General features: G+C 70.9%; 41 protein-coding genes and 1 pseudogene (1 of these 42 only partly in view). 23 read left to right on the forward strand and 19 right to left on the reverse strand.

Annotated elements, in window-relative coordinates:
• The first annotated feature begins 68 nt into the window (after positions 1-68).
• The 4 genes from FrCorBMG51_RS06590 (at position 69) to FrCorBMG51_RS06605 (ending at position 3339) form a co-directional block, all read left to right on the forward strand.
• On the forward strand, positions 69-1460 hold the full coding sequence (locus FrCorBMG51_RS06590; protein WP_338052700.1) for an ATP-binding cassette domain-containing protein: 1392 nt from the start codon (positions 69-71) through the stop codon (positions 1458-1460).
• 118 nt (positions 1461-1578) lie between these two features.
• Positions 1579-1875, forward strand: a complete 297-nt coding sequence (locus FrCorBMG51_RS06595) for a type II toxin-antitoxin system Phd/YefM family antitoxin (RefSeq protein WP_052914424.1) — start codon at positions 1579-1581, stop codon at positions 1873-1875.
• Positions 1875-2291 carry a type II toxin-antitoxin system VapC family toxin gene (locus FrCorBMG51_RS06600; RefSeq protein ID WP_047222220.1) on the forward strand — a complete coding sequence of 139 codons (417 nt, stop codon included), beginning with the start codon at positions 1875-1877 and terminating at the stop codon, positions 2289-2291. Before FrCorBMG51_RS06595 ends, FrCorBMG51_RS06600 begins: the two co-directional genes overlap by 1 nt.
• Positions 2292-2415: 124 nt before the next feature.
• Positions 2416-3339 (forward strand): SDR family NAD(P)-dependent oxidoreductase, encoded by a 924-nt coding sequence (locus FrCorBMG51_RS06605; protein WP_086055289.1) that lies wholly within the window; start codon positions 2416-2418, stop codon positions 3337-3339.
• On the opposite strand, the gene FrCorBMG51_RS06610 is transcribed toward FrCorBMG51_RS06605, so the two are convergent.
• The gene (locus FrCorBMG51_RS06610; protein WP_086055290.1) at positions 3251-5392 is read right to left on the reverse strand and encodes a protein kinase domain-containing protein; all 2142 of its coding nucleotides are present in this window, start codon (positions 5390-5392) and stop codon (positions 3251-3253) included. The two genes, FrCorBMG51_RS06605 and FrCorBMG51_RS06610, sit on opposite strands and share 89 nt — an antisense overlap.
• Before the next feature lie 470 nt (positions 5393-5862).
• On the opposite strand from FrCorBMG51_RS06610, the gene lat reads away from it, so the two are divergent.
• Positions 5863-7212 carry an L-lysine 6-transaminase gene (gene lat / locus FrCorBMG51_RS06615; protein ID WP_047222271.1) on the forward strand — a complete coding sequence of 450 codons (1350 nt, stop codon included), beginning with the start codon at positions 5863-5865 and terminating at the stop codon, positions 7210-7212.
• 123 nt (positions 7213-7335) lie between these two features.
• Positions 7336-8952 (forward strand): aldehyde dehydrogenase family protein, encoded by a 1617-nt coding sequence (locus tag FrCorBMG51_RS06620; protein WP_086055291.1) that lies wholly within the window; start codon positions 7336-7338, stop codon positions 8950-8952.
• A 78-nt stretch (positions 8953-9030) separates the two neighbouring features.
• Here FrCorBMG51_RS06620 and FrCorBMG51_RS06625 read toward each other — a convergent pair whose 3' ends face one another.
• The 8 genes from FrCorBMG51_RS06625 to FrCorBMG51_RS27975 all read right to left on the reverse strand — a co-directional run bounded on the left by FrCorBMG51_RS06625 (position 9031) and on the right by FrCorBMG51_RS27975 (position 20902).
• Positions 9031-9585, reverse strand: a complete 555-nt coding sequence (locus tag FrCorBMG51_RS06625) for a Uma2 family endonuclease (RefSeq protein ID WP_047222221.1) — start codon at positions 9583-9585, stop codon at positions 9031-9033.
• Positions 9586-9893: 308 nt separating this feature from the next.
• Positions 9894-10229, reverse strand: a complete 336-nt coding sequence (locus FrCorBMG51_RS30730) for a hypothetical protein (protein ID WP_157180417.1) — start codon at positions 10227-10229, stop codon at positions 9894-9896.
• 138 nt (positions 10230-10367) lie between these two features.
• On the reverse strand, positions 10368-11708 hold the full coding sequence (locus FrCorBMG51_RS06630; RefSeq protein ID WP_076842669.1) for a DEAD/DEAH box helicase: 1341 nt from the start codon (positions 11706-11708) through the stop codon (positions 10368-10370).
• A gap of 692 nt (positions 11709-12400) precedes the next feature.
• The gene (locus tag FrCorBMG51_RS06635; RefSeq protein WP_047222222.1) at positions 12401-13609 is read right to left on the reverse strand and encodes a DUF445 domain-containing protein; all 1209 of its coding nucleotides are present in this window, start codon (positions 13607-13609) and stop codon (positions 12401-12403) included.
• 246 nt (positions 13610-13855) lie between these two features.
• Positions 13856-15502, reverse strand: coding sequence for a glycosyltransferase family 87 protein (locus FrCorBMG51_RS29400; protein ID WP_235433374.1), 1647 nt, complete (start codon positions 15500-15502; stop codon positions 13856-13858).
• 353 nt (positions 15503-15855) lie between these two features.
• Positions 15856-17913 carry a SpoIIE family protein phosphatase gene (locus FrCorBMG51_RS06645; protein ID WP_052914427.1) on the reverse strand — a complete coding sequence of 686 codons (2058 nt, stop codon included), beginning with the start codon at positions 17911-17913 and terminating at the stop codon, positions 15856-15858.
• A gap of 299 nt (positions 17914-18212) precedes the next feature.
• Positions 18213-20483 carry an MMPL family transporter gene (locus tag FrCorBMG51_RS06650; RefSeq protein WP_235433375.1) on the reverse strand — a complete coding sequence of 757 codons (2271 nt, stop codon included), beginning with the start codon at positions 20481-20483 and terminating at the stop codon, positions 18213-18215.
• A gap of 98 nt (positions 20484-20581) precedes the next feature.
• Positions 20582-20902: a hypothetical protein gene (locus FrCorBMG51_RS27975; RefSeq protein ID WP_139342187.1), complete on the reverse strand. Its 321-nt coding sequence runs from the start codon at positions 20900-20902 to the stop codon at positions 20582-20584.
• Positions 20903-21394: 492 nt separating this feature from the next.
• Here FrCorBMG51_RS27975 and FrCorBMG51_RS06655 point away from each other — a divergent pair, with 492 nt between their 5' ends.
• Positions 21395-21955, forward strand: a complete 561-nt coding sequence (locus tag FrCorBMG51_RS06655) for a hypothetical protein (RefSeq protein ID WP_047222223.1) — start codon at positions 21395-21397, stop codon at positions 21953-21955.
• Positions 21956-22460: 505 nt separating this feature from the next.
• Positions 22461-22718: a hypothetical protein gene (locus FrCorBMG51_RS06660; protein WP_047222224.1), complete on the forward strand. Its 258-nt coding sequence runs from the start codon at positions 22461-22463 to the stop codon at positions 22716-22718.
• A gap of 38 nt (positions 22719-22756) precedes the next feature.
• Here the strand turns inward: FrCorBMG51_RS06660 and FrCorBMG51_RS06665 are convergent, their stop codons facing one another.
• Both FrCorBMG51_RS06665 and FrCorBMG51_RS06670 read right to left on the reverse strand, forming a co-directional pair.
• Complete coding sequence (locus FrCorBMG51_RS06665) at positions 22757-23287, reverse strand: MarR family winged helix-turn-helix transcriptional regulator (protein ID WP_157180418.1); 531 nt, start codon at positions 23285-23287, stop codon at positions 22757-22759.
• A gap of 355 nt (positions 23288-23642) precedes the next feature.
• Positions 23643-24089 (reverse strand): hypothetical protein, encoded by a 447-nt coding sequence (locus FrCorBMG51_RS06670; RefSeq protein ID WP_157180419.1) that lies wholly within the window; start codon positions 24087-24089, stop codon positions 23643-23645.
• A gap of 500 nt (positions 24090-24589) precedes the next feature.
• On the opposite strand from FrCorBMG51_RS06670, the gene FrCorBMG51_RS06675 reads away from it, so the two are divergent.
• Complete coding sequence (locus FrCorBMG51_RS06675; protein WP_047222226.1) at positions 24590-24859, forward strand: hypothetical protein; 270 nt, start codon at positions 24590-24592, stop codon at positions 24857-24859.
• A 57-nt stretch (positions 24860-24916) separates the two neighbouring features.
• Here the strand turns inward: FrCorBMG51_RS06675 and FrCorBMG51_RS06680 are convergent, their stop codons facing one another.
• From FrCorBMG51_RS06680 to FrCorBMG51_RS06700, 5 genes are all read right to left on the reverse strand, one after another.
• Positions 24917-25798 carry an acyl-ACP desaturase gene (locus FrCorBMG51_RS06680; protein ID WP_047222227.1) on the reverse strand — a complete coding sequence of 294 codons (882 nt, stop codon included), beginning with the start codon at positions 25796-25798 and terminating at the stop codon, positions 24917-24919.
• 171 nt (positions 25799-25969) lie between these two features.
• Complete coding sequence (locus tag FrCorBMG51_RS06685; protein WP_047222228.1) at positions 25970-26830, reverse strand: SAM-dependent methyltransferase; 861 nt, start codon at positions 26828-26830, stop codon at positions 25970-25972.
• Complete coding sequence (locus FrCorBMG51_RS06690) at positions 26827-27087, reverse strand: acyl carrier protein (RefSeq protein ID WP_047222229.1); 261 nt, start codon at positions 27085-27087, stop codon at positions 26827-26829. Before FrCorBMG51_RS06690 ends, FrCorBMG51_RS06685 begins: the two co-directional genes overlap by 4 nt.
• 124 nt (positions 27088-27211) lie before the next feature.
• Positions 27212-28000: a ferritin-like domain-containing protein gene (locus tag FrCorBMG51_RS06695; protein ID WP_047222230.1), complete on the reverse strand. Its 789-nt coding sequence runs from the start codon at positions 27998-28000 to the stop codon at positions 27212-27214.
• 182 nt (positions 28001-28182) lie between these two features.
• A complete protein-coding gene (locus tag FrCorBMG51_RS06700; protein WP_047222231.1) occupies positions 28183-29907 on the reverse strand; it encodes an AMP-binding protein in 1725 nt (574 codons plus the stop codon).
• Between the two features lie 1021 nt (positions 29908-30928).
• Here FrCorBMG51_RS06700 and FrCorBMG51_RS06705 point away from each other — a divergent pair.
• Together FrCorBMG51_RS06705 and FrCorBMG51_RS06710 are read left to right on the forward strand one after the other, a co-directional pair.
• Positions 30929-31780, forward strand: coding sequence for an MBL fold metallo-hydrolase (locus FrCorBMG51_RS06705; RefSeq protein ID WP_047222232.1), 852 nt, complete (start codon positions 30929-30931; stop codon positions 31778-31780).
• Positions 31781-31867: 87 nt separating this feature from the next.
• Entirely contained in the window at positions 31868-32533 is a 666-nt protein-coding gene (locus tag FrCorBMG51_RS06710; RefSeq protein ID WP_047222276.1) for an HAD family hydrolase, read from the forward strand.
• A gap of 42 nt (positions 32534-32575) precedes the next feature.
• On the opposite strand, the gene FrCorBMG51_RS06715 is transcribed toward FrCorBMG51_RS06710, so the two are convergent.
• Positions 32576-33058 carry a PaaI family thioesterase gene (locus FrCorBMG51_RS06715; RefSeq protein WP_043606559.1) on the reverse strand — a complete coding sequence of 161 codons (483 nt, stop codon included), beginning with the start codon at positions 33056-33058 and terminating at the stop codon, positions 32576-32578.
• 589 nt (positions 33059-33647) lie between these two features.
• Between FrCorBMG51_RS06715 and FrCorBMG51_RS34520 the strand changes: the two genes are divergently transcribed.
• Positions 33648-33836, forward strand: a complete 189-nt coding sequence (locus FrCorBMG51_RS34520) for a hypothetical protein (RefSeq protein ID WP_047222233.1) — start codon at positions 33648-33650, stop codon at positions 33834-33836.
• A 17-nt stretch (positions 33837-33853) separates the two neighbouring features.
• Here FrCorBMG51_RS34520 and FrCorBMG51_RS06725 read toward each other — a convergent pair whose 3' ends face one another.
• Complete coding sequence (locus FrCorBMG51_RS06725; RefSeq protein ID WP_047222234.1) at positions 33854-35386, reverse strand: MFS transporter; 1533 nt, start codon at positions 35384-35386, stop codon at positions 33854-33856.
• A gap of 541 nt (positions 35387-35927) precedes the next feature.
• Between FrCorBMG51_RS06725 and FrCorBMG51_RS06730 the strand changes: the two genes are divergently transcribed.
• From FrCorBMG51_RS06730 to accD, 9 genes and pseudogenes are all read left to right on the forward strand, one after another.
• Positions 35928-37730 (forward strand): AMP-dependent synthetase/ligase, encoded by a 1803-nt coding sequence (locus FrCorBMG51_RS06730; protein WP_047222235.1) that lies wholly within the window; start codon positions 35928-35930, stop codon positions 37728-37730.
• A 263-nt stretch (positions 37731-37993) separates the two neighbouring features.
• Positions 37994-39232 carry an NAD(P)/FAD-dependent oxidoreductase gene (locus FrCorBMG51_RS06735; protein ID WP_047222236.1) on the forward strand — a complete coding sequence of 413 codons (1239 nt, stop codon included), beginning with the start codon at positions 37994-37996 and terminating at the stop codon, positions 39230-39232.
• Positions 39233-39430: 198 nt separating this feature from the next.
• Entirely contained in the window at positions 39431-40657 is a 1227-nt protein-coding gene (locus tag FrCorBMG51_RS06740; RefSeq protein WP_086055293.1) for an acyl-CoA dehydrogenase family protein, read from the forward strand.
• A gap of 169 nt (positions 40658-40826) precedes the next feature.
• The gene (locus FrCorBMG51_RS06745; RefSeq protein ID WP_235433376.1) at positions 40827-41351 is read left to right on the forward strand and encodes a PaaI family thioesterase; all 525 of its coding nucleotides are present in this window, start codon (positions 40827-40829) and stop codon (positions 41349-41351) included.
• Positions 41352-41873: 522 nt separating this feature from the next.
• Positions 41874-42527: an SGNH/GDSL hydrolase family protein gene (locus FrCorBMG51_RS06750; protein WP_235433377.1), complete on the forward strand. Its 654-nt coding sequence runs from the start codon at positions 41874-41876 to the stop codon at positions 42525-42527.
• A 536-nt stretch (positions 42528-43063) separates the two neighbouring features.
• Positions 43064-50067 (forward strand): annotated as a pseudogene (locus tag FrCorBMG51_RS06760) (SDR family NAD(P)-dependent oxidoreductase).
• A gap of 76 nt (positions 50068-50143) precedes the next feature.
• Positions 50144-52807: a beta-ketoacyl synthase gene (locus tag FrCorBMG51_RS06765; RefSeq protein ID WP_047222239.1), complete on the forward strand. Its 2664-nt coding sequence runs from the start codon at positions 50144-50146 to the stop codon at positions 52805-52807.
• Positions 52808-53326: 519 nt separating this feature from the next.
• Positions 53327-54523 (forward strand): PfaD family polyunsaturated fatty acid/polyketide biosynthesis protein, encoded by a 1197-nt coding sequence (locus FrCorBMG51_RS06770; RefSeq protein WP_235433379.1) that lies wholly within the window; start codon positions 53327-53329, stop codon positions 54521-54523.
• Complete coding sequence (gene accD / locus FrCorBMG51_RS06775) at positions 54520-56487, forward strand: acetyl-CoA carboxylase, carboxyltransferase subunit beta (RefSeq protein WP_047222240.1); 1968 nt, start codon at positions 54520-54522, stop codon at positions 56485-56487. The genes FrCorBMG51_RS06770 and accD overlap by 4 nt, the downstream gene beginning before the upstream one ends.
• A 91-nt stretch (positions 56488-56578) precedes the next feature.
• Here accD and FrCorBMG51_RS30740 read toward each other — a convergent pair whose 3' ends face one another.
• Positions 56579-56752 carry a hypothetical protein gene (locus FrCorBMG51_RS30740; protein ID WP_235433380.1) on the reverse strand — a complete coding sequence of 58 codons (174 nt, stop codon included), beginning with the start codon at positions 56750-56752 and terminating at the stop codon, positions 56579-56581.
• A 102-nt stretch (positions 56753-56854) separates the two neighbouring features.
• Between FrCorBMG51_RS30740 and FrCorBMG51_RS30745 the strand changes: the two genes are divergently transcribed.
• Positions 56855-57097 (forward strand): acetyl-CoA carboxylase biotin carboxyl carrier protein, encoded by a 243-nt coding sequence (locus FrCorBMG51_RS30745; RefSeq protein ID WP_052914431.1) that lies wholly within the window; start codon positions 56855-56857, stop codon positions 57095-57097.
• A protein-coding gene (locus FrCorBMG51_RS06790) for an acetyl-CoA carboxylase biotin carboxylase subunit (RefSeq protein WP_047222242.1) crosses the window boundary here: on the forward strand, positions 57094-57671 show its 5' end (the start). It continues 769 nt past the right edge of the window; only the first 578 of its 1347 coding nucleotides appear in the window; it begins with the start codon at positions 57094-57096; its stop codon lies beyond the right edge, outside the window. The genes FrCorBMG51_RS30745 and FrCorBMG51_RS06790 overlap by 4 nt, the downstream gene beginning before the upstream one ends.

The raw sequence follows: 57671 nt of genomic DNA on the forward strand, positions 1-57671 counted from the left end.
GGCTGGCGCCGCCGAACGCGTCCGCCGGCTACCTCGCGCAGGAGCCGCAACGGCGCCCGGGCGAGATCGTGCTGGACTTCCTCGCCCGGCGGACCGGCGTCGCCGCGGCGACCAGCCGGATGGAGGCGGCGACCCGGGCGCTGACCGACGACGAGCCGGGCGCGGCCGACGCCTACGCCGACGCGCTGGAACGCTGGCTGGCGCTCGGCGGCGCCGACTTCGCCGAACGGGCCGACGCGTCCGCCGCCGACCTGGGGCTCGCGATCGACCTGACAGCGCCGATGACCGGGCTCTCCGGCGGTCAGGCCGCCCGGGCCGGGCTCGCCGCCCTGCTGCTCAGCCGGTTCGACGTCTTCCTGCTCGACGAGCCGACCAACGACCTCGACATCGACGGGCTGGAACGGTTGGAGTCGTTCGTGGCCGGGCTGCCGGCCGGGACGGTCGTCGTCAGCCACGACCGCGAGTTCCTCAGCCGGACCGTCACGTCCATCCTGGAGATCGACGCGCACCAGCACCAGATCGCCTTCTACCGGGGTGGCTACGAGTCCTACCTGGAGGAACGCGCCCGCGCCCGCGGCCACGCCCGTGAGGACTACGAACAGTACGCGGCCAGGCGCGACGCGCTGGCCGCCCGCGCCCGCACGCAGCGGGCCTGGATGGACAAAGGCGTCCGCAACGCGCGCCGCAAGGCCGGCGACAACGACAAGATCCGACGGAACCTGCGCGGCGAGACATCGGAGAAACAGGCCGCGAAGGCCCGCCAGACCGAACGGATGATCGAACGTCTGGAGGTGGTCGCCGAGCCCCGCAAGGAGTGGGAGCTGCGGATGACCATCGGCGCGGCGCCACGCTCGGGCGCGGTCGTCGCGACGCTGCGTGACGCGGTCGTCCAGCGCGGCCCCTTCACCCTCGGGCCGGTGAACCTCCACGTCGACTGGGCCGACCGGATCGTGCTCACCGGCCCGAACGGGGCGGGCAAGACGACGCTGCTGGCCGCGCTGCTCGGCCGGGTCCCGCTGACGGCCGGTGCCGCGACGCTGGGCTCGGGTGTGATTGTCGGGGAGGTCGACCAGGCTCGTGGCCTGTTCGCCGGGGCGGATTCCCCGCTCGACGTCCTCGGCCGTTTCCTGCCCGAGATGTCCACCGCCGACGCCCGTACGCTGCTGGCCAAGTTCGCTCTGGGTGCCGACCATGTCGGCCGGGGCGCGGCCACGCTCTCGCCGGGGGAGCGGACCCGGGCCGCGCTCGCGCTCCTGCAGGCACGCGGTGTGAACCTGCTGATCCTCGACGAGCCGACCAACCATCTCGACCTGCCCGCGATCGAGCAGCTCGAGTCGGCGTTGCGCGGCTACCCGGGCACCCTCGTGCTCGTCACCCACGACCGGCGGATGCTCGAGACCGTCGACATCACCCGCCACCTGCATGTAGACGCCGGAAAACTCACCGAACCCGACCACTGAGCCGAGCCTCGAACCGTCGTGGGACGCCGATCGTCGTAGCGGGCACGAACGTCCCGCCCGATCTCTACCGGGCGGTGCGGCGCCAGTCCTGCGCTGTACATGTAGTAACATCCAGTTCATGACAGCGCCGGCTGGCCATGAGCCCACGCGGGTGGGCATGCGTGAGCTCTCCCAGCGGACCGCGCGTGTTCTTGCGCTGGTCCGTGCCGGTGAAACTGTCGAGGTCACCGACCGGGGGCGGACGGTGGCACGTATCGTGCCGGCATCCGATGACCGCTATGAGCAGTTGGTGGCGGCAGGGGCGATCCGCCCTGCCAGGCGTCCGTTCGACTTGGCGCACCTTCCGGAGCCCGGGCCCAACCTCACCGGACGTAGTTCCGACGAATGGCTCGCCGACCTGCGCGGCGAGGGCTGATGGCAGGTCGGGTCTATCTCGACACCTCGGCCGTGGCGAAGCTCTTCGTCGCTGAGAAGGAATCGTCGGATCTGCGGGAGTGGCTGTCGAGCCGGCTGGAGCCACCGACGCTCGTTTCGTCGGCGTTGCTGGGGGTTGAGTTGATCCGGCTGCTCGGCCTGGTGAACCCCGCCATGCGCGACACCGCGAACTCGTTTCTCGCGGCCGACGTCGACATTGTCGAGATCACACCACCAGTGCTCGGTGACGCTGCCGGCGTGCCACCGCCGCGGCTGCGCACTCTGGACGCGATCCATCTCGCCACGGCCCTGGATCTCAGGGACTCACTGGACGTCATGCTCACCTACGACAAGCTCCTCGCCGAAGCGGCGCGTGCCGCCGGGCTGGCCGTGGTATCCCCGGGCGCCGCCTGCTGACCAAGGCGCAACCCGCCAGGAACTTGTGACAAGCATGGATCTGCTGTATCCGGAGCGGTCCGGTGCGGGTCACCGCCCAGGGCGGCGTCGGCCTGGGGACACGTCCTGGCCCTGGCAGGCGACAATGGCGGTCGTGTCCGCTGACGCTTCCGATACGGCTCCTGTGCCTGGTCCCGCCGGCTCCTCCGGTTTTCCTTCCGGTTCCGCCGCGTCTCCCGCTGCCGAATCCTCCGCTGCCGCGCGTCCCGCGGTCGGCACCGCCGATGCCCGCCGGGGGCTGGCGGTGGTCACCGGGGCCAGCAGCGGGATCGGTGCCGCCAGTGCGCGGGCGCTGGTGGACGCGGGTTTCGACGTTCTGCTCGGTGCGCGCCGCGCCGACCGGCTGGCGGCGGTCGCCGCCNGGCTGGCGGCGGTCGCCGCCGACATCGGGCCGGCGGCCCGCAGCCGTCCCCTGGATGTCACCGACGCCGCGTCCGTCCAGGCGTTTGCGGCCGGTGTCACCTCCTGCGAGGTCGTGGTGTGCAACGCCGGCGGCGCGCTCGGGCTGGCTCCGGTGGTGGCGGCGACCGCAGCCGAAGCCGAGGCCGAGGAGGAGCGATGGCGGTGGATGTGGGAGGCCAACGTCGCCGGGGTCGCCCGCACCGTGCGGGCCTTCCTCCCCGCGCTGGTCGCTTCCGGCGACGGCCGCATCGTCGTGATCACCAGCGTCGCCGGCCATCAGGTCTACCCGGGCGGGGGCGGGTACACCGCGGCCAAGCACGCCGCGGCGGCGGTCGTCCAGACGCTGCGGCTGGAACTGCTCGGCCAGCCGGTGCGGATCATCGAGGTCGCCCCGGGCATGGTGGACACCGAGTTCTCCCTCGTCCGCTTCGACGGGGACGCCGAGCGGGCCGCCGCGGTCTACACCGGCACCGTCCCCCTCACCGCCGCCGACGTCGCCGATGCCGTCACCTGGGCGGTCACCCGTCCGTCGCACGTGGCCGTCGCCCGGATAGACCTCTTCCCCCGCGACCAGGCGTCCGCCCGCGACGTCCACCGCCGGCCCTGACGTCACCCTCCGAGGCTCTGGGAAGCCCGGCCGGGCAGGCCGGGGCCCCGGTCGGCACGGCCGAGGGCAGCGGCGTACCGGTCGGGCAACGCGGATCCGTCCCAGAACCGATCGGAGATCCGTGGCCACACGCCGTCGAATCACGGGAACGAGTACGTAAACGGTCGCTGGGGCAACCGCTTGCGTACTCGTTCCGTACCTGACTCCGGGTCAGCGGCGGCTGCNNNNGGCGGCTGCCGTTGGCGGCGGGGTCGCTCGGGGGGATCGTCGAGGGGTCCACGTTCAGCTTCGTCCCGTCCCAGCGGAACGTCACGTCGGCCGTTCCAGCGGACGGGCAACATATCTTGTCCGCGGGTTTGTACAGGTTGTAACGCAGCACGACGGTGGTGTCCCGGGCCGTGGCGACGCGGATACCGGCGCTCGGGTCGGTGAAGTCCGTGCCGATCATCTCGGTGCCGACGAAGAAGAAGCCGAACTGCTGGGGGACGGTCGGGGAGTCCGCCTTCTTGCCGATCAGGACGTTGAGGCTCCGCCCCCGCACGAAGCCAGTGCGGTCGGTCACGGTGAAACCGCGCTCGTTGAGCATGTTCGAGGCCTCGGCAAGGGTGAGCTGCCCGGCTGTCGAGCCCGCCGTCGGCGTGCCGGTGCGCGAGACCCGAGGGGTGGGGGTGGCGCTGCGTGTGCTGCCCGTGCCCGCGGTGGGGCTGCGGCGGGCGGTCGACGTCCGGGCCGAGCTGGTGACCTGCGGATACGACGGTGACACCACGCTGTTCTGCGCGCTGAGCTTGGGGTCCCGCTCGCGCAGGGTCAGCGCGGTGGCCACTCCACCGAGGGTGGCCAGGGCCAGCAGCGCCACCACCACGGTGGCGAGCCGGCCGCGCCGGCGGGACCGCGCGGGGCCGGGCGATACCGGCCCGTACGCCGAGCCGGCGCCCGGGCCGGGACCGTAGCCCGGGCCGTTGTGGGGTGCGCCGGGCGGTGCGTGGTAATGGCTGGCCGGTGTCTGGTCCCACCGCTGCTGGTGGGCCGGTGTGTGCCCGAACTCCGGTGGTGCCGTCTGTTGGTAGGGCGGCTGTTGGTAGGGCTGCTGAGGATAGGACTGCTGGTAGAACGGCTGCTGGTAGGGGTCTGCCGGCGGCCCGGAAGCGACCGGCGGCCCGGCGGGCGCCGAGGTGGGCGGGGGCGTCAGTGACCACCAGCGGGCCAGGGCGGTCTCGGTCGCCCGGACGGATTCGCCCGCGTCGGCGACGTCGTGCCCGACAAGCCGGGCGACGAGGTGCGCGGCGGTCGGGCGCCGCGCCGGGTCCTTGTCGAGCGCCGTGGCCAGCACCGGGGCGAGGTGGGCGGGGACACCGGTCAGGTCGGGCTCAGCGGTCATGATCTGTACGGCGACCGCCTCGGGTCGTTCGCCGGCGAACGGCTGGCGGCCGGTGGCGGCGAAGGCCATGCAGGCGCCCCAGGCGAAGATGTCGGCGCCGGGGCCGGCGCGTTCGCCCCGCAGCTGCTCGGGGGCCATCCAGACGATGGTGCCGATCAGGGTGCCGGTGCGGGTGTGGTTGGTCGAGTCGGCCGCCCGCGCGATCCCGAAGTCGATGACCTTCGGGCCCTCCCAGGTGACCAGGACGTTGGACGGTTTGAGGTCGCGGTGGATCACGCCGGCGGCGTGGATGGCGACCAGGGCGTCGGCGAGCCCGACCGCCAGCCCGTCGAGCAGGTGCCCGGTGAAGGGCCCGCGCCCGGCCACCGCGTCGGTCAGGCTGCGGCCTTCAACGTATTCGGCCGCCATCCACGGGCGCGGGCTGTCGAGGTCGGCGTCGAGGACGGCGGCCACGCTGCCGCCGCGTACCCGCCGGGCGGCCGCCACCTCGGTGCGGAAGCGGCTGCGGAACTCCGGGTCGTCGGCGAGGCCGGGCGAGGGCACCTTGACCGCCGCCGGCTGGCCGTCCGCGCCGAACCCCAGGTAAACGGTGCCCATGCCACCGGCGCCGATCCGGCCCTGAAGCCGATATGGCCCGATCTGTCGCGGATCGTCGCTGGACAGTGGCTGGAGCACGCTTCTCCCCTCGGACGCCGTCCGCCCGCGGGATCGGCGGCTGGCGCACCTGATTCTCCCTGATGCCCGTGACCCGCTGCCGGCGCCGTGCGTCCTATATCGATCATTCGACGTTATCGACGTAGGGCAAAAAATTTTCCCTAGATCTCATGAATTTGATCAAGTAGATTAATGATCTAAGGGTGTCAGCAGAAAGATTTATTCGCCCTTTGGGAGCCCCGCGCGGAAAGGGGAAACAGGATGTCGATCACCCCCACCTCCACCCCCACCCCCNCCCCACCCCCACCTCCAGCGTCACGTCCGGCGCCACCGTCACACCGGCGCCGACGGCCGCGCCCGTCCGGGGACGGGCCGCCGTCACCGGCGCGGCCCCTCCCATGCACACCCACCCAGCCACGCGCGACACGCTCGTCGACGCGTCCGCTGGCGCGGTCACGGGCGCCGCCGCCGATCCGACAGGCACCGCGGGCATGGCGGGCATGGCAAGCACGGCGATCGCGCCGCGCGACGTTCTCGAGGTGCTCGGCCGCCACGTCATCGCCGACGGCTTCGGTATCGTCCTCGACCTCGAGCGCAGCCGCGGGAGCTGGCTCGTGGACGCCCGGGACGGCCGGCGCTACCTGGATCTCTACAGCTTCTTCGCGTCCGCGCCGCTGGGGATCAACCCGCCGGAGCTGACCGGCGACCCCGCCTTCCTCGCCGAGCTCACCGCCGCGGCGGTGAACAAGCCGGCCAACTCCGACATCGCCACCGCCGCCTACGCCGGATTCGTCGAGACGTTCATCCGTGTCCTCGGCGACCCGGAACTGCCGCACCTCTTCTTCGTCGAAGGCGGGGCGCTCGCCGTCGAGAACGCGCTGAAGTGCGCCTTCGACTGGAAGAGCCGGCACAACGCCCAGGCCGGCCGGCCCGCCTCGCTGGGCCGGCGGGTGCTGCACCTGCGGCACGCCTTCCACGGCCGCAGCGGATACACCCTGTCGGTGACCAACACCGACCCGGTCAAGACCGAGCGGTTCCCCGTCTTCGACTGGCCCCGCATCGACTCGCCGGTGGTCAGGTTCCCGCTGGACGCGCGTGGCCTGGCCGACCTCGCCGAGGCCGAGGCGGCCGCGCTGGCCCAGGCCGAGGCCGCGTTCGCCCGCCATCCCCACGACATCGCCTGCTTCCTGGCCGAGCCGATCCAGAGCGAGGGCGGCGACAACCACCTGCGGGCCGAGTTCCTCGCGGCGATGGAGCGCCTCTGCCACGTCCACGACGCGTTGTTCGTCCTCGACGAGGTGCAGACCGGGGTGGGGATGACCGGTTCGGCCTGGGCCTACCAGCAACTGGGCCTGCGTCCGGACGTCGTCGCGTTCGGCAAGAAGGTGCAGCTCGGCGGGGTGATGGCCGGCCGGCGGGTGGACGAGGTGGCCGACAACGTCTTCCGGGTGCCAGGGCGGATCAACTCGACCTGGGGTGGCGGCCTGGTCGACATGGTCCGGTCCCGGCGCATGCTCGAGGTGATGGCGGCCGACGGACTGTTCGCCCGCGCTGGCGAGCTCGGTCGTGACCTGCTCGCAGCCCTGGGCGAGCTCGCCGGGAAGTATCCGTCGCTGGTGTCGAACCCGCGTGGGCGCGGGCTGCTGTGCGCGATCGACCTCCCCTCGGCACGGTGCCGGGACGACGTGGTCCGCCGGTTGCGCACCGAGGAGAGCGTGCTGGTGCTGCCCGCGGGCGCCCGCGCACTGCGTTTCCGGCCGGCGCTGACCGTCTCCGCGGCCGAGCTGGAGCTCGGCGTGGCCGCCCTGGACCGGATCCTCGCCCGCGTCCCGACTCTATGATCGGATCCCGACCGGATGACCGGATGACCGGATGACCGGATTCGGGGTTGGGTGGCCCGGGCCGCTCCGGATGATCGACTGCATGGTCCGTCAGATGATCGACTGGATGGTGAGGTCGTCGACATGAAGATCCCTCAGGCGCCGCCCCGCCCGGCCGTCCCGCCACGCCGGGTGGAGCTACTGATCGGTGACGGGGCCGGGCACACCAGCCGGCGGCCGGCGGCGGCCCNGGCCCGGGCCGTGACCCGCTCGACGAATCCGGCTCACCTCGACGAGGTGGTCGCCGAGGTGAGCCTCGCCGGCCCCGCCGACCTGCTGGACGCCTGCGCCGCCGCGCGGGCGGCGGCACCGGGCTGGGCGGACGTGCCCGCGCCGGTCCGCGGCAGCGTCATCGCGAACCTTGGGCACCTCGTCGAGGCCAACGCCGAGGCGCTGGCCCGCCTGGTGACGCGCGAGGTCGGCAAGCCGCTGGCCGAGGCCCGCGGCGAGGTGCAGGAGGTCGTCGACACCTGCCGCTTCTTCCTCGGGGAGGGCCGGCGCCTCTACGGCGAGACCGTGCCGTCGGAGATGCCCGACAAGCAGCTGTTCACCTTCCGGGAACCGGTCGGCGTCATGGTGGTGATCACCGCCGGGAACTTCCCGGTGGCGGTGCCGTCCTGGTACATCGTGCCGGCGCTGCTGTGCGGCAACACCGTCGTGTGGAAGCCGGCGGTCTACGCGGCCGCGTGCGCGCAGGCGTTCACCGAGCTGATCCTGCGCGCCGGGGTGCCCCACGGCGCGGTCGGGCTCGTGCCGGCCGAGGGCGTGGAGACATTCACCGGCCTGGAGCGCGCCCTGGACGCCGGGCTCGTCGACAAGGTCGGTTTCACCGGGTCGACCGAGGTCGGGCGGATGATCGGCGAGCTGTGCGGCCGGCACCTGCAGACCCCCTGCCTGGAGCTGGGCGGGAAGAACCCGATGGTCGTCGCGCCCGACGCCGATCTCGACGCGGCGGTCGCCGGCGCGGTGTTCTCCGGGTTCGCCACCGCCGGGCAGCGGTGCACCTCGCTGGGGACGGCGATCGTGCACGAGTCCGTGCACGGGGAGTTCCTGCGCCGGCTGGTGGCCGCGGTCGAGGACGCGCGCATCGGCGACCCGGTCACCGACGTCCTGTACGGGCCCCTGCTCGACCTGCGGTTCGCCGCCGGTTTCGAGCACACCCTCGGCCTGATCCGCGACCACCACCGGGTCGCGGGCTCCTCGGCGGTCGGGCGGGTGGACGCGGCCCGTCCGCGCCGCGGCTTCGTGGGCGACCCCGATGACGGGCTGTACTACCACCCGGTGATCCTCGACGGTGTCCGGCCCGACGACGAGGTGTTCCGGGAGGAGACGTTCGGCCCGGTCATCGGGGTGACGACCTACCGGGATCTCGACGAGGCGGTTCAGCTCGCGAACGCCCCCGGCTACGGCCTGTCCTCGTCGATCTACACGAACGACCCGCGGACGGTCTTCCGGTTCCGCCGGGGGATCGGTGCCGGCATGGTCAGCGTGAACAACTCGACGTCCGGCGCCGAGGCACACCTGCCCTTCGGGGGCAACGGCCGCTCCGGCAACGGCTCCCGCCAGTCCGGCCGCTGGGTGCTCGACCAGGTCACCCGTTGGCAGGCGGTCAACTGGGACTATTCCGGCCACCTGCAGAAGGCCCAGATGGACACCGCCGTCCTCGCTGCCGACCTCACCTTCCGCCTGCCGCCCGGTTAGGACGTCGGTCGGCCTGCCATCCGTCCGCGCCGCCTCCCGCCGACTGGCCGGCCGGCGGCGTGGCGCTGGCTCGTGCGGTCAGCGTGCCCAGCGGGGGAGCAGCGCGGTGAGGTCGAGATCGACCGGGAACGGTTCGGTGACGGTGAGCCGCTGCCCGCTGCCGGTCGCCACATAGGCGCCGCCGGGGCCGGGCTGGTAGGTCGTCACACGGGGTGGCGCCGGCTCGATCCGCCAGTAGTGCGGGATGCCGAACCGGGCGTAGAGCGCGGGTTTGGTGGTGCGGTCCTCGACATGGTTGCCGGGTGACTCGATCTCGATCGCGACGACGACCTCGGCGGGGGAGAACCAGTGCCGGGCGGGCTCGTCGCTGCGTATCACCATCAGGTCGGGGACGCGGGTGAGCTGCCGGCCGAACCGGATGTCCACGGCCATCGCCAGCGCGAACGGCTCCGGCGTGACGTCCTCGAGCGCGGCGAAGAGCCGGGCGCGCAGCGCCTGGTGCAGGTTGGACGGAGACGGCGACACACTGAGCGCTCCGCCGGTCAGTTCGTACCGATGGTTGCTGACCGGCAGCTCGTCGAGGTCGTCGGTGGTCCAGCTACCCGGAGGAATCGCGATCAGCGGCTCGCTCATCGGTGAGTCCTCCCATCCGTTTCGGTAGTTCAACTCTGTCCGCGGCGGGTTTGGTCATCTACGGCGGGTTCACGGTGTGTAAAGAGCGTGTATCGCTCGCGCCGCAGCCCCATGCATGATTATTCTCACTCAAGAGCCATGTATCATCCTGGATAATGGTTCGATATCTTTTGTAACCGACTGTCGGTGGAATACCGACATGTCTGGTGTGTCACCATGTCTGTCGCGTCACCATGGTCGGCCGGTTCCACATGTTGGTTACGGCCAGGGAGGGGAGCATTGTCAGTGGCCGAGCATGATGAAGTGGTTCAGTCGGAGTCGCTGTGGCCGAGCCAGCGGGCGTCCGAAGAGGACGCCAACGACGGTTCGGACGCCGCGGCCGAGCCGTGGCGAATCCCGCGTTCGGTCGCGAACCCCACCCGGCTGAGGCTCGGAGTACCGCGGCAGTCGGACGCGGCCAGCATCTCCAGCAGCGCCTGAGCCCGTGGCGACGCCTGCCGTCTGACGGCGCGGGAGGCGCGCGTCCGGCGGATTGTTCCGGCCCTGCCGTTCCAACCCTGTCCGGGGCTGTCCGCCTCGGATGACCGGCCTGTCATCACACCGGGCCGGGTGGTTCTACGCAGGTCGTACCAGGCGAAAGCCATACCAGACAGGCAGGTGGGTACGAAGGCAGGTAGTCGTACGACACGTCAGGCCGTATGACATGACATGGCACGGGCCGTGGCACCGACTTGTTCGGTGCCACGGCCCGTGCCGCTGTCCGGGTAGTCCGGCCGGCCTGTTTATTCGGTTGATGTCGTGGTGGACGTCGAGCCCTGCGGCCCACCGGACCGGCGTCCTGCCCGGCGGGACTGGTCGGAGCCGCGATGGGATGAACCACCGCGGCCGGCGGGCGTCCCCCACTGCTGTCTGTCCAGGTTCCTGTCCGAGCCCCGGCGTGGGCCGGCGTGCGACGAGCGCGCCTGCGCCGGCACCCGGATCCCGGAGGGCTGTCGGGTGGCGCCCGAGCGGGGCGATGTGCTGCGCGGCTGCGGGGGGATCCGGGGGGCGGGCGGCCCGGCGAGGCGCGTCACCACCTCGTCGTCGGCGTCCGCCGGTTCGGGCTGCGCGTCGCTGCCGGCGGCTCGCAGCAGCGCGCGCACCAGCCCGCGCTCCTCGGGGAGCGAGACGAGCACGTCGGCACCATGAGCCCCCGCCCGTGCGGTACGGCCACCCCGGTGCTGGTAGGTCTTGGGGTCGCTCGGCAGCCCCGCGTGCACGACGATGTCGACCCCGTCGACGTGGATACCGCGGGCGGCCACGTCTGTGGCGACGAGAACACGGTGCGCGCCTTCGGCGAACCCTGCGAGCGCGCGGCTGCGGGCGTTCTGCGCCATGCCGCCGTGCAGCGGCTGGGCCGGCACACCGGAGCGGGTGAGCTGTTCGGCGAGCCGGTCGGCGCCGCGCTGGGTGCGGGCGAACACCAGGGTCCGTCCGGAGCCGCCGGCCAGGGCGGTCACCAGCCGGGTGTGAGCGGCGGGATCGGCGGCCTCAAGCGCGTGCCGGGACAGGGTGGAGACCTGCGCGGTCTCCGAGTCGATGGCGACGAGCACCGGGTTGGGCAGGTACTGGCGGACGAGTACCTCCACCTCGCGGTCGAGGGTCGCGGAGAACAGCAGCCGCTGGCCGCCGGCGGGGGTGGCGTCCAACAGCGCCCGCACGGCCGGCAGGAAGCCGAGGTCACACATGTAGTCGGCCTCGTCCAACACGGTGATCGCGATCTCCTCCAGGGAGCAGGCGCCGCGCTCGATCAGGTCGGTGAGACGACCGGGGGTGGCGATGACGATGTGCACACCGCGCCGCAGCGAACCGATCTGCCGGGAGATCGACGTCCCGCCGTACACCGCGCGCAGGCGCAGGCCCAACGGCCTGGACAGCGGGTCGAGGGCGTCGTGGACCTGCTGGGCGAGCTCCCTGGTGGGGACGAGGATCAGGCCGCGGGGGCGCCCCGGGGCGACCGCGCGGTTCTTCGCCAGCTCGGCGAGCATCGGCAGGCCGAACCCGAGGGTCTTGCCGGAGCCGGTGCTCGCCCGGCCGAGCACGTTCTCGCCGGCGAGAACGTCGGGCAGGGTCGCGGCCTGCACCGGGAACGGTGCGCTGATCCCCTGCCGGGCGAGGGCGGAGACGAGGGGGGCGGGCAGGCCCGCGTCCGCGAAGGAGCTGGCCGCCGGCCGCGGCTGACGAGTCGGCAGCGCTGGCTGCGCGGGCGCGGCAGATCGGTTCGGTCCGTTCTGCTTGCCACCCGAACGGGGGCCGCCGCGGCCGCGATGAGCGGCGCCTCGGGCGGGCCGGGGGCGGCGGCGGGCAGGGGAGGGCTGAGTGTCACCGTGCTGAGACAGGGTTCTTCCGTCCGTCGTTGTCGAGGTCGCCGGGGGAAACCACGGCGATCGTGTGGCAGCAGTCGTGTGTCCGCTTCGGGCCGCGTCACCAGAGCATGAACGGGTGCTCTCGCTACCGGAGCGCACACCGATCTGCTGTCACACGGACCTCTGACGTGTGGCTGGAAAACCACATGTCATGGACGGCTCGTGGCCGCCAACGGTCTCAGAGTACACCGATCACGACCGCCGGTGCTAAGGGCGGCACGCCCACCAGGGGTGAGACGTCGCGCACCCCGGCGTGGCAGGGAGACGACACCGTGCGTCATGGTCACTGTGGGCCGGCAGCGGCAGGTGCGGGCCGATCGCCACAGTCAGTGACAGAGAGTTAATGGCAGCGGGTTGGCGACGGGGCCGCCGGAGGGGTTGTCAGGACCAGCGGGGCCTCGGAGGGGAGGTCACAGCAGCAGGTTGGTCAACAGGTGGATGACCAGACCGGCGAGCGCGCCCACCACCGTGCCGTTGATGCGAATGTACTGCAGGTCGCGGCCCACGTGCAGTTCGACCTTGACCGCGGTCTCGGTCGGCTCCCAGTTCGCGACCGTATCGGAGATCACCGTGGAGATGTCGGAGCGATACCGCCGAACGAGCCACGCGACGGCCTCGGTGGCGGCGGTGTCGACGCCAGCCCGCAGGTGGGGGTCGGTGACCAGCCGCCCGCCGAGCGCCTGCAGCTCGTCGGTGATCCTGGTCCGCAGCGCGCTGTCGGGATCGCCGGCGACGTCGGTCAGGATGGATCTGGTGGCGTTCCACATCGCCGCGACCGCCTGGTGGATCTCGGGATGGTCACGGATGCGCTCCTTGAACTTCTCCACCCGTTCGGCGGTGTCCGGGTCGGTGCGCAGCTGCTCGCCGAACCGGGCGAGGAAGTCGTCCAGGGCCCTGCGCAGCAGGTGGTCGGGATCCGTGCGGACCTCGGCGGCGAACCGCAGCGCCTCCTCGTACGCCCGGGCGGCGATCACGTCGTCCAGGAACCTCGGCGACCACGACGGCGCCTGGTCGGCGACGATCCGCATCACCGTGTCGGGGTTGTTGCGCAGCCAGGTCTCCGCCTGGACGGCGATCACGTCGACGAGCCGGTGGTGCAGGCCACCGGCGGCGATCCGGCCGAGCGCCGTGCCCGCGGCCGGCGCCCAGGGACGGTCCATCACCCTGGCGAGGATGGTTTTCTCCATCACCTCCAGCGTCACCTCGTCCCGGATGTTCGAGATCGCCTCGACCAGCCGGTTGGACGCCTCCGCGGTGATCCTCTCGGCGTGGCCGCGGTCGCTGAGCCAGGTGCCGATCTGGACGGCCGCGCCCATGCTCGCGACCTTCTCCCGGATCACCGTGTCGGCCAGGAAGTTCTCGGAGACGAACCGTTCCAGGCTGCGGCCGAGGTCGTCCTTGCGATTGGGAATGATCGCCGTGTGTGGGATGGGCAGGCCCAGCGGCCGGCGGAACAGCGCGGTCACCGCGAACCAGTCGGCGAGCGCTCCCACCGCGCCTGCCTCCGCCGCGGCCCGGACATAGCCCGCCCAGCCAGGCCCGCCACCGGACTCCCAGCGCCAGAACACGACGTAGACGACCACCACGAAGGCCAGCAGTCCGGTCGCGATCGTCCGCATCCGGCGTAGCCCCCGCCGCAGTTCGGCGTCACTGTTCTGGCCGTCCCGGCCGGGTCCGCCACCGTCGCGGCGGGCAGCGTCGCGGGACCGGCCGGGACGTTGTCCGGGTGGTGTGTCCGCAGGCTGTGCCGTATTTCCTGGTTGCGCTGTGTTTTCCGGCTGCGCCGGGGGTGGCGTCGTGGGCATCGTCCTCCACCCAGAGGTGTCTCGCGCCGATGGGAACCGGCGTTGGTCGAATGATCCCGGTCATGACCGCGCGGTTCCGGGCTGTCGGGGTGGCCGGGGCCGGTGATCGTGGCCACCTGCCCGCAGCGCGGCCGACGGCCCCGACCGTTGCCGCAGTGACCAGCCCAGTACGGCGAGGACGCCAAGCAGGGCGCAGTAGGCGCCAATCACCCGCTGTGGGTTCCCGTAAGCGGTCGCGAGCAGTTCTACCCCGAAGCCGACGCCGACGACAGTCGTGGCGACGGCGACAGCGGTGATGGCAGCGACGATCACCACCCCCGGCACGGGAGCCGACACCGGACCCGATACGGGACCCGACGGAAGGAGGGCCGCGGCCGCCGCCGCGTCGGCGCCCCGGCTCGTGTCCGCCGCACCGCCGACGACCCCGTCACCGACCACCGTCCCGCCGTCGCCTGTCCCGCGCTCGGCCGTGCCGCCATCGGCCGTCCCACCGTCGATGTGGCCGCGGCGGATGCGGGTCTTCACGGCATGCCCGACAGCGGGTGCGGTGAGTACGCTGATGATCGCGATGCCGGTGACGAAGCCGACCGGGCCGGTCTGATGAGGGGTGACGACGAACCAGCTCGCGACGGTGAAGACGATCAGGGGTATCCGTGACCTCGGGGCGCTGACCAGGATCGGTGCGAGCAGAAGCAGCAGGTAGTGGCTCCATACGATGGGTGAGGCCACGAGCGCGGCGGCGAGCGTGCCGGCGTAGAGCATCCGTTCGTTCCCGCCGCGTCGCGGGCGCGGCCAGTCGCCGGCCAGCGCGGCCACGACCAGCACGGCCACGGCAACCGCACGCGCGACCCAGGTGGCCACGTCCATGCCGAGACCGGTGTTGACCAGCAGGCCGGTAAGGCTGAGCCCCAGCGGTGCCTCCTCGCGGGCAAGCACCCCCAACATCCCCAGGTAGGTGCGGGTGCCCACCGGGCTGGTCAGCTCCGTGACGGCCAGCAGCAGCCCGACGAAGGCAGCCGCCACCGCGCCCGCCTTCGTCCTGCGGGTCAGTACCAGCCACAGCCACACCGGTGCCAGGAACAGCTTGGCGTAGATGACACCGGCCGCAAGCACACCCGCGGCGACCGGACGGTCACGAAAGTGCCACAGTGCGGCGAGGCCGAGGAACAGAACAGCGTTGAGCGTGCCCATCTGCAGGCCGGTGATGGCGCAGGAGGACATCAGCACCAGCGCGTACGTACGCCGGTCGCGGACGCCGAGCAGCCGGGCGCCGAGGAACAGCGCGCCCACCGACAGCGCGATGAAAACGGTCGCGCCGTGCTCGCCCAGCCATGACAGCGGGACGAAGGCGAAGGCGACAAGGTAGGGATACACGTAGGCGAAGCCCGAGTAGACCTCGGCGGATCCGGGAGGCGGGTAGGGGCCGCGCCCGTCCCCGACGGCCGCGCCCGCGCGCAGGAACACGTCGACGTCGTAGTGGGGAAGCGGGGCGATGTAGACCGTCCACAGCACCGCGACCAGCGCGGCGAGCGGCGCTGCCCGGATCAGGACCGACCATGGCCGGGCACGTCCGCCGCCGACGGCACCGCCGCTGGCACCGCCGACGGTGCTGGCGGCGAGCGCGCCGGCCCGGCTGCTGGTACCGTGCGCTGCTGCCGCCGCCGCCGGCCGGGCCGGTTGTTGGGGCGTACCTGTGAAAGCTGTCAACACGCACGCTCCGCCAACGCCGTACCCGTTTCGACACCCGTTTCGCCAGCGGCCGGGCCGCGTCGGCGGCCGGGCCACGCTGGCACCGCTGGCGCGCCCGGCCCGTTCCCTCCGGGATCCGTGTCACCGACCGACGCACCGTCATGCCGATGAGACCTGCCGCATCGATGTAACACATCGCATCGATACGGCACTGGTCGACGGCGCGGCACGTGTCCATCATGGCCTGTCGCATGCTGACGGCACGGCCGTCCGCCGCTGCGCCCTCCCGGGGCGTGGTGCGCGGCTGACCGGGCGGTGGGGCATCAGCCGGTCGAGCGGGAGTTGGGCGGCGGTTGACCGGAGGCGGGGTGTCAGCCGGTCGGCGTCCGGGTATGGCTGCCAGGGCCGTGAATGTCGGCAGCGAGCAGGCACAGATCGTCTTCCCGGCCGCTGGGGCCGGCGACTTCTGTCAGCAGCCGGTCGCAGAGAGCGTCCAGGCTGAGTGTGTCGGACTGTGCCGCGACCGTTGCCAGGACGGCGAGCCGGTCGGTGATGGAGGCGTCCCGGCGCTCCACCAGGCCGTCGCTGTAGAGCAGCAGGCGGGCTCGGGTCGGCAGCGTGACGGTGTCCTGCCGGTAGGCGAGGTTGTCCACGGCGCCGAGGATCGGGCCGTGGACAACCTCCAGGAAGGCCGGGCAGTCACCGTCGAGGAGCAGCGGCGGCGGGTGGCCCGCGCACGACCAGGTCAGCGTTTTCTCGGCCATGTCGAGGCAGGCGACCACCGCGGTGGCGTAGACCGCCGATTCGCTGGCTGCGAGGTTGGACGACAGCTGGCTGGTGATCATGGCGGGAGGATGGCTGAGCAGCGCGTAGGCGCGCGCCGCGTGCCGCAGTTCGGCCATGACCGTGGCCGCCCGCAGGCCGTGGCCGCCGACGTCTCCCACGATCAGGGTGAGCTCGCCGGTCGGGAGTACCAGCGCGTCGTACCAGTCACCGCCGACGTCGACGTCCCGGCCGGCGGGCAGGTACCGGGCGGTCAGTTCCACACCGGCCAGCTCCGGTAGGCGCTGGGGAAGAATCGCCCGTTGGAGCGCTTCTGACACCGACAGTTGTTTCTCGTACAGGCGTACCCGTTCGAGGGCGTGCGCGCAGTGCCCGGCGAGGGTGGTCAGGAAGGCCCGCTCGTCGGCGTCGAAGACCCGATCGCTCTCCCACAGCAGCACGATCACTCCGATCGGCTGCCCGGAGACGATCAGTGGGATGTGGGCTATCCACGCGACGGCGGCCGCTTCGAGCAGGGACATGGCGTGCGGATAGTCGGCCAGGTGCTCCGCCCGGGAGTCGAAGCGGGCCCGGGCCGTGCGCAGGACGTCCGGGGTGGCCGCGGTTCCCCGTGCGGAGATCAGCTCCAGGAGCCGGCTGATCCGTTCGGACTGGACGGTCGGGGTGACCACCCGTACCCGTCCCTCGTCGCCGACCAGCATGATGATGGCGCAGTCCGCGCCGAGGTCGTCCCAGGCCGATCGGACGATCACGTCCGCGACATCCGGGACGGTCAGGGCCTGGCCGAGCGCGGCGGTCACGTCGAACAGCTGGCGGGCGCGGCCGAGCGCCGACGACAACGACGTGATCAGTGCCGCGCGGTGTGCCTCCGCGCGGCGGCGCTCGTCGACGTTGCGGAAATACGCGGTTATCCCCTCCGGGGAGGGGAACAGCCGGACCTCGAAATGCCCGCCGAAGGCCGCGTAGTCGGCCTCGGACTCCACCGGCAGCTGGGTGTCCAGCGCCTGCAGGTACAGCTTTTCGAACGCCGGCCCCATGAGCGACGGTTCAAGATCCAGAAACTGTTCGCCCACCAGCTCACAGGTGTCACAACCGAGCAGTCGGCTCATGACCGTGTTGACGAACACGAACCGGCTGTCGTTGTCGAATACCACCACGCCGTCACTGACCTGCTGCAGAGCGCGTCCAGCCTGCTCGCGGCCGGCGCGCAGCCCGGTGGTGTCGGTACAGATCCCGGCCACGCGCACCACCCGGCCGGCGTCGTCGCCGACTATCCCGCCGCGGACCTGGAGCCAGACAGGTGAACCGTCCGGGCGCACCACCCGGAACTCCTCGAGAAAGGACTCGCCGGTCGCCAGCACCGTGTCCATCCGCGCCCGCAGGAACGGCAGGTCGCTCGGGTGCACACAGGAGAAGAAGGCCTCGGCCGTCCCGGCGAAGGAACCCAGCTCGACACCGTGCAGGTCGGCGGTGCGCTGATCCCAGCGCAGCCGGTTGGTGGCGACGTCCCACTCCCAGATGCCCACGCCCGCCGTGTCCAGCGCGAGCAGCACGCGTGCCGGCCCGCCGCCGTCGGAGCCGGGCGGCGCCGGCAGGTCGTTCGCATGTCGGTGAAGCCGGGGTCTGTCGTCACCACCCGATCCCACGTCACGCTCCCCACTGACTGTCGGCGTTCCCGCCTGCCGGCGTCGCCGGCCCGGGGCACACCCTGATGACCGACGGCGACAGCTCAGGTGGGGGGGAGCTGGTGGATCGCGACTGGTCCGCGGGGTCTCACGGGTAGGCATCGGCCCGGCTCGACAAGTCAACCACGAGGCATCGTGCCTCGTTACCCGATAGGACAGAACAGTCCATTATCCCGCCGGATTACCGCCAACAGCGATCACAGCCGTGTGGGCGTGCTCACTGCCGCGTGGCGTCCCACCGAGTGTGGATCACCAGCGGGTCACTGTTCGCGGATGCCGATGCGGTTGTGCAGGGCGCGCAGGGGGCGGGGCGCCCACCAGTTCCAGTCGCCGGCCAGGCGCATGAACGCCGGGACGAGGACGGGGCGGACGATCAGGGCGTCGAGGAGGATGGCGAGCCCGGTGCCGAGGCCGAAGAGTTTGATGAACGACACCCCGGAGACCAGGGTCGAGAAGAAGGACACGGCGAGGATGAGCGCGGCGGCGCTGATGATCCGTCCGCTGCGGGACAGACCGGTGATGACGGCCTGCCGCAGCGTGGTGCCGCTGTCGTGCTGTTCGCGGATACGGGCGAGGACGAAGACGGCGTAGTCCATGGACAGCCCGTAGGTGATGCAGAACAGCAGGACGGGGATGGCGACCGGAAGAGGTGCGGGGGTGATGCCGAGCGGGCCGGCGAGATGGCCGTCCTGGAAGATCCAGACCATGGCGCCGAAGACGGCGCTGAGGCTGAGCAGGTTGAACACGAGGGCCTTGAGCGGCAGGACGACGCTGCCGGTGAGCAGGAACAGAACGGTGAAGGTGATGATGGCGATGAGGGCGAGGGCCAGCGGGAGATGGTGGCCGATGGAGCCGGTGATGTCGAGGAGCTGAGCCGCCTGGCCGGTGACGAGAACCCGGTGGTGCTGGGGGACGGGGGCGGCGCGCACGGCGTGGGCGAGGTGGGCACCGGCGGGGGAGTAGGGCTCGGTGCGGCTGAGGATGGAGAACCAGGTGGCGGCGCCGTTGGCGAAGCGGGCGGCGGTGGCCGGGGTGGGTGGGGTACTCAGGCGGCCGGCGGTGTAGGAGCCGGCGGCGCTGTCGACGCGGTCGACACCCGGGATGGCGGACAGCCGGCTGGCGTAGGTGGAGGTGTCGGTGGCGGCGGCGGGGCCGGTGCCCCAGGTGGTGGCGATGATGGCGAGGGCGCCGGTGGCGGGGGCTGCGAAGTCGGCGCGCAGCCGGTCGGCGGTCTGGCGGCTTTCGGCGCTGGTGGGCAGGACACGGTCGTCAGGGACGCCGAAGGTGACGTGCAGGAAGGGGACGCCGAGCAGGAGCAGGACGGCGAGGGTGGGGATGGCGGTGCGGGCGGGGTACCGCCAGGCCACGGCGGCGACCCGGCCGACCGCGCTGAGGCCGCTGGTCTGGCTCCTGGCCCGACTCCTGGTCCGGCCCTTGGTCCGAGTCGAGCGGCGGCGCCAGGGCAGCGGCCAGCGTTCGATCCGGCCCCGCAGCAGGAGCAGCAGGGCCGGCAGGATGATCAACGCCCCAACCAGGGTGATCGCCACGACCGCGACGCCGGCGAAGGCGAACGAGCGCAGGAAGTACTGTGGGAAGACCAGCAGGCAGCACAGGGCCGCGGCGACGGTGGCGGCGCTGAACACGATCGTCCGGCCGGCGCTGCGCATGGTCGCGTCCAGGGCTGCGACGGTGCCGTAGTGGCGTCTGCGTTCCTCGCGGTAACGGGAGATGAACAGCAGGCAGTAGTCGATGGCGAGCCCGAGCCCGAGCGCGGTGGTGAGGTTGACCGCGAACACCGAGACCTCGGTGAGGGTGGCCAGGATTGCGAGCGCGCCGAGCGTCCCGATGATCGACAGAATACCGATGATCAGCGGGATGCCCGCCGCGACCACGGTGCCGAAGACCACCAGCAGCAGGGCGAGAGTGACCGGGATGGCGATGGATTCGGCCCTGGCCAGATCCTTGGTGACCTGCGTGTTGATGTCGTTGTTGATCTGAGTGAGCCCGCCGAGGGAGACGGTGACGCCGTCGGTGGGGCCTTCCGCCCGGGTGAGCAGGTCGTGCAGCCGTCCGGTGTGCTCGGCGCTTTCGTCCTGGTCACCGTCGACATGGGCGACGATCAGGCCGACGTCGCCGGAGCGGCCGCGCAGCTCGGCCACGGGCGTCTCCCAGTAGGAGGCCACCACCTGCAGGCCCGGCTCGCGCCGCAGCGTGGCGGTGACGTCCTGTCCCTTCGTCCGAACCGCCGGCGTCTCGACGCCGGCGGTGGAGCCGATCAGGACGACCAGGTTCGGATCGGCCGAGCCGAACCTGTCCAGGAGGGCCTGCGTGCCGCGGACCGAGTCCGAGCCAGGATCGTCGAATCCGCCGGTCTTCATCCGGCTGACCGCCCCGACGCCGACGATGGCGGCGAGGATCGTCACCACCACCGTGACGAGCAGGATCGTGCGGGGACGGGTGACGATGGCGCGCAGCAGCCGGCTGCGTATCCGCGGGCGTACCCGTGGGTGGACGGCGGGGCCGCGCCCCACGCCTCGCGGCAGGGGGACCCGGGGCCGGTGCCGTCCGGTGGCATGAGGCTCGTGGAGCTGGGATTCCGGCGATGAGCCACCGTGTGGTGGTGACGTCTTCATCGCGGTGAACCATCCTTCCGGTCCGGGCGGAGCGTGTCCTCGGCCCAGCCGGCCGCGACCACAGTACCCAGCGCGCCGCCCGTCATGCTGCCCAGCGCGCTGCCCGGCGCACTGTCACCGGGGCCGGAAATCCGGCCGGTATCGGTGCCACCCGGGTTCTCCCGACTATTCCGATGGTGTTGGTTCCCGAGCCGCGAACGGCTTTGCGCGGTATCGCTGAACTGCCCTCCTGGCTGCTGCGGCAGGCACCGGAAAAGATCTCCGCCGGCCGCTTCCGGAGATGAGGAGGCAAGCTCGACGATCGCGACTTCGTTCACCAGAGTTTTCCCCGACGATTGGTTTCTGTTGAGTGCTCGTGCCGATGGTAGGGCAAAACCTCGGCGTGGCATCGGTGCGGACCTCCCCGTCGATTCGTCGCCATCGCCCACGCCGGCGGGCACCAGCCGCTTTTCGGTACCGGACGTCGCCGCCCGTCCAGATACGGGCAAACTGTCTATATCAGTTGTGTGATTTATCTCCGGTGATGTTCCGGGGATTCCGCTGACGGGCTTCCGGCCGGTTCGTCCATGGCCGTGTCACGGCCCGGGCCCGGCCATGGGCCGTTCGGTGAACAGGGATTCGTACCGGCTCCGGAACCAGCGCACCGCAAGGTGGGCCGGTGTGTTCTACCGGACACTGGCCACGGGTGTTTGTGGCCGCCCAGTATGGTTGGTGGCCGAACCACCGAAAGAGCCGACGGTGAGCGGATCATGCTTCTTTCGCGCCCAGGGATTCGGGAGGCCCGGCCTCCGGCCATACGAGGAGAGGCCATGACGACCCGGTCCACCCTCACGGCTGGCGGATCCGGGCGGCAGCTTGCGACGGTCTTCCTGCTGATGCTCGTCGTCGGGGCTGTTCTCGGCGGGACGGCCAGCTATCTGACCACGAAAAGTGCTCAAAACGGCGATCCAGGTGACATCATCATCGATACCGCTCCTGAATCACCGCCAAGTGCGACAGCGAGTGTGTCGACAGCGCCCGTTGGCGCGGGCGTCGTCCCGGTCGCCGGTGTGTCACCGGATACCGCGCCGGCCGTCCCGGCCGCCCTGGCCTCGCTGGCCGCCAGCACGCCGGGCTCGAGCGCGCCGCCCGGTGAGCAGCCCGCGGGCCAGGGCGCGGAGCAGGGCGCCACCGCCGTTGGCGGCCGTCCGACCGGTGGCCCGGACGTGCCGGGACCCGCCTCGGCGTCCCCGACGCCCGCTCCTACGAGGCGGCAGCCGACGCCGGGCCCGGCGACCACCGCGCCCGAGCCGGCCAGCACCACCGCGGCGCCCGGGCCGGTGCCGTCGTCCGCGGAGCCGACGCCGGTTCCTCCGCGGCCCAGCCGGTGACGTGTTCTGACGGTCCAGAACCAATTTCTGACAGCAAGGAATAATTTCTGACGGTCAGGGGCCGGGGCCGTTCCGGCTGTTTCCGCCGGTACCGGGCCCGTTCGATATCCTGCAGACTTTCCAGCGCAGTAAAATCGTGAACATAGATGCTGTGACGATGGTCGGGTCAGGCCGATACCCCGACTGGTCGGACCGGCGGCCCGGATATTCCGCGCCGGTGCCGGCGCACGGTATGCTCCGGCTCGCGGCCGGGTTGCCGCATCCGCCGCCGCATCCGGCAAAGGGGCGCAGACTTCCTTGGAGCACGTTGACGGCAGTTCCGTGAGCGGGCCGGCCGGGAATGTCCGCGACATGTCGGTGGTCCCGGGATGCCGGCCCTGCGGCGGCAGGCGGGACAGTTGCCGGTGGGGAGCTTCACGAGCTCTCCGGACCCGGCAGCCGTCCGGCCCCCGGCCAGTCATGTGGAATGCCCGGAGACGGCCTTTTATCAGGAACAACGTGAGACATGTCAGAACGTCCTGACCGGTTTGCCATCGATGTGCCGCCGCGTCTTCTCGTCGGACTGGGCAGTGGTATTCTGTTGCTTGTTGTCCTTGCTTTTGCCGAATCGCTGGATCTGCTTGCGTTCGCCGCGGTCCTGAGCTATCTGGCAATCTACCTGTTTTCGTTCGTTCTGCTGCGCCCGCCCCCGGAGCGGGATGTGGAGCCGGCGCCGGTCAGCACCCGCCGGCAGTCCACCGATAATCGTGACCAGCCATCCTGAGGCGAATCCGCCTGGCACCGCTCGAACCTGTTGCCGGGTCAGGCCGTCTCGTTGGCCAGTCGTACGAGTGCTCCGCCGGCGCGCATGAGGTCTGTCAGGTCCTGCTGGTCCAGCTGCCGCAGCCGCCGGAAATACCAGCCGTCGACGATGTCGCGTGAGCGGGCGACCGCGGCAAGGCCTTCGGCGGAGATCCGCACGATGAACTGCCGGCCGTCGTACTCGTCGTGTTCCCTGATCACTAGGCCGCGTTCGGCGAGAGTCGCCAGCGCACGGGTCATCGATGGTTTGCGTACGCCTTCCAGATGCGCGAGCTGTGTCGGAGTCAGCGGGCCCAGCCGTTGCAGTGTGGACAGGGCCGATATCAGACTGACCGGAAGTGCCTGCGGATCCCGTTGTCGTTCGGCCCGCTGTGCGCGCGCAAGTCTGGTTATCGACGTTCGCAGCGCGGTCACGAATGCCGGGTCGATACGGCTGCCTTTGTCGTTCTCGGGTAGGCCTGAATCCCCGTCGACGGCCGGGGACGGCCGGCGTCCCACGGACGGCGGACTGCTGGTTGACTGCACGGGCACGGTCATTGCCCCATGGTAACGATGGTCCGGTCCGCCGGCGGGCCGAGCGCACCTTCCCGGCGGGACGGCCGTGACATTCCCGGATCCAGGATTTTTCGCGCCGATAATGCCCTGGGTCACGACAGTCGGTCAGGCGATATGGCGACAGCGGTATCCAGGGGAGATTCCATGGTTACTGGTCGCCGTAAACCAGCGGAATTCACTGGTATCCGTAGGTGGTCGCTACTCTTCACTGGATTACGCATGGTCCGGTCACCGCTGTTCCAGAAGCCAGGCCAGGGCGCCCGGGAAACGGCCCGGGGAACCTTCTCGGTCGCTGCTGGTTCATGCCGTGCCGGGTTCGTGCTGTGCCGGTTCACAGCGCGCCGTCGTGGTCCGCGGTGGGCAGGGTCCGCCGCCGATCGTGGCGGTCCCGGACCCGCTGGTAGATCTCCAGGGAGAGGTTGAGAACGAGGCGCCCCTCATGGGCCGAGCGGCGGAAGGTGTCGGACTGGATACCGAAAAGGCGGGCGGCCCGTTCTCGGCGCTGGTCAAGGGTCAGGCCGAGGGTGCCCGGCCACAGGCACAGCATGATTCCGATTGCTTCGCTGTGCGGCTGTTCCATGGCGGCGACGGCGGCGGTGAGCATCCGGTGCGCGCGCAGCGCCCGGTCGTGGATGGCCTGCCGGGGCATGCCCGCCTCGGCGGGCCAGACCAGGTCGACGAACTCCGGAGCGTATGTGATCAGCTCGGCGGGACGGCCGCCGCGACGGAGCATCCGGATGAGCTGGTTGTGAATTTGTTGCGCTGTTGCTGTTTCCATCGTGTGATTTGGCCGTTCCTTTCCGCGTAGCCGGTCTGGTAGCTACCAGTTTTCTGTACCAGTTCGCCGCGCGGTAGGTGTTCGGGGGACTACGTCGGTCTCTCGGCTACCAGTTTGATGCCATTCTCGTGTCGGTTTCCGTCCCGACGATCGACTTGGGATCTACCAGACACAGGCGCTGCATTCTGCCACGGCGCTGATGTTCACTGTTCCGTGACAGGCGAATCCTGCCCCAGCGGGTGTCGCCAGTGACGCTGTCCAGCGAAGCCGTCGAGCCGTGCGTCGCTCGTCATGACAGCCGCCTCGAACAGGAAGTGATCCCCGGAAGTGATCTCAGGCAGCGATCTGAAGGGCTGGCGATGACAAACTGTGACGATTCCAGGTCCGGATGCTCGCGGAGGCGGGGCAGGCGTATCCGCCCCGTGGACGCTGTGGGCACAGTGGATGCCGTGGATGCCGTGGATGCAGCGGACGCCGTACCGTGGCCGGAAGGAGTCGAAATGACGGCCGTACCGCTGTCGCGGCAGTTGTCGCGGCAGCCGGCACGGCGGCCGTCGTCCGGGCCCGCGGCGGAATCGCCACCATCGCTGTACGCGGCGGTTCTCTTCGGTGGGGACGACCGATCGACCGTCACGGAGGTGGTGATTCTGTTTGAAAGCGCCGCCGCTGCCGACGGGTATGCCATGGAATGCGGCTGGGACGACTATGCTGTCGGTGCCGTCCGTTTCCATCTTCCGCCGCGGATCCGCAGGGTCCGGTGGGTGGCGTGAAAAGGCCGCTGAATCGATCGGGCCGGTGGTCCGCCCACGCGGTGGTGTGGAACGGGTTTACACCGGGGTGCGGCAGGCGGAGATGAACTGGGTCAGCGCCTCCACCCGGTCTGATGGTGCGTCGACGGCGTGCCTGATGACCCGGATCAGATGTTCGTAGGCGTCGGTATGGTCGTATCGTGCGGTGTCCGCGATCCGCAGCGCCCACCGCCAGTATCCCTTGATGGTGTCCGCCAGCGGCATCCGGAAGTTCGCTATCACGTCCCGAATCGGTTCCACGACGGCGTCGCCGTACCGGATCAGATATCGCTCCACCATGTCTGCCATGAACGAGAAGTGACGGGCCTCGTCCCGGCTGAGCCGGTTCAGGATCTCCGCGAGAACCGGCTCGTCGATCACGGCGCGGAGCTGCTGGTAGTAGAGCTGCGTCGCTTTCTCCTGCACGAGGGTGTAGGTGAACAGCGAGACCGGACTGTCGAAGGGCAGGATGAACCTCCGCCGGCCTTCCTCGGCGAGCTCGAGGCGCAACCGTTCGGGTTCGGCGAGCCCGGAGGCCACCTGATAGCGGAAGAGAGCGCGGGCATGAGTGTCCTCCTCCTGCGCCCAGCGGACCGTGAAGTGGTACAGCTCCCGGTTACGGACGAAGTCCGCCGGGTCGACATCCTCGTCGAGGGGGAAGAACCGGTTGTAGAGAGCGAAGTAGCCGGGAAGGTGATCCTCGATCAGAGTGACGAAACGGACCGCGGACCGTTGCCCCTCGGTCAGTCTCCCGCAGTCCGCACTGCTCCAGTCGAAGTCGCCCTCCACGTCGAAGCGGCGTGCCGATGGCGAGGCAGCCATGAACGAGGTGACCGCATGCTCGATGTCGGCGGCCGGCAGGAGCCGGCTCACATCCTGTTCGGACGGCACTGCCGCCGGGGTTCCGTCCACGACGGTCATCGATCCTCCCACCGCTTTTCCAACATTCTTGCTGGCCCGACAGACGGCCACCGGGCCGGAGCGGCGACAGTGTCGCAGGTCGGGGAATATGCCCTGGTCCAGCAGGCCGGAGTGCCCCTGACAAAGGCCGAAAGGCGCTGTGATCGTATTTTTGTCACGCCCGGGATTCCGTCATCGTGTCTTTCGGCACGTCAGGGCGTAGTGCTTGGTGGTGTAACCCCACCCGGCGTTGGCGATCTCCAGGTAGCGTTCGAGTTCGCCGGTAAGACCCGGTCGGATCCGTTCGATGTCGTCGGTGGCGGAGCGGACGTTCGTCAGCCAGTCGTCGATCGTGCGGCGGTAGTCCGCGGTGAGGTCGTCCAGGCCGACGATGGAGAATCCGGCGTCCTCGGCGCCACGGACCAGGTCGGACAGCGGGCGCATGTCTCCCCAGCCGAAGATTGTTTCGCCGACGAACCGGGTGCCGGCGCGACGGTGGAACGCCCCGTGCGCGGCCGCGTTGCGAAAGCAGCTTTCCGACACGTAAAGGGTGCCACCGCGACGCAGCAGCGCCCGGGCCCTCGCGAACACGGCGGTCAGATCGGGCATGTGCACGATGGATCCGAGCATGGTCACCGCGTCGAAGCTGCCGGCAGGCAGGTCGATCTCCTCGAAATGCCCCTGCCAGGTGCTGACCTGGTCGGCCACGCCGAGTTCACGGGCCCGGCCGCTGATGTAGGCGTGCTGGCGGGCCGCCGGGCTGATGCCGGTTGCCCGGCAGGCGTGTTCCCGCGCCATGAACAGCAGCAGGGAGCCCCAGCCGCAGCCCACGTCGAGCAGCCGCTCGCCGCCTCGCAGCCCCAGGCGCTCGGCGACGAAGCGCAGCTTATTGATCTGAGCGTCCGCCAGGGTGTCCGTCTCGGACCGGTACAGCCCGCAACTGTACTTGCGCGACGGGTCGAGGAAGAGTCCGAAGATCTCCGGGTCGAGGTCGTAGTGCTGGTTGGTGTCGGCGAGGGCGGTGTCCGTTCTCGGGCCTGTGATCGTCATCATGACGGATCCGGTGTGAGGACCTTCGCCACCACCAGCGCGATGTCGTGGACGGAGGAGATACCGAAGACGTCTTCGTCCTCCAGTTCGATGTCGAAATGCCGCTCGATTCTGGAGATCATCCGGAGTACCTTGACCGAGTCAGCCCCCTCGATCGAGCGGAGGTCGGTGGCCGAGGCCACGCTGTCGGCGGCGAGGCCGAGTTCGCCGGTCACGATGTCGGTGACAACAGCGACGATCTGTTCATGGGTGACGGACAATTTTACTCCAAAACATATTTTGCCCCACAGCACAGGGTTGCTGACGGCGCGAAAAGGATGGTCACGCGATCTCTGGCCGGATCTGTCCCGCTGGCCAGACCGGCCGGACCGGATACGGCCGGTGTCATACCAGTGCTTCGGCCAGCGCGCGCCGGATACGCGCGTTGCTGGCGAGGTCCAGACCGGTCAGGGCGCCGAAGGCCCGGCGGATCTTCACCTGGAGGCGGTCGAGTTCGCCGGCACCGCCGACCTTGGTCAGGAAGAACTCGAAGCCGGTGTCTATCGTTTCGTACTCGCGCAGTTCCGGCAGTTCGCTTTTGAAGACGCTTACCGGATGCCTGATCCGTGTGTCGGAGGTGTACACATAGAGCGTTTCGAGCACCGACGGCAGCTCCCGCGGATGTGCGGCCAGCCGCCTGCGGGCGAAGTAGATGAACTCGCGGGCGTGGGCTGCCTCGTCCCGGCTGGCGTCCCGCATGATTGTCCGCAGCACCGGTTCGGCCACCCAGTCCGAGACGGCCCGGTAGACGTGGTTCACCGTCAGTTCCGAAATGATATTTGTCGCGAGGGTGGCGGCCGGTGTCGTGCCGGGCGCGTACGGTTCCCGCATCGCTTCGACCGGAGCCGCGTCGATGTGGACGTCCAGAGCTTCCAGCCAGGCCCGGAACGCGTAGTGGTGCTGAAGTTCCTGAAAACCCCAGATCGCCACGAACGCGGAGAAGTCGTAGTCATCGACGAATTCGTTGAAAAAGCCGTGCTGGGCGGCTATCGAGTTCGACTCGCCCATCACCGCGCTTTTCGCCAGCGTGACGTAGTCGGGGTCGACCAGGTCACGATCGATCTCGTCGAACGGCAGGTCGGCGAGTTGCCACTGATGACGTTCATACTGGCGGAAGACATCGTAACTGTGCATCGGCTTCCTTCGCGGACTTCGCGTGCGGGCTGCTGCGGGCTTCAGGGCCGGGCCGTCCCGGGCTGCCCGCGTGGGGGTCACGGGCGTGCGGGCTTCGTGGCCGGAGCACATCGGGCTGCTACATCGGGCTCTGCTACACCGGGCTCTGTTGCGCTGGAGAACTGGGCGGCGGGCCCGCGATGTCAGAGCGGAGACTTCCATGATTGTTCGCGGATGGCCAGGCGTTGGAACTTGCCGCTGGATGTGCGGGGGAGCGTGCTCGGGGGCACCAGGTGTACCGCCAGGTCGGACAGGCCGAGTGTTCCGGTGATCTGGGCGCGCAGGTCACCGGCGAGCCGGTCACGCGCGGCCGGGTCGTCGAGACTCGTCTCCGCGAGCAGAGTGATCACTTCCGCCCCGTCGCCGTCGCTTCCGTCGGCACCCTTGCCGCGTCCGTCTCGGCCGCCGTCACGATCACTGTCATGGGTGCGGCCGGCAACGGCCACGCAGCGGCGCTTGAAGACCCCAGGGATGTCGCGGGCGATGCCTTCGACGTCCTCGGGGTAGAAGTTCGCCCCATGAACGATGATCATTTCCTTTGTTCGTCCCGTGACGAACACGTCGCCATCCAGTCGGAAGCCCAGGTCTCCGGTGCGCAGCCAACCGTCCGCGGTGAAGGTGTCGTCGTCGGTCCCCTCCGCCAGCAGATAGCCGGACGTCACCGGATCCCCGCAAATCTCGATCTCGCCGACCTGTTGGTCGTCGACGGGCAGCCTGCCGGCATCGGGGCCGGAGAGCCGCAGGTCGACTCCGCGTACCGGCCGGCCCACAGCGACGACGGCCCGCGCGTGTGGATGCCCGGGGGGCACCTGCCAGACGCGCCCGGCGTTGGCCAGCAGGTCCCGGTCGACCCAGACCGACACCGGCGGCCGGCCCAGCGGAGGAAAGGTGACTGCCAGCGTCGCCTCGGCCATCCCGTACACCGGGAACATCGCCTCAGGGGCGAAACCGGCCGGCGCGAAGTGTTCCAGGAACCGTTCGACCGACGCCAGGGCGACGGGCTCGGCGCCGTTGAAGGCGACCCGCCAGTGCCGCATGTCCAGCCCCGCCACCTCCAGCGGGGGCATGGCCGCGACCAACTGGTCGTAGCCGAAGTTGGGAGCGGGGGAGATCGTCGCCCCGGACGCCAGGAACTGGCGCAGCCATCGCGCCGGGTCCTTGACGAAGGACGCGGGTGACCACACCGTCATGGGGACGTTGCGCAGGATCGCGGACAGGGTCGCGAACAGGCCCATGTCGTGGAAGAGGGGCAGCCAGCTCCCGCCTCCGTCGCCGTCCCGGCCGAGGGCGATCCCTTCACTGATCGCTTCGATGCCCGCGAGCGTGTTGGCGTGGGTAAGCCGGACCCCCTTGGGAGCGGCGGTGCTTCCCGAGGTGAACTGGACGATGGCCATCTCGGCCGCGTCGACCAGGGGCAGCCGCCCGGACGCAGGCGCGGCTGCCAACAGATCGCCGGCGCAGACGAAGGCCACATTGCCCACGGCGCCGTCGAAACGGCTGGCCAGCCCCCGGAAGCGGGAGGAGACGACCACATCGCGGATGCCCGCGACCGACACGATCCGCGCCAGCCGGTGCGCGTGCCCCGCCAGATCCCAGGCCGCCGTGGGCAGCGGCAACGGGCAGGCCGCCGCGCCGGTCCTGGTGATGGCGAACAGCGCCTGGAGGAATTCAGGCGCGTTCTGGCTGAAGATCCCGACCCGGCTGCCAGGCCCGATGCCTGCCGCGGCCAGCGAGCGCGCCATCACGCGGGTGGAGTCAGCGAGCTCACCGAGGGTGATCGACGCCGGCTCAGACGGGAAGTCGACCCGGGTGTCCCTGCCGTGGGCGGCGACCCGGTCAAGCGCATCGTGCAACGTGCCGGTGACCATGCGGCCTCCCTCTGTCCACGAAGAGCCGGCCGTCGCCTTCTTCGCGCCGTCGCCTTCTTCTCGTCGCCGTTTCTTCATGTCGCCGTCTCCGGTGACCGCCGGTTGGGACGTGCGCACTGGGTGGCCAGTGGGCGAATCGTGCCCGCCGTGCCGTGAACGCCGTCATCGGCAAAATTGTTCGGCGGCGTGCCGAAGACCGTCAATGGTTATTTTCCGATCGTATAGATCCATTCGGGAAAGCTATCGGACGAGGCCGGATCCGATGGTTTGCGGGCAGGATTCCCACACCATTTGTCGTCGCTTCGTGCCTCGTTCACCACCGAGCCGTGACGGGCTGGACGAAAGCTGGGGAAAGCGGCCGGTGAACATCCTGCCGTAATGTGTCGGACGCCGGTCAGGCGGTGGCCGAACCGCTGCCGGTCCGACCCGCCACGAAGACTCTGACCCGCTACGAAGACAGCGGCCAGAGCATCGCCAAGGACCGTTGGGATGCCGAGGACCGTTGAGAACGGCCCTCGCTCCGCCCTGCCGGGTGCCATGAACTCCACGGCGCTGCGGGCCTGCGTCACCGCGGGGGTGATACCCGCCGAGGGGGNATACCCGCCGAGGGGGTTCCAGGCCACAGACCGCTGACGAGCGTCGCGCCGGCTCCTGGACGGGTGTCGACGGTGCCGCTGGGCCTGCCAGACGTACCCGGCGCACACCCCGGGCCGGGGCACGGCATCCCAGCGGCACACCCGGCCTGCTGAGCGGCGACGAAGGCCGGACGAAGGCCGTGAGCAGTGACGATAAGCGTTCGTAATCGTACGTCTGAAAGTTACTCGTTGCCAGGGCCGCGGGCTGCCAGCAACATCGCTGGAACCGGGGGAACCGTGCGCCCCCAATTCCCAAACTCCAAAGTTCCCCGACGGCATCACGAAGATCCACGCACCGCGCCGTCGGAGCGCCTCGGCGCACCACACCACACCAGTACTCCGGGGTCCCTGGATTCCGGTATTTCAGAAGATCGGATATTCCACAGATGCATCTCACCGTCCTCGGCTGCCGTTCGGGAATGCCTTCCGGTGGCCAGGGCAGTTCGGGTTATCTCGTGAGCACTGACAGCACCAGGATCCTGCTGGACTGCGGTCCCGGTGTGGCGCTGGCGCTCAGCTCGATAGGGCATCCAAAAATGTTGGACGCGGTAGTGATCAGTCATTTCCACCTGGACCACTGCTACGATCTGCTGCCGATCGGAAAAACTCTCCTGAGCCGGCATGCGCGGTATGGCGCGTCCTTCCCCACCCTGCCGGAGATCCGGGACGCCGCTGACGCCGCCCCGCTCACGCCGATTCCGCTCTATGTGCCGGCCGGTGGGCGCGCGACCCTGCGGAAGCTCGCGGAGCTTTTTCCGGTGGCGACCATTCCGCTGCTGGACAGGGCGTTCGACCTCGCCTTTGACGTACGGGAGTACGTCCCGGGCGAGAGTTTCACGGTGGGTGACTGCACGATCAGCATGCACGCGCTGCGGCACGCCATCCCCAACTGCGGTGTCCGGCTGGACGGCCCGACGGGCAGCCTCGCCTACACCGGCGACACCGGTTGGACCGACGCGTTGATCCCCCTGGCCCGCGACGTGGACCTGTTGTTGGCCGAAGCCACCCTGGAGCTCGCCGACAACGGGCCGCACGGTCATCTGTGCGCCACCGACGCCGGTACCGCGGCGGCCGAGGCAGACGCCGGGCAACTCGTCCTGACCCATTTCATCTCCGCCGACTCGCGGTGGCTGGCGGCCCGGCAGGCCGATGCCCGCCAGGTCTTCGCCGGCCCGGTGCACATTGCGGCGCCGGCCGCCCGGTTCGACACGTGGATTCCCGGGGGCATTCTCGGATGATTCCCGGGACCGCCCGCGGCCGGCCCCGCGCCGGCCAGCCCGTACTGCCGGCCGCTGCGCCTCCGGCCGATGTCCCGGGAGGCGGACGTGGCTGACGATGCCCGGTCCGTCGGCTGGCGCCCGTCGCCGGTGGAGATCTCGGTGGTGTGGTGCGATTTCGGCGGTGTGCTGACCTCCCCCATCCCGGAGGCGTTCGACCGGTTCGTGGCCGCGGCGGGGGTGCCGGCCGCGGCCCTGCGGTCGGCCATCGACGCCGTCGCCGGCGAGCGCGGCATGCGGATGATCGAACCGCTGGAACGCGGGCTGATGACGCAACACGAGTGGGGCCTGCGGGTCACCGCGGCGCTTGCCCCGGAGTGGACGCCACGGGTCGACCTGACCCGTTTCGGCGACCACTGGTACGAGGGGCGGCGGATGAACAACGCCCTGCTCGGCTGTTTGGCCGACTGCCGGCGCCGCGGGCTGCGGGTGGGGCTGCTGACGAACAGCGTGGCCGAGTGGGAACCGCACCGCGCGGCGCTGATGCCCGACGCGGGCGTGTTCGAGGTGACCATCAACTCCCACGAGATCGGGCTCCGCAAGCCCGACCCGGAGATCTACCAGACGGCTGAGGACGCCTTCGGCGTGGCGCCCCGGCAGTGCCTGCTCATCGACGACACACCGGTCAACTGCGCCGCCGCCCAGGCCCGCGGCTGGCAGACGATCCTGCACAGCTCGCCGGAACAGACCCTGGAGCACCTGGCGCGATTGTGACGGTAGGTGTCCCACCCGCACCGGGGCAGGGTGGACAGTCGGCTACTGCGCGTTTCGGGCTGTGTCCACGGGCTGCAGCAGGCAGGTGCTCGTTCCGTGGGCTATCAGCTTTCCGGCGGGGTCGGTGACGCGCGCTTCCGCGAGCGCGGTCCGTCTGCCGACGTGGATCGCCAGGCCCTCACAGGTGAGCTGGTCCGCGTCCAGTTTCACCGACCGGACGAAATTGACCTTCAGCTCGAGCGTGGTGTAAAGAATCCCGTCGGGGAGCCTGGTGAAGACCGCGCTCCCCATGGCGGTGTCCATGAGGGTCGCGAGAACTCCGCCGTGCACGGTGTACATCGCGTTGGCCGTGGCCGGTGAGGGCGCGAGCGTGTAGACCGTCCGGCCCTCGTCCACCGACTCGAGGGTGATACCGAGTGAGTGGCCGACCCCGATTCCGGCCTGTAGACCGTAATCCAGCAGCTGCCGTAGTTCCCGAATGCGGTTCTGCGCGGCGGACTCCTCCCGCGTTCCGTTCACCTGCACGGACTCGCCTCCTTTGTCTCCCGCCGTGCTCTTGTCTCCCGGGGCTCCAGTTGCCGTGTTGCCGGCCGCGATATTCTGCACGCCACCCGCATGCGGCCCCGGCTCGTCCCGCACCCGGGACGCTCGTCACCGGACGATACGCCGATATCCGCTGGAACAGGACCACGGAACGGTGGACCGCTGGTGAACGTTCTGTTGCCCCACGGTGGGTGAACGAGCTTTTCCATTTTCCCGGATTTTCATTTCCGGGAACGGAACTGTCCGGAAAGCGGCATGGACGGCTGTTCGGCCGGCGGGATATTCCTGGCTGTGCCGGCCGGCGCCGGTCACCGGCCCAGCCGGCGCTACCCGCACCTGCCTGGATCAACCCGCCGTCGCAGGCAGCCGGGCAGCCGGGCGACGCCCCAGAGCAGAACACTCGGTAGCTTTTACAAGATTTCGTCTCGTTGGTGTCGACAGGTTCCGCCGCCGTGAGCCGGCAGTCGAACCGGCCGGGTGCCGTGGGTGCCCGTTCGCTACCCGACAAGGCCGGCTACCCGGATGTGTCGCCTCTGGTCAGAGCCCGGGCATCCTTCATCAGAAGGAACAGATGGAGCGGGTGGGTGGGAGACGGTTCGAACCCGAAATGCAGGTAGAACTGCCGAGCCTGGTCGTGCAGTGCGTGTACGAGCAGGCTCGCACACCGACGATCTCCGCTGCCGCGGTGGTACGGGTGATCGCGTTGCGTAACAGGTGGGCCTTACAGGTGGAACGGAAATCCCTGACGGCAGGCCGGTGACGGTGGGCTGGTTGAGGTTACGCGACGCTTGGCTGCTGTGGCTCCGCCGTGGGTATGGCCCGGCTGGCGTGATCGCCCCGTTCGCGTAGCACGATCACCGTCACGACGGCACCGGCCAGCGCCCCGGCCGCGGCGACGATGAAGGTGACGTTCATCGAGGTGACGGCATCACCCCGCTGTGGCGAGAGGACACCCGCGAGCGCCACCCCGAAGACGGCCCCGAACTGCCGGAACGTGTTCATCGCGCCGGACGCGGTACCGGCGAGATCGGCCGGTACCGCGCTCATCATCGCCTGGATCGCGACCACACCGCTGGACAGGGGTATGCCGGCGCCGAGCAGCACCAGCGCCCATCCGTAGGTGAAATAGCCGCCCGCGTCCTCGACGAGGGTGAGTCCGCCGAGCCCGGCCGCCACGAGGAGCAGGCCCAGGAGCATGGTCGTGCGGGTCCCGAGCCGGGCCACCACGGCTGCCGCGCCCATCGAGGCCACGCCGAGGAACCCGGTGAGCGCCAGGAAACGCACCCCGGTTTCCACCGGTGACAGGTGCCGGGTCTCCTGGAGGTACACGGTCAGCAGGAACAGCACCGCGTACATGCCGAACAGGCCGAGGAAGTTCACGACGCAGGCCACGGCGACCGCGGGAACGCGCAACAGGCGCGGCGGGAGCATCGGGTGTGAGCAGCGGATCTCCCACCGCACGAAGAGCGTCAGGATCACGGCGCTGCCGAGCAGGAGCCCGAGGATGACCGGCGAAGACCAGCCGAAGCGGCCACTTTCGATCATCGCGAACGTCAGTGATCCGCTACCGAGCACGAACAGCGTCTGCCCCACGGTGTCCGGCCGGCTGGCGGCTTCCCGGTCTTTCCGGACGCCACCGGCCGGTGCCGTGCCGGGCAGGCCGTCGTGGCGTTCGTCGACGGCCCGGCCGTTCGGGGACGGGGACGGCCGGCGGGGAGGGGACGAGGGCAGGGTCCAGGACAGGCCGGCGAGCGCCACCACGCCGATCGGTAGATTGATCCAGAACATGCTCTCCCAGCCGGCGGTCTGGACCAGCAGCCCACCGATGATCGGTCCGAGTGCCACCGCCGTACCGGCGACGCCACCCCACACGCCGATGGCACGGGTCCGTTGCCTCGGGTCCGCGAACAGTTCGGCGGTGACCGCGAGCGACAGCGGTACGACCGCTGCCGCGAACACGCCCTGGCCGCCGCGCGCGGCGATCAGTATTCCCGGGCTCGGGGCGAGCGCGCAGGCCACCGAGCAGGCTGTGAAGCCGGCGGTTCCGGTCAGCAGGGTCGCCTTGCGACCGAAACGATCGCCGACTGATCCCGCGGTCAGCAGCAGGCAGGCAAAGCCCAGGGTGTAGGCGTCCAGGAGCCACTGGGCGGCGGTGACGTCGGCGTGGAGATCGGCGCGGATCGCCGGCACGGCGACCGGAGTGATGCTGGCGTCCAGATAGACCACGAAGGTCGCCACGCAGACGAGCGCGAGCCGGATCGAAGGACTGTCGCGGCGCGACGTCGAAGCGGGTGTTCCGTCTGGCCTCATGAAAACATCCCCTGCCGGTGGTCATCTCATGACGTGTGGCATGCGGCACTCGCGGTGGGTTCCAGAAATCGGTCGTACGATAAGATCCGACATTTTTCGTGGCTGGTCGTACGTGCGCGAAGCTGTTCCGCCAGTGTAATATCCGTGTGTGCGCGGACGAGTCGAGATTGCCAGGTGGTAAACGTCACGGCAACGTTCCGGTAAATGTTCGCAAAATGGCTGGCCAAGAGAATACGTCGCCGTCGTCCCTACCGATCGTCTCCGCCGATCGGGCGATTGTGTCTGCCAAATCGACGTTGACACCGTCCCGGCAGGTTCACACACTACTGAGGTGCCCGCCGATGCCCGGCCCCAGGTTCCCGATCCGTCGTCCAACCGGCCGGCCACGGGAGTGCTGTGAACGGGCGAAGTTTTTGTGGCGGCTTTCGTGGTGGTGTTCGTCGGGGATTTTCTTCGTATTCATGCCCGTCCGCATCCCGACGTCGCCGGTGAGTTCTCGTTTCTCGACATCGGAAATCGTCGCCGCGAGTAGGTGGTTGATATGCAGCAGTACAAGTCCGGGGACGGTGTCGTTCTTCCCGGGGATCGGGGCCTCTCCCTCATCCTGGACGAGGGCGTCCGGCTGGCCCCGGACCGCCCGGTGCTGAGCTGGCAGAACGCCGCCGGCTGGCAGGACGCCAGCTACCGGCAGTTCGCCGACCACGTCCGGGCCGTCGCCAAGGTGCTGCTGGCGCACGGGGTCGCGCACGGTGACCGAGTGGCTGTGCTGGGACGGACCAGTTACGAGTGGGCCGTGGTGGACTTCGCGGTGCTCAGCATCGGCGCGGTCACGGTCCCGATCTATCCGACGGCATCCGAGCAGCAGGTGCGCCACCTGCTGGTCGACTCCGCGGCGAACTGGTGCTTCACCGAGACCGAGGAACAGCGGGTCCAGCTCGACCGGATCGGCGGGGCGGCCCTGCGCGTCGGCGCCTGGCCGCTGGCGGCGGTCTGGGCCTGGCGGGACGCCGACCAGGACGGGCCCTGGGACGCCGAGTTCGACGAGCGCCGCGCCAAGGTGCGCGCCGACGACCTCGCGACGATCGTCTACACCAGCGGCACCACCGGCATGCCCAAGGGATGCATGCTCACCCACCGCAACCTGTACGCGTCCTCCGCCAACACCGTCGAACACACCGGTGACCTCTTCCGCACCGCCGACGGAGAGCAGGCGGCGACCCTGCTGGGCCTGCCACTGTCGCACGTCTTCGGCCGGACGATCCTCATCGCCTGCCTGTACGGGGGCACCCGGACCGGTCTGGTGGCGGGCATCCCGGAGCTGATCGGGCAGTTCCCGGTGTTCCGGCCGAGCTTCCTCGCGCTCGTGCCGTACGCGTTGGAGAAGATCCGCAAGCGGGTACGCGTGCCCGCGGCCGGCGGGGCCGGCGTGGTCGACGCCGAGGCGGAGCGGGTCGCGATCGAGTTCGGCCTCGCCAGCGCGCGCGGGCTGCCGGTCGACGACGGCCTGCGCGCCGCGCACGCCGTGTTCGACGAGCGGGTCTACAGCCGGGTACGGGCCTCCTTCGGTGGCCGTTTCCAGGATGTGATCTGCGGCGGCGCGTCGCTCGACGACTCGACCGCGGCCTTCTACGGCGGAGTGGGGGTGCGGATTCTCAACTGCTACGGGCTGACCGAGGCCGCGACGGCGGTGACGGTGAACGTCCCGGCCACCAACCGGATGGGCAGCACCGGGCGCCCGATCCCGGGCACCACGGTGGCGATCGCGGACGACAGCGAGCTGCTCATCCGCGGCCTCAACGTCTCGCCGGGGTACTGGAAGGGAAGCCCGCAGCCCACCGACCGGGACGCGACACAGGGCGGTGAGGGCCCGTGGCTGCACACCGGCGACCTCGGCCGGCTGGACGACGACGGCTTCCTCTACATCACGGGCCGCCGCAAGGAGATCCTGGTCACCAGCGGTGGCAAGAACGTCGCGCCCGCTCCGTTGGAGGACCGCGTCCGGCTGCATCCGCTGGTGAGCAACTGCATGGTGGTGGGTGACGGGCGGCCCTTCGTCAGCGCGCTGGTGACGATCGACCCCGCCGCGCTCGCCGGCTGGAAGGCGAGCCGAGGGCTTGCCGCCGACGACGACTCCTGGAGCCACGACCCCGAGCTGCTCGCGGAGATCCAGACCGCGGTGGACGACGCGAACAGCCTGGTCTCGCGCGCCGAGTCGATCCGGGCGTTCCGGGTGCTCGCGAGCGACTTCACCGTGGCCGCCGGGCATCTGACGCCATCGATGAAGCTGCGCCGTAACGTCATCGAGGCCGAATTCGCCGCGGACATCGCGGCGGTGTACGGCTGACCGCTTCTTCCTTCCTCCTCCCCCTCCTCCCGCTCCCTCCTCCCACCGTCCGGTGAACTGGTGGAGAATTCTCCACGTATTTTTTCGGGCATTCTTCCGTACCGTTCCCGGATTATGGGTTGATTGTGTCGTCCAATCGGACGATGTGTCTCGGCAGTAGCTGTTGACTCTCGTTCCGACAGTTGTGGAAAATCGATTCGTACCACTGCCGTGTGTAATATCACCGCGGGCTTCGCCGGGTTCACGACAGGAGCACACTACTCATGTACGACGTCATCGTTGTCGGTGCGCGCTGCGCCGGTTCACCTCTGGCGCTGCTGCTCGCCAGGCGAGGCCACCGGGTCCTTGTCGTCGATCGGGCAACCTTCCCGAGTGACACCGTCTCGACGCACTACATTCACCAGACCGGCCTTGCCCGGCTGCGGGACTGGGGCCTGCTCGACCGCCTCGCGGCGTCGGGCGTCCCGCCGATAAGAAATCTGATCATGTCCTACACTGGCATTCACATCGAGGGCTTCGCCGACCCGATCGAGGGCATCACCGAGGTCTACTCCCCACGGCGCACCGTCCTGGACAGCATTCTCGTCGACGCGGCGCGCGCGGCCGGCGCAGAGGTCCTCGAGGGGTTCACCGTCCAGGATGTGATCTTCGAGGACGGCCGGGCGGCCGGTATCCGGGGCCAGCTCGGCGACGGGCCGGCGCAGGAGTTCCGCGGGTCGTTCGTCGTCGGCGCGGACGGCCGGAACTCGACGATCGCGGACAAGGTCGGGGCTGACTTCTACCGGGTGGTCCCGGCGAGCTGCTTCGTCTACTACTCGTATTTCAGTGGCCTGGACTGGACCTTCCAGCACCGGACCGGCTTCAACGAGCAGCAGATAGGCACGTGGCCGACCAACGACGGTCTGAACCTGCTGTCCCTGCTGCGCCGGCGGGAGCACTTCAGCGCGTTCCGCACCGACGTGGAGAACAACTTCCACGCGGTGTACGACGAGGTCGTCCCCGAACTCGGCGAGGAACTGCGGGCCAAGGGGAAGCGGGAGGAGAACTTCCGGGTGATGCGTTACCCGGACAACTACTACCGCCGCTCCAACGGGCCGGGCTGGGCGCTGGTGGGGGACGCCGGATACCACAAGGACCCGTTCACCGGCTGGGGAATCACCGACGCCTTCGTGTACGCCCAGCTCCTGGCGGACCACCTGCACGAGGGGCTGGCCGGCGAGCGTCCGATCGACGACGCGGTGGCGGAGTACGCCAGGCTCCGCGACGAGCGGAGCAAGAGCACCTTCGAGTTCACGTGTATGATCTCCGAACTCCTTCCCCTGCCCCCCTTCTTCGACTCGGTACTGCGCGCCGCGAGCCAGAGCCCCGAATACACGAAGAAGTTCTACGGGATGATAGGCGGGGGTATCCACAGCGAGGAGTTCTTCGCTCCGGAGAACCTGGAGAAGCTCTACGAAGAGGTTGGGACGCCGCGGGACAAGCGGCTGCTCACGGCCGCCTGACCGCTTCTCGCCCATATCTGCCGACATCCGCCTGTATTGTTCCGCACCTGCCCCGCTTCTCGATCACCAGGTGCCCTGGTACCGGGGGTCAGGGGAGCGGGGAGCCGGTGAACCGGGCGGCGCGGCAGGAGGACGAACGCGCCGCCCGCCGCCCCTGCGCGGCTGCGGCGCCGACACAGACCAGGAGCGTGCCCAGCCGTGAACGCCGCACCCAGCGCACTCACCGAGTCCGCCACGGGCAGCGCGCCCGCCGCGCCCAGCGCGGGCGACGGCCCGCGGCGAATCGCCGAACGCACGAAGGCGTTCGTCCAGGAACATGTCTTCCCGGTCGAGCGGGAGATCATCGTCAGCGGGCGCCCGATGGACGACGCGCTGCGGGTGCGGCTGCAGGAGGAGGCACGTCAGGCCGGGGTCTTCGGCCCGCTGTCGCCGGTGGCCTACGGCGGGCTCGGCCTCGACACCCGTGCCCTGGCGCACGTGCTGGAGGCCGCCGGCGCGAGCCTGATCGGCCCGATCGCGGTGAACGCGTCCGCCCCGGACGACGGCAACATCCACCTGCTCGCCCACCTCGCCACCGCCGAACAGGCGCGGCGGTACCTGGAACCGTTGGCGCGCGGTGAGATCCGCTCGTCCCTCGCGGTGTCCGAACCGTCCCCGGGGGCGGGGTCGGATCTCACGATGCTGCGCACGGCCGCCGAGAAGGCCCCCGGCGGCTGGAAGATCAACGGAGTGAAGCACTTCGTCACCGGAGCCGACGGGGCGGCGTTCAGTATCTGCATGGCCGCCACCGCCGGCGGCGGCGCGACCATCTTCCTGGTGGACCAGGACAACCCGGGGCTCACCGTCGGCCGCCGCATGCCGACGCTGGACCACAGCGCTCCGGGCGGCCACTGCGAAGTGACCTTCGACGACTGCTTCGTACCCGACGACGCCGTGCTCGGCGAGGTCGGGAAGGGCTTCGAGCAGATCCAGGCGCGGCTGGCGCCCTCCCGCATCATGTTCTCGATGAGCTGGCTGGGGGTGGCCGTGCGGGCGCACGAGATGGCGGCGGCGCGGATCGTCGGCCGCGAGGCGTTCGGGGCGGCGGTCGCCGCCCACGGGATGGCCCAGGCCCACGTCGCCGACAACGAGATCGACATCACGGCCGCCCGGGCGCTCGTCCACTCGACAGCCGCCGTGATCGACGAGCGTGGCGCGCTCAGCGGCGCCGCGCGCCACGCGTCCGCGATCACCAAGACCTTCGTGTCGGAGGCGGTCTGGCGGGTGCTCGACCGCGTGGTCCAGCTCTACGGCGGGCTCGGTGTGTGCGAGGACGAACTGGTCGCCCGCTTTCTTGTCGAGGCGCGGGGTTTCCGGATCTACGAGGGCCCGTCCGAAGTGCTGCGCTGGTCCATCGCCCGCCGGGTGCTGCGCGCTCACCGATGAGGCCGGTCGACATCGCCGGTGGCGCGGACAGCCGGTGGCGCGGGCGTCTTCTCTCCCGCCCCGCGCGCTCCTGCCCGCACGGTGACTTCACCTCTTTTTCCGCCGCTTCCGGTAACCGGTTCGGCGCCTGTTCACGGGCCGGTAGGAAAACAGTGTTGGGATGGCAGACGTGACTAGTGACACGCGGGTTTCGCCCGCCCGGACCGGGTACGCGATATTCAGCGAGGCCACCAGCGGAGCTGTCGACTACGAGCGAATTCGTGAGATCACGAACTCGCTCGTGCCCTTCGGCAGATTCGTCGGGGTCGATATCACCGAGGTGGGGCCGGACCGCGCGGTCGTCGAGATTCCGGCGGACCGGAACCTCACCAATCATCTGGGTACGGTGCATGCCGGCGCGCTCTTCCTGGCCGCGGACATCGCCGGGGCCGCCGCCCTGGCCGGCGCGCTGGCACCGCGCCTCGCCCGGGTCGAGTACACGGTGGTCCGGGACGCGCGGTCGACCTTCCGGAAGCCGGCCGTCGGCCGGGTCCGCGCGATCGCCACCGTGGACGAAAGAGAGGCACGGCGGGTCCTGGCCAGCACCGCCGCGGAACAGTTCGACCTGGACGGCAAGGCACTGCTCTATGACGACGCCGACGTGCTGGTGGCCAAGTTCCGCTTCGACTACGCCTGCAGCATCGCGGCGAGCTGACCGGGGTTCCGTCGGCACCGCGTACGAACACTGGTACCCAGACAGCCCGAAGAGCGCACGACGATGTTCCCGGCGCGCTCGGGAGGCAGCCTGGAACGACCGTCCCCGGGCCGTTTCCGGGCCGTCCACGGCCGTTGGCCGCGGCCGGCATCCGGTTGTCGGGGCGTCTCGCGCGGATGGTTTCTCCGCCGTCGGATCCGGCGCGTCGGCGGGCATGGCGGATCCCGCCGGGCGGTGAACTCCGCCGGAATGCGTCAAGAAATCTCGGAACGGGCATCTGTTTTTCCCGCGAGTACCGTCGATCGCCCGCTCCGATCGGGCAATAGGTATCCGGGATTGGCGTTGACCGTTCTTTCGGATGTTCCGCACAATTGAGAGGAAGCTTGCTGGCGAATGCCCGTGCCGACACCTGCCGGATAAAATGACAGGGACGTGAACAATGTGTGACTATTTCACGGGCGGGTGGGCTGGCGTCCAACTCAGGAAATCTTTTCGCGGGCAGCTCGGGATGGATCGGGGAACATGATGGCGAAAGCGCGGATGACGGTCGTCGGTGACAGTTTCGTCGAGGGCCGGGGCGACCCCGCCCCGGACGGGACGTACCGCGGCTGGGTGCCCCGGTTCGCCGAGATGTTCGGGATCCCGAGCGGTGGCTGCCTCAACCTGGGGACCTTCGACGCGACCACCCAGGACGTGGTCGACCGGCAGCTTCGGGTCGCGCTGGTGAACAAGGCCCCGCTGATCGGGTTCGTGGCCGGGGTCAACGACCTGATCCGGGACTACGACGCGGCCCGCTTCCGGCGGAATCTCGAGTCGATATTCACGACACTGTCCGGCCCGGACACGGTGATGTTCACCGCGACCTACGCGGACATCCCCCGTAACCTCCCGTTGCCGGCGTCCTTCCAGGAGCTCCTGCGGGGCCGTTTCGCCGAGGCGAACGAGCACCTGCGGGAGATCTCCGCGCGTACCGGCGCGCTCTGCCTGGACGTCGTCGACGGCCGGGAATGGGCGGACCCGGCCATGTGGTCGGCCGACGGCCTGCATCCGAGCCCCGTCGGCCACCAGCGCTTCGCCGAGGCCATGGCGGACCTCGTCGCCCTGGCCACCGGAATGGTGCCGCTGCCCACGGCGTCCCCGTTCGCCGGCGCTGGTGCCGGACCACTGTCGTACTAGACCAGCCTGAATACAGGCCACCCGAAATACTACGCCACCAGAAATATCAGGCCACCAGAAATACCAGGCCACCAGAAATGCCAGGACGGCCGGCGCGGCAGAACGGCAGAACAGGCACGATCACGGTTTTTCCCGCGCCGGCCGGCCGCCGGTCGCGGATGTCCGCACGCCGATCCAGAAGGTCCGACCGGCCCGGGTTCCCGGGCCGCCGCGTGGCACGGCCGAGTGGGGAACCAGCACCGCTGGCTCCCCGTCCCGGCTCTTTCGTGTGCCTGTGAGCACCGGGCGGGCCGGCGGAACACGCCGGTTCCGAAACATCCGCCGGCGGCCGCCCGGGACCGTCGGGTCCGGGAGCACGAGACCGGGGAGGACAAGACCGAGGAGGACAAGACCCGGAAACGCGCGGCCCGGGCCGCGGAAAAGGTCGGGACCATCCGCTGCGACAAAGCTCAAGGAAAGCTCAGGAGAGGAAAACGGTGAGCGGCGACACGCTGGCGCAACGGCGCCTGGCCGACAACCCGATCGCGATAGTCGGTATGGCCGGTCTCTTCCCGAACGCCTACAACTACCGGGAGTACTGGCAGAACATCGTCGACGCGACGGACTGCACACAGGACGTCCCGGCGAGCCGGTGGAACCTCGACGACTACTACGACCCCGACCCGACCGTCCCGGACATGACCTACTCGCGCCGCGGCGGCTTCATCCCCGACGTCGACTTCGACCCGCTGGAGTTCGGCATCCCGCCGAACCAGCTCGAGGTCACCAGCGTCATGCAGACACTGAGCCTGATCGTGGCCCGGGACCTGCTGCGCGACGCGGGCGCGACCGACTCCGACTGGTACGACGCCACCCGTACGGGGGTTGTCCTGGGGGTCACCGGGCCGGTCCCGCTGATGCATCCGCTGGCGGCCCGGCTGTCGACCCCCGTCCTGAAGGAAGTGGTCCGTAGCTGCGGGCTCACCGCCGCCGACGCCGAGGCCATCGCAGCCAAGTACGTCCAGGCGTTCGCGCCGTGGGAGGAGAACTCCTTCCCCGGCCTGCTGGCCAACGTGGTCTCCGGCCGGGTCGCCAACCGCCTGGGGCTGGGCGGGATGAACTGCACGGTGGACGCGGCCTGCGCGGCGTCGCTGTCGGCCCTGCGGATGGCCGTGGCCGAACTGGTCGACGGCCGAGCCGAGATGATGATCGCCGGTGGCGCCGACACCGAAAACTCGATCTTCGGGTACATGTGCTTCAGCAAGACCCAGGCCCTGTCGAAGAGCGGGCAGATCAGGCCGTTCGACGACGCCGCCGACGGCACCCTCATCGGCGAGGGCATCGGCATGATCGCGCTGAAGCGTCTCGCCGACGCCGAGCGGGACGGCAACCGTGTCTACGCGGTCATCCGCGGCATCGGCTCGTCCAGCGACGGCCGGTCCAAGAGCATCTACGCGCCCCGCGCCGAAGGGCAGCGGCTGGCGCTGGCCCGCGCCTACGCCGACGCCGACTGCTCGCCCGCGTCCGTCGAGCTGTTCGAGGCGCACGCCACCGGCACCGCGGTGGGGGACAGGACCGAACTCTCCGCGCTGACCGAAGCGCTGTCGGAGGCGAGCGGCGAGCGGCACTTCGCCGCGGTCGGCAGCGTGAAGTCGCAGATCGGCCACACCAAGGGTGCCGCGGGCACGGCGAGCCTGATGAAGCTCGCGCTCGCCCTGCACCACCGGACGCTGCCGCCGACGATCAACGTGGAGCATCCCAACAGCGCGATCGACTTCACCGGCGGGCCGCTGTACGTCAACACCCGGACCCGGCCGTGGATCCGCGACCCGGACCGGCCGGTCCGCCGGGCCNGCCGGTCCGCCGGGCCGCCGCCTCGGCGATGGGCTTCGGCGGGACGAACTTCCACGTCGTCCTTGAGGAGCACACCGGCGAGCGCCGCGCCACCACGACACTGCACCGCACCGCCCGCGCCCACCTCTGGCACGCGGCCGACACGGCCAGCCTGCTGGAGCTGCTGCGGTCCGGTGCCGAACCGGACGACAGCACGCAGATCCCGGCGGAGCACGCCCGGGTCGGCTTCGTCGCCGCGGACGACGAGACCGTCCAGCGCCTGCTCGCCCTGGCGGTCGAGCAGCTCGCCGCCGCCCCGGACGCGCAGCAGTGGACGCATCCGGCGGGGGTGTTCTTCCGCGCCCGGGCGCTGGCCGACCTGAAGGTGGGCGCGCTGTTCGCCGGGCAGGGCAGCCAGTACCTGGACATGGGCCTGGAAGCGGCGCTCAACATCCCGACCGTGGCCGGGGCCGTCGACGACGCGAACGAGGCGTTCGCCGGAGCCGACCACCGACTGGGCGCGATCATCTACCCGCCGCCGGTCTTCGACGCGGAGCTGCGGCAGGAGCAGGAAAGCCGGCTGCGCCGGACCGAGTACGCCCAGCCGGCGATCGGAGCGATCTCGGTCGGCCAGTTCCGCTACCTCGCCGAACTGGGCCTGCGCTGCTCGGGATTCCTCGGGCACAGCTTCGGGGAGCTCACCGCGCTGTGGGCCGCGGGCGCTCTCGACGACGCGGACTTCTTCCGCCTCGCCCGCGCCCGCGGCGAGGCGATGGCCCCGCCCGCCGAGGACCCCGACCACGACCCGGGCACCATGGCCGCCGTCCAGGCCACCCGGGAGCAGGTCATCGACATCCTCCGCGCCTTCCCGAACGTGGTGATCTGCAATCACAACGCGCCGGACCAGGTGGTCGTCGGCGGGGACACCCAGGCGGTCGGCGAGGTCGTCCAGGAGTGCAAGCAGCGGCAGCTGGGCGCCCGGCTGCTGCCCGTCTCCGCGGCCTTCCACACCTCCCATGTGGCGCATGCCGTCGAGGCGTTCGGGCACGCCGTCTCCTCGGCGCGGATCGGCGAGCCGCGGCAGCCGGTCTACGCCAACACCGCGGGCGTCCGGTACGGGCCGGACGTCGAGGCGAACAGGCGTGCGCTGACCGAGCAGCTCCTCCAGCCGGTCGAGTTCGTCCAGGCCCTCGAAGCCATCCGCGCCGACGGCTGCAACGTGTTCGTCGAGTTCGGCCCCAAGCAGGTGCTGACCGCGCTGGCCAGGCGGACCCTCGAGGCCGCCGGCATCGTCGCGGTCCCGACCGACGCCGGCCCGCTCGGCGACAGCGACGTCGCATTGAAGCAGGCCGCCGTCCAACTCGCGGTTCTCGGCGCGCCGATCAGTGGGGTCAACCGGCACGACGCCCCCGCCTGGGTCGCGCTGAAACCCCGGGGCATGGCCGTGACCCTGAACGGGGCGGACTACGTGCCGGAATCCCGCCGTGCCGCCTACCGGGCCGCGCTCAACGACGGTTTCCGGGCGTCGATCGTCACCCCGGCCGCCACCAGCACCAACGGGGTCGGCGGGGCCGGCGGCAACGGGGTCGGCGGTGGCAACGTCGGCAGTGACAACGGCTTCGGCCTCGGCGCGGGGATCGGCGCGGACATCACGGACGCTCACCAGGCCGCTCGTCAGGCCGGTCAGCAGGTTCCGGTGGACGCGGCGGTGCCGAGTGACCTGCCAACCCCTGACCTGTCGGTCCTCTCCGCCGACCATGCCGCACCATCGACGGCCGCATCATCGCCAGCCACGTCGCTGGCGACCGTACAGCCGGCGGCAGCGTGGCCGCCAGCCGCCGGCGTCGCCGAACCACCGGCGGCTCACGCCCACAGCGCCGATGCCGGAGAGGACGTCGGCCTCGACGACGTGGTCGCGCAGCATGTGGCGCTGCACTCCCGGTATCTGGAAAGCCAGTTGCAGGTCACCGAAGGACTGGTGGAGATCCTGCACCAGCAGCAGCCCGGTGTGGACGCGGGCGGCGGGGCCTGGCTCGCGCGGGCGGTCGAGAGCGTGAAGGACCAGAGCCTGGCGATCGGGCAGGCGCACATCCGCGCCAACGAGATCCTCTCGTCGCTGGCCGAGATCGAGCGCGGCGGGCACCGCTCCCCGACGGTCAACGGCTACCCAGCACCAGCACCAGCGGCCTTCGGCCCGGCCGCTCCGCCGCTGCCGGTCCTGCCGGAACAGCCACGCCGGACGGAAATCGCCGCGGCGCCGTCTCCGGCTCCGGCCTCCGCGCCGACACCGGTCCCGGCCTTCGCCCCAGCCTCCGCACCGGTGTCGGCTCCCGCACCGGTGCCGGTTCCGGTGCCGTCGGCCGAAGCGGCCCCGGCCTCGGCGGCTCCCGCACCGACTCCGGCGGACACCGCGCCGCCCGTTCCCGTCGACGCCGCTGTGTCCGCTGGTTCGGTGGATGCGGGGTTGTTGCGGTCGGCGTTGGTGGGTGTGGTGGCGGAGCGGACGGGTTATCCGGCGGAGATGATTGACACCGGGATGGATCTGGAAGCGGATCTGGGTGTTGACTCGATCAAGCGGGTGCAGATTCTGGGGGCGGTGCAGGAGCGTTTTCCCCAGGTGCCGAGTGTGGGTCCGGAGTTGTTGGGTGAGCTGCGGACGCTGGAGCACATCATCGATTTCCTGGTGAGTGCCGCCGGTTCGTCCGCGGTGGCTTCGGCTCCTGTTTCCACGGCTCCTGCCGTCACGGGCTCTGCTTCCGCTGGTTCGGTGGATGCGGGGTTGTTGCGGTCGGCGTTGGTGGGTGTGGTGGCGGAGCGGACGGGTTATCCGGCGGAGATGATTGACACCGGGATGGATCTGGAAGCGGATCTGGGTGTTGACTCGATCAAGCGGGTGCAGATTCTGGGGGCGGTGCAGGAGCGTTTTCCCCAGGTGCCGAGTGTGGGTCCGGAGTTGTTGGGTGAGCTGCGGACGCTGGAGCACATCATCGATTTCCTGGTGAGCGCCGCCGCGCCTGCCCCGACCGGGGCGGCCGCCACGGCGGCGCCCGCGGCCCCGTCCGCCGAGGAGCAGGCCCCGCCCGTCGAGCAGGTCGCGCGGCACCCCGTCGAGATCGTCGGACTGCCCCCGGTCGACAGGATCGGACAGCCCTACCCGGCTGGCCCGGTAGCCGTCGTCGTCCACCCCGCAGAGCAGGCGGACGAGACGTTCGCGGCGGGTCTTGAGGAGGCCGGCTGGACGGTGACGCGGGTGAGCCTGCCAGCCCCGGGCGGGGACGGGTCGTCCGACCTGGCCGCCTGGGACGGCGAGGCCGTCGAGCGCCGGCTCTCCGAGGCACTCACCGACGCTCTGGGCGCGACCGGCAGGATCGACCTCTTCCTCACCGTTCTCGGGGGGAGCGACACCGCGGATGATCACGGTGTCCGGCAGGACACCACCGGGGATCACAGTGTCCGGCAGGACGCGTGGGACCATGGCGTCCGGCAGCTTGCCGACGCCGTGCTGGTGGCCAAGCATGCCAGCGTGCCGCTGGCCACGGCCGCCCGCTCCGGTGACCGCGCAGCCTTCGTGACCGTCACCCGCCTCGACGGCGGTCTCGGTCATCGCGGCGGGCGCGGGGCCGCCGAGGCGCTGCTCGGCGGGGTCGGCGGTGTGGTCAAGACGCTCGCCCACGAGGAACCGTCGATCTTCTGCCGCGCGCTCGACATCGACCCTGAGCTCGGCGGCGACGACGCGCTCGCCGTCCTGCTGGACGAGATCGCGGACGCGGCCACGGACACCCTCGAGGTGGGGGTCGACGCCGCCCGCCGCAGGTGGACCGTGATCCCCGCGCCGTACGGGTCGCCGCGGGCGTCCACCGCGGTGGCCACCGGCGCCACCGTCGCTCCCGTGGCCGGCTCCGTCGCCGGCACGGGCGTGGCGGCGACCGGTGCGGTCCCGTCGGCGCCCACGGTCGGCGCGGGTGACGTGTTCGTGGTGACGGGCGGGGCGCGGGGGGTCACGGCGTCCTGTGTGCGGGCGCTCGGTGAGCACAGCCAGGTGGAGTTCCTGCTGCTCGGGCGCACGGCGCTTGCCGCGGAGCCCGACTGGGCCGCGGGTGTGGCCGACGCCGACCTCAAGCGCGCGGCGATCGCCGCCCTGGGGGCCGGTGGCGGCAGGCCGCCGACGCCGCGGCAGGTCGACGCCGTCCTGCGCGACATCCAGGCCCAGCGCGAGATCCGCGCGACGCTCGACGCCCTGGCCGGCAGCGGATCCGCCGCGGCAGCCAGCTACCTGCAGGTGGACGTCGGCGATGCCGCCGCAGTGCGGGACGCGCTCGCGGCGCACCGTGACCGGATCACGGGTGTGGTCCACGGCGCGGGAACCCTTGCGGACGGGCTCGTGCGCACCAAGACACCCGACGACGTCCGACGGGTCTTCACCCCGAAGCTCGCCGGTCTGCGCAACGTCCTGGACGCGCTCGACGGCGCGCCGATCCGCCACGTCGTCCTGTTCACCTCGGTGGCCGGGCTGTTCGGCAACGCCGGCCAGGCCGACTACGCCGCCGCGAACGAGGCGCTGTGCCGGGTCGCGGCCAGCCTGAAGCGGGAGCATCCCGACCGTCATGTCACCGCCATCGACTGGGGCGCCTGGGACGGCGGGATGGTCGCCGCCGACCTGCGGGAGCTCTTCCACGCCCGCGGTGTCGAGCTGCTGGCGCCGGCGACGGGCGCGCGGATGTTCGTGGAGCAGTTCGGCGCCGAGCGCGTCGACGACGTGTGTGTGCTGGTCGGCCAGCGCAAGGCGCTCACCGACGGTACCGGCCCGCGTCCCGGCCGGGCCTTCACGGCCCGCCGCGAGCTGACCGGCATCGAGGACACCGAGGTGCTCCAGGCGCACCGCATCGACGCCTCCCCGGTCCTGCCCGCCACGTTCGGGCTCGGCTGGCTGGTCAACGTGCTCGAACGCGCCCACCCGGGGCTTCAGGTGATCGAAGCCAGCGGGTTCGAGGTGCACAAGGGGATCGTGTTCGACGGCGCGCACAGCCGCGCGTACCAGGTCGAGGTGCCCCTGGCCGAAGCCCGGGACGGCCGGCTGACGGTGCGGGCCGCCGTCCGTGCCGCCGCCGGCGGTACCGGCAGCGGTGCTGGCAGTGGTGCCGGCAGCGGCAGCGCCCTGCCCGTCTCGCACTATGTCGGCACGTTCGTGCTGGCCGAGGCCCCGCCCGCCGCGCCGGTCGCGCCGGGCCGGCCGGGCGAGGCGGTGGGCAGCGGTCCCGAGGACGGCGTGGAGATCTACACCGGGGGCACCCTGTTCCACGGCCCGGCCCTGCAGGGCATCCGCCGCATCCTGCAGCGCAGCGACGACCGGGTCGTCCTGGAGTGCCGGCTGGCCGACCAGGTCGTCGCCGACGGGGCGTTCGCCGGCGCGCTGCACAGCCCGGTGCTCGCCGACATCCTCCTGCACGGGCCGTCGGTGCTGGGCCGGTGGCTGACGGGCCTGGCCTGCCTGCCGCTGGCCGTCGGGCGCTGGGAGTACTTCGCCCCGCTGCCGGACGGGGAGCCGTTCGTCGTCGTCCTGGACGACGTCCGGCGCGCCGCGTCCTCCATCACGGTGACGGTGACCGCCAGTGACCCCGGCGGACGCGTGCTCCAGCGCCTGCGCGACGTGTCGATGATCGGGACCCCCGACATGGCCGCGAAGTTCGCCGCGGCCGTGCGGTGGTGGCTGCCGGGGGAGGGGGCGTGACCGTGCGACCGCTGACGCACCCCGGCCCCGTCCGTCTCGCACGGGCCGGTTCGACCAGACCGACGGAGGACAGGCGATGACAGCGGAGCAGGTGGCGTCCCAGGTGGTGGACGTCGACGCCCTGGAGATCGATGCCCTGGAGTTCGACGGCGAGCCCTTCGACCCCACCCGGTGGTCGGCCGACACCATTCGGGCCGACGCGCCGCCGCAGCCGCGGCCGTCGGCGGCCGGGCACGGCGGGGCTGGCTCGGTTGGCTCGGCCGGCGCGTCTGACCTGTCGTCCGGGCCGGCCGACAGGGACGCGGACGGGACCGGCTTCGTCCGCCGGCCGTCAGCCCCCGTCGGTTCTCCGTCGGTGCCCGCCGGTGAACTGGAACCGGCCGAACTGGCGGCCTCGATCGCCCGGCAGGTACGGGCGGTTGTCGTGGCCGCGCACGCCAGCGCCCTGCGGGCCCAGACGAGCGTGCAGAACCGGGTGCTCGCGGCGCTCGCGGCGTCCGGACAGCCGGCGAGTCCGGCGAACCCGGCAGGATCGGCGAGCCTGGTGAGCCCGGCGGACAACGCTGTCCGACCGGCGGGCGGGCTGTCCGCGGCAGCCCCGGCGCCCGGCATCTCGGCGGGCTTGGCGCGCCCACAGCCTGTGAGCCCGGCGCCCGCTCCGACGGTGCCCGGCGTCCAGGCGGGGCCGGTCCGGGCGGCCCTGCCCGTTGCCCGGGAGGGTGGTGTCCCGCGGGGCGCCCAGCAGGGCCTCCAACGGGATGACGCGGCCGCCCCGGCCCCGGCCGTCACCGAGGTGTTCGAGGTGGTCGACGGGCGACCGAGTGTGTTGTCGCGGCCGTCCGTGGCACCGGCGCCCACCCGGGTGTCCACGGAGGCGGCGTTCAAGCCGCTCGCGCGCAGTGACAGGAACCGGCTGGACGCCGCCGATCTCACCCGTCTCGCCGAGGGGTCGATCGCGAGCGTGTTCGGCGCCGCCTACGACCAGGACGGCGCCAACCCGTCGATCCGCCTGGCGCTGCCGCGGGCCGGGGTCCCCGGGCTGCTGCTGAGCTGGGTGGACGGCCTGGACGTGCGCGGCGGCGCCTGGGGCCACGGAGCGCTGCGCGCCGGGCTGCGGCCGGGTGCCGTGGCCGCGGGCCCCCCGGCGCAGGCCGGGCCGGACCAGGGCGTCCAGGCACAGGGCGTCCAGTCACAGGGCACGCCGGCGGGGGAGCAGGCCGTGCTCCTCGCCGAGTCGGCAGCGCAGGCCGCCGAGGTGTTCGCCCTGTACCTGGGTCTGCACCTGGGCTTCGCCGACGCCACCTTCGCCCGCGGTGTGCCGGGCGGGCCCGACGCGCCGGGCGAGCCGGACCGCTGCCAGGTCGAGATCCTCGGGCCGACGCCGGACGCCGATGTCGAGCTGGCCCTGGAGGTCACCGGCGTCGACCTCGTCCCGCGGCCGTGGCTGTCCGTCGACGCCGAGTTCCGCGTCGGTGGCGAGGTCGTCGCCAGGGTGCGGGGGGTGACGCTGGGTGTCCAGGAGAAGCCGGGCGTCCCGATCGGCCCGCAGGCCGGCGGCACCGTGGCGCGTTTCCTCGGGCGCCGGAACAGCCTCGGCGAGCCGGTGATGCTCAACGAGTTCCACATGGCCCACTGCTCCAAGGGGGATCCGGGCATCGCCCTGGGGCCGGAGTTCTCCCGCTACCGCGGCATCCGGGCGACCCGGCTGCCCGACGGTGGCCTGCGCCTGGTCGACCGGATCGTCGCCGTCCAGGGGGAGCGGGGGAAGCGGGAGAGCCTGCGCGGGGGCGCCACCCACCAGACCGAGTACGACTCGCCCGCCGGCTCCTGGTACTACCAGGACACGGCCAACGCGTCGATGCCGAACTGCGTCTACATGGAGACCTCGCTGCAGTCGGCGCTCGTCCTCGGCTACTACCTGGGCGCCACCCTCACCGACCTGGGCGGGGAGCACAGCCTGCGCAACCTCGGCGGCACCGCCATGCTGCTGCGCGAGGTGGACCTGCGAAACAGGACCCTCCGGCAGCACTCGACCCTGCTGTCCACCACCCCCATGCCCGGGTCGGTGCTGCAGGAGTTCTCCTACCGGTTCTCCGTGGACGGCGAGCCCGTCTACGAGGGCGAGTCGATGTTCGGCTACTTCAACGAGGCGGCGCTGGCCAGGCAGAGCGGGCTCGACGCCGGCCGGCTCGTGCCGACCTGGCTGGACGAGCAGCAGCCCCGCCCACCGGTGCGGACCATCGACGTCGCCGCCCGCCGGGCCGACCCGTCGGCGCCGCTGTGCTCGCGGGGCCATCTCGCGCTGCTCGACGACGTCGAAGTCGTCGACGGCGGCGGCCGGTACGGGCAGGGCTACCTGCGGGCGGCCCGCCCCATCGACCCGCACGACTGGTTCTTCGCCCGCCACTTCGTCCTGGACCCGGTCATCCCCGGCTCGCTCGGGGTGGAGGCGGTGATCCAGGCGATCCAGGAGTGGCTCGTCGACGGCGGCCACACGGCGGGCTTCGCCCGGCCCGGGTTCGTGCTGCCGGTCGGGCTGCCGATGACGTGGAAGTACCGCGGCCAGTTCCTGTCGACGGACAGCGAGACCACCCTCGAAGTGCACGTCAAGTCCGTCGAGCGGCGGCCCGGCCGGGTGCGGGTGGTGGCGGACGCGAGCGTGTGGAAGCCGACCATGCGCATCTACGAACTGACCGATGTCGCCGTCGAACTACGCGACGAAGGAGCCCCGCCATGGTGACCGCCCAGGCCGGCCCAGCCGCGCCCAGCCGGCCGGCGGACGCCGGCCACACCCCCACCGGCCGTACCGCCGGCCACCCCACCGGCCACAGCACCGGTCGTGCCACCGGTCTCGCGCGCGGCGCGGACGAGATCTACGACGTGCTCGCGACCCTGGAGCGGCCCGCCTTCGTCGTCCGGGACGCCCAGGGGATCGCGGCCACCAACGACGAGCGGCTGCTCGGCCCGGGCACGCAGGTGCTCGCGGCGGTGCCGCCGGCGCCGCCCGAACGGCTGGGGTCGCCGGACTTCCCCCGCGACCACGGCGTCCGCCACCCGTACATGGCCGGGGCGATGGCCAACGGGATCGCGTCGGCGGAACTGGTCGTGGCGCTGGCCGGAGCGGGTTTCCTGGCCTCCTTCGGCGCGGCCGGGGTGCTGTCGGCCCGCGTCGACGAGGCGCTGGCGACGATCAGCCGGCGGGTGCCCGCNCGGCACGGGGTTCGCCTGCAACCTCATCCACAGCCCGAACGAGCTGGCCATGGAACGGGACGTGGTCGACCTGTGCCTGCGCCACCAGGTGCGCTGCGTCGAGGCGTCGGCGTTCCTCGACCTGACCCCGCAGGTGGTGCGCTACCGGCTGGCCGGGCTGTCCCGGGCGGCCTCCGGCCAGGTGCGGGCCGGCAACCGGCTGGTCGCCAAGATCTCCCGGGCCGAGGTGGCCGAACGCTTCCTGCGCCCGGCACCCGAACCGATCGTCCGCGGGCTGCTCGACGCCGGCCTGGTCACCGCCGAGCAGGCCGAGCTCGCCCGGGGGGTGCCGGTGGCGGACGACATCACCGTCGAGGCTGATTCCGGCGGCCACACCGACCGCCGGCCGCTGACCGTCCTGCTCCCCGAGATCATCGCTCTGCGTGACCGGGTGCGGCGTGAGCTGGCCGGGTCGGGTCAGCCCTGGCAGGTCCGGGTCGGCGCGGCCGGCGGGATCGGGACACCGGCCGCCGCCGCGGCGGCGTTCGCTCTCGGCGCGGCCTACGTGGTGACCGGGTCGGTCAACCAGGCGTCGGTGGAGGCGTCCCAGTCGCCGGCGACGAAGCGGCTGCTGGCCGGTGCGGGCACGGCCGACTGCGTCATGGCCCCGTCCGCGGACATGTTCGAGATGGGCGTCGAGGTGCAGGTCCTGCAACGCGGGACGATGTTCGCGAGCCGGGCCCGGCGGCTGTACGAGGTCTACCGGGCCCACGACGGCATCGAGGCGATCCCGGCCGCCGAGCGGGACGCCCTGGAACGGAAGATCTTCCTGCGGCCGCTGGACGACGTCTGGGCGGACACCGTGCGGTTCTTCACCGAGCGTGACCCCGACCAGATCGCCCGCGCGGCCGACAACCCGAAGCGGCGGATGGCGCTGGTCTTCCGCTGGTACCTCGGCCTGTCCTCGGGCTGGAGCATCGCGGGGGAGCCGAGCCGGGCCACGGACTACCAGATCTGGTGCGGGCCGGCGATGGGCGCGTTCAACACCTGGGTCGCCGGCACCTACCTGGCCCCGGTGGAGAACAGGCGGGTGGCCGACATCGCCACACAGATCATGCGCGGTGCCGCCTTCAGCAGCCGGGTCGGCCACCTGCGGTCCGCGGGGGTGCGGCTGCCCGTGCGCTGCGCCACCTACATCCCGTCCCTTATCCCGTCCCCGCCGCGGACCGGCGCGGCAGCGGGGCTCGACCGGTGGGAGCAATCATGACAGTGACTCTGCCCAGGCAGGCGGACGGCACGGATGCCAGGACGACCCGGGACGCATCCTGGCTGGTCTGCGGCGGATGCCAAGCGATCATCTACGCGAAGAGGTTCGCCCGGTCCCTGCGGGTCTGCCCGGAGTGCGGCTGGCACGCCCCGCTGACCGCCGTCGAGCGGCTCACGACACTGCTGGATCCCGGGTCCGTGGCGCTGGTGGACACGGTCGTCGCCGACAGCGACCCGCTGGAGTTCGTCGACAGCCGTCCCTACGTCGACCGGCTGCGCGACGCGCGGGCCGCCACCGGCCTGGCCGAGGCGGTCGTGAGCGCCCGCGGCCGCATCGACGGCAACCCGGTGGTCGTGGCGGCCATGGACTTCCGGTTCATGGGGGGCAGCCTCGGCGCCGCGGTCGGTGAGGCCGTCACCCAGACGGCCGAGATCGCGCTGCGGGAACGCACGCCGCTGCTGCTGGTGACCGCCTCCGGCGGGGCGCGCATGCAGGAGGGCGTGCTGTCCCTGATGCAGATGGCCAAGACCAGCCAGGCCCTCGGGCAGCTCGACGAGGCGGGGATCCTCACCCTGGCGCTGATCACCGACCCGACCTTCGGCGGGGTGGCCGCGTCCTTCGCGACGCTGCCGGACATCATCATCGCCGAGCCGGGGGCGCGGCTGGGGTTCGCCGGGCCGCGGGTGATCCAGCAGACCATCCGGCAGACCCTGCCGCCGGGGTTCCAGACCGCGGAGTTCCTGTTGCGGCACGGTGTCGTCGACATGATCCGGCCGCGGGCCGAGCTGCGCGCCACCCTGGCCCGGCTGCTGACCGTGGGCAGCCGCCGGGCGGCGCGCACGGCCGTGCCCGCGCCGCGGTCCGCGCCGCCCCGGCCGCCGGTGTCACGATCGTCGGCGTCACAGCCATCGGCGTCGCAGCCGCCCGTGCCACAGCCGTCCGTCTCGCAGTTGCCGGCGGGCGGCGCGCTGGTCGTCGACCCGGAGCGGCTGCCCGCGCGGGAGCAGTGGGAGTCGGTGCGGCTGGCCCGCCGGCTCGGNCGGCTCGGTCGGCCGACGACCCTGGACTACATCGCTCTGATGATCGAGGACTGGGCGGAGCTGCACGGGGACCGCATGGCCGCGGACTGCCCGGCGATGGTCTGCGGGCTCGGCCGGCTGGAGGGCACGCCGGTCGTCGTGATCGGCACGCAGAAGGGACACAGCGCGGCCGAGCTGTCCGCGCGCAACTACGGGATGCCGTCGCCGGCCGGCTACCGCAAGGCCGCCCGGGCGATGCGGCTGGCCGCCAAGCTCGGGCTGCCGGTGGTCACCCTCATCGACACCGCGGGCGCCTTCCCCGGCATCGACGCCGAGCAGAACGGGCAGTCGGTCGCGATCGCCGAGAACCTGCGGCTGATGGCGGGCCTGCCCGTCCCGGTGGTGGCGGTGGTGACCGGCGAGGGCGGCAGCGGCGGCGCGCTCGCCCTCGCGATCGCCGACCGCGTCCTGATGTGCGCCAACGCCGTCTACTCGGTGATCAGTCCGGAAGGGTGCGCCGCGATCCTGTGGAAGGACGCGGCCGCCGGGCCGAAGGCCGCGGCGGCGCTGCGGGTGGACGCCCGCGAGCTGCTGCGCGGCGGGATCGTCGACGGTGTGGTGCCCGAGCCCGAGGCGGGCGCCGACAGCGACCACCTGCTCGCGGCGCACGCCCTGCGCGACGCGCTGACCAGCACGCTGGCGCAGCTGCTGCCGCGGGACCAGATGACCCTCGTCACCGGGCGCCGCGCTCGGTTCCGCCGCTTCGGCGCCGACACGCTCACCACGCTCGACGACGACCGCGACATCGACCGCGATCTCGACCATGAGCTTGATCGTGACTTCGACCGGGCCGGTGTCGGCGGCCACGGCATCGATGACGACCGGGACGGTCGTGACCAGCGTGACCTCGACCGGGACGATCTTGACGAGAAGGAAAGCGCCTGATGAGTCCTGTCCAGGTCAACGGGGTTCCACCGGTGCGCACGGCGGTGCCCGGCGCCGGTGAGCTCGACGAGATCATGACGGTGCTCCGCGATCATCTGCTCACCCTGAGCGCGCAGACGTCCCGGGTGCCCAGCCGGGTGCGGGCGGCGGCCGGCGAGGTCTTCATCGAGATCGCCTGGCCGGACGCGGTGCCGCCGGCATCCACCGAACTGGTCGCACCGGCAGCGCCGCCGGTGTCGGCCGCCACGGCGTCGGTTCCGGCCACGGCGTCGCCACGGCCGGAACCGGCGACCCGCGGCGGGNCGGCGGGCCGGCCCAGCCGCCGGCCGTCGCGGACGCCGACGCGCACATCCTGCGGGCCGCCACCGTGGGCGTGTTCTACCGGGCCCCCGAGCCCGGAGCCAAGCCGTTCGTCGCCGAGGGTGACCTGATCACCCGCGGTCAGCAGGTGGCGATCATCGAGGCGATGAAGCTGATGATCCCGGTGGAGGCGGACGCGTCCGGCCGGGTGCTTGAGATCCTGGTGGCCGACGGCACCCCGGTCGAGCACGGCCAACCCCTGCTGACGGTGGCCACCGGCGACGCCGACCGGGCAGGTCCGGGCCGATGATCAAAAAGGTGCTGATCGCCAACCGTGGCGAGATCGCGCTGCGGGTCGCCCGTACCTGCCGTGAGCTCGGGCTGGCCACGCTGGCGGTCCACTCCGCCGCCGACCGCGACTCGGCGGTCGTCCGGTTCGCCGACGAGTCGGTGCAGATCGGCCCCGGCCCGGCCAAGGCCAGCTACCTCAACATCCCCGCCGTCATCGAGGCGGCGCGGGGCTGGGGCGCCGACGCCATCCACCCCGGCTACGGGTTCCTCTCGGAGAACCCGGACTTCGCCGAGGTGTGCGAGGAGGAGGGCATCACCTTCGTCGGCCCGCCGGCATCGGTGATGAGCCGTCTCGGTGACAAGGCCAGCGCCCGTTCGATCATGTCGGACGCGGGGCTGCCGCTCCTGCCGGGCAGCCGGGACGCGCTCGAGCACGCCGACGAGGCCGCGGAGTTCGCCGCCGGGATCGGGTACCCGGTCATCATCAAGGCGGTGGCCGGCGGCGGCGGGCGCGGGATGAGCGTGGTGCACGAGCCCGACGCGTTCCTGCGGTCCTACAGCCAGACCCGCGCCAGCGCCCAGACGGTGTTCCG

The sequence above is a fragment of the Protofrankia coriariae genome (assembly GCF_001017755.1).
Classification (GTDB): Bacteria; Actinomycetota; Actinomycetes; order Frankiales; family Frankiaceae; genus Protofrankia; species Protofrankia coriariae.

What these genes read in the sequence shown, in the direction of transcription:
- FrCorBMG51_RS06595 (WP_052914424.1), top strand. Translation starts at nt 1,579, where the DNA reads ATGACAGCGCCGGCTGGCCATGAGCCCACGCGGGTGGGCATGCGTGAG.
- FrCorBMG51_RS06600 (WP_047222220.1), top strand. Translation starts at nt 1,875, where the DNA reads ATGGCAGGTCGGGTCTATCTCGACACCTCGGCCGTGGCGAAGCTCTTC.
- lat (WP_047222271.1), top strand. Translation starts at nt 5,863, where the DNA reads ATGGCGGGCATGGCAAGCACGGCGATCGCGCCGCGCGACGTTCTCGAG.
- FrCorBMG51_RS06625 (WP_047222221.1), bottom strand. Translation starts at nt 9,585, where the DNA reads ATGAGCGAGCCGCTGATCGCGATTCCTCCGGGTAGCTGGACCACCGAC.
- FrCorBMG51_RS30730 (WP_157180417.1), bottom strand. Translation starts at nt 10,229, where the DNA reads ATGGCTTTCGCCTGGTACGACCTGCGTAGAACCACCCGGCCCGGTGTG.
- FrCorBMG51_RS06635 (WP_047222222.1), bottom strand. Translation starts at nt 13,609, where the DNA reads ATGCGGACGATCGCGACCGGACTGCTGGCCTTCGTGGTGGTCGTCTAC.
- FrCorBMG51_RS06655 (WP_047222223.1), top strand. Translation starts at nt 21,395, where the DNA reads ATGACGACCCGGTCCACCCTCACGGCTGGCGGATCCGGGCGGCAGCTT.
- FrCorBMG51_RS06660 (WP_047222224.1), top strand. Translation starts at nt 22,461, where the DNA reads ATGTCAGAACGTCCTGACCGGTTTGCCATCGATGTGCCGCCGCGTCTT.
- FrCorBMG51_RS06670 (WP_157180419.1), bottom strand. Translation starts at nt 24,089, where the DNA reads ATGGAAACAGCAACAGCGCAACAAATTCACAACCAGCTCATCCGGATG.
- FrCorBMG51_RS06675 (WP_047222226.1), top strand. Translation starts at nt 24,590, where the DNA reads ATGACGGCCGTACCGCTGTCGCGGCAGTTGTCGCGGCAGCCGGCACGG.
- FrCorBMG51_RS06680 (WP_047222227.1), bottom strand. Translation starts at nt 25,798, where the DNA reads ATGACCGTCGTGGACGGAACCCCGGCGGCAGTGCCGTCCGAACAGGAT.
- FrCorBMG51_RS06685 (WP_047222228.1), bottom strand. Translation starts at nt 26,830, where the DNA reads ATGATGACGATCACAGGCCCGAGAACGGACACCGCCCTCGCCGACACC.
- FrCorBMG51_RS06695 (WP_047222230.1), bottom strand. Translation starts at nt 28,000, where the DNA reads ATGCACAGTTACGATGTCTTCCGCCAGTATGAACGTCATCAGTGGCAA.
- FrCorBMG51_RS06700 (WP_047222231.1), bottom strand. Translation starts at nt 29,907, where the DNA reads ATGGTCACCGGCACGTTGCACGATGCGCTTGACCGGGTCGCCGCCCAC.
- FrCorBMG51_RS06705 (WP_047222232.1), top strand. Translation starts at nt 30,929, where the DNA reads ATGCATCTCACCGTCCTCGGCTGCCGTTCGGGAATGCCTTCCGGTGGC.
- FrCorBMG51_RS34520 (WP_047222233.1), top strand. Translation starts at nt 33,648, where the DNA reads ATGGAGCGGGTGGGTGGGAGACGGTTCGAACCCGAAATGCAGGTAGAA.
- FrCorBMG51_RS06725 (WP_047222234.1), bottom strand. Translation starts at nt 35,386, where the DNA reads ATGAGGCCAGACGGAACACCCGCTTCGACGTCGCGCCGCGACAGTCCT.
- FrCorBMG51_RS06730 (WP_047222235.1), top strand. Translation starts at nt 35,928, where the DNA reads ATGCAGCAGTACAAGTCCGGGGACGGTGTCGTTCTTCCCGGGGATCGG.
- FrCorBMG51_RS06735 (WP_047222236.1), top strand. Translation starts at nt 37,994, where the DNA reads ATGTACGACGTCATCGTTGTCGGTGCGCGCTGCGCCGGTTCACCTCTG.
- FrCorBMG51_RS06750 (WP_235433377.1), top strand. Translation starts at nt 41,874, where the DNA reads ATGATGGCGAAAGCGCGGATGACGGTCGTCGGTGACAGTTTCGTCGAG.
- FrCorBMG51_RS06765 (WP_047222239.1), top strand. Translation starts at nt 50,144, where the DNA reads ATGACAGCGGAGCAGGTGGCGTCCCAGGTGGTGGACGTCGACGCCCTG.
- FrCorBMG51_RS06770 (WP_235433379.1), top strand. Translation starts at nt 53,327, where the DNA reads ATGGAACGGGACGTGGTCGACCTGTGCCTGCGCCACCAGGTGCGCTGC.